Annotated in this window: 52 protein-coding genes and 1 pseudogene (2 of these 53 only partly in view); 25 read left to right on the top strand and 28 right to left on the bottom strand. The window is 68.3% G+C overall.

Translation table 11 applies throughout. The features are described 5' to 3' along the window. Together ACORQU_RS09885 and ACORQU_RS09880 are read left to right on the top strand one after the other, a co-directional pair. Positions 1-61, top strand: the final stretch of a protein-coding gene (locus ACORQU_RS09885) for a hypothetical protein (RefSeq protein ID WP_491641019.1). The gene continues 365 nt to the left of window position 1, outside the view; only the last 61 of its 426 coding nucleotides appear in the window; the start codon falls outside the window, past its left edge; the stop codon is at positions 59-61. 10 nt (positions 62-71) lie between these two features. Then, on the top strand, positions 72-824 hold the full coding sequence (locus tag ACORQU_RS09880) for an SDR family NAD(P)-dependent oxidoreductase (RefSeq protein WP_491641017.1): 753 nt from the start codon (positions 72-74) through the stop codon (positions 822-824). 21 nt (positions 825-845) lie between these two features. Here the strand turns inward: ACORQU_RS09880 and ACORQU_RS09875 are convergent, their stop codons facing one another. From ACORQU_RS09875 to ACORQU_RS09855, 5 genes and pseudogenes are all read right to left on the bottom strand, one after another. Further along, positions 846-1985 carry an acyltransferase family protein gene (locus tag ACORQU_RS09875; RefSeq protein ID WP_491645047.1) on the bottom strand — a complete coding sequence of 380 codons (1140 nt, stop codon included), beginning with the start codon at positions 1983-1985 and terminating at the stop codon, positions 846-848. Positions 1986-1990: 5 nt separating this feature from the next. After that, positions 1991-2752: a LytR/AlgR family response regulator transcription factor gene (locus tag ACORQU_RS09870; protein ID WP_491641016.1), complete on the bottom strand. Its 762-nt coding sequence runs from the start codon at positions 2750-2752 to the stop codon at positions 1991-1993. Beyond that, complete coding sequence (locus ACORQU_RS09865) at positions 2749-3750, bottom strand: sensor histidine kinase (RefSeq protein WP_491641015.1); 1002 nt, start codon at positions 3748-3750, stop codon at positions 2749-2751. The genes ACORQU_RS09870 and ACORQU_RS09865 overlap by 4 nt, the downstream gene beginning before the upstream one ends. Positions 3751-4043: 293 nt before the next feature. Further along, positions 4044-5135: pseudogene (locus ACORQU_RS09860) on the bottom strand (acyltransferase family protein); the annotation flags it as partial. Positions 5136-5370: 235 nt separating this feature from the next. After that, entirely contained in the window at positions 5371-6858 is a 1488-nt protein-coding gene (locus ACORQU_RS09855; protein ID WP_491641014.1) for an MmgE/PrpD family protein, read from the bottom strand. 98 nt (positions 6859-6956) lie between these two features. Here ACORQU_RS09855 and ACORQU_RS09850 point away from each other — a divergent pair, with 98 nt between their 5' ends. Continuing rightward, on the top strand, positions 6957-7871 hold the full coding sequence (locus ACORQU_RS09850; RefSeq protein ID WP_491641013.1) for a LysR family transcriptional regulator: 915 nt from the start codon (positions 6957-6959) through the stop codon (positions 7869-7871). Between the two features lie 175 nt (positions 7872-8046). Here ACORQU_RS09850 and ACORQU_RS09845 read toward each other — a convergent pair whose 3' ends face one another. Both ACORQU_RS09845 and speA read right to left on the bottom strand, forming a co-directional pair. After that, positions 8047-8610, bottom strand: a complete 564-nt coding sequence (locus ACORQU_RS09845) for a nuclear transport factor 2 family protein (protein ID WP_491641012.1) — start codon at positions 8608-8610, stop codon at positions 8047-8049. Between the two features lie 123 nt (positions 8611-8733). Beyond that, positions 8734-10623 carry an arginine decarboxylase gene (gene speA / locus ACORQU_RS09840; RefSeq protein ID WP_491641011.1) on the bottom strand — a complete coding sequence of 630 codons (1890 nt, stop codon included), beginning with the start codon at positions 10621-10623 and terminating at the stop codon, positions 8734-8736. Between the two features lie 162 nt (positions 10624-10785). On the opposite strand from speA, the gene speE reads away from it, so the two are divergent. The 5 genes from speE (at position 10786) to ACORQU_RS09815 (ending at position 15779) form a co-directional block, all read left to right on the top strand. Continuing rightward, on the top strand, positions 10786-11640 hold the full coding sequence (gene speE, locus ACORQU_RS09835; RefSeq protein ID WP_491641010.1) for a polyamine aminopropyltransferase: 855 nt from the start codon (positions 10786-10788) through the stop codon (positions 11638-11640). Positions 11641-11801: 161 nt separating this feature from the next. Then, positions 11802-12914 carry a glycerophosphodiester phosphodiesterase gene (locus ACORQU_RS09830; protein WP_491641009.1) on the top strand — a complete coding sequence of 371 codons (1113 nt, stop codon included), beginning with the start codon at positions 11802-11804 and terminating at the stop codon, positions 12912-12914. A gap of 240 nt (positions 12915-13154) precedes the next feature. Continuing rightward, positions 13155-13814 (top strand): BUD32 family EKC/KEOPS complex subunit, encoded by a 660-nt coding sequence (locus ACORQU_RS09825; protein ID WP_491641008.1) that lies wholly within the window; start codon positions 13155-13157, stop codon positions 13812-13814. Between the two features lie 165 nt (positions 13815-13979). After that, positions 13980-14234, top strand: a complete 255-nt coding sequence (ubiK, locus tag ACORQU_RS09820; RefSeq protein ID WP_271647448.1) for a ubiquinone biosynthesis accessory factor UbiK — start codon at positions 13980-13982, stop codon at positions 14232-14234. A 30-nt stretch (positions 14235-14264) separates the two neighbouring features. Next, positions 14265-15779: a YifB family Mg chelatase-like AAA ATPase gene (locus ACORQU_RS09815; RefSeq protein ID WP_491641007.1), complete on the top strand. Its 1515-nt coding sequence runs from the start codon at positions 14265-14267 to the stop codon at positions 15777-15779. A gap of 195 nt (positions 15780-15974) precedes the next feature. On the opposite strand, the gene garD is transcribed toward ACORQU_RS09815, so the two are convergent. The 5 genes from garD to kdgD all read right to left on the bottom strand — a co-directional run bounded on the left by garD (position 15975) and on the right by kdgD (position 22798). After that, positions 15975-17516: a galactarate dehydratase gene (garD, locus tag ACORQU_RS09810; RefSeq protein ID WP_491641006.1), complete on the bottom strand. Its 1542-nt coding sequence runs from the start codon at positions 17514-17516 to the stop codon at positions 15975-15977. Between the two features lie 25 nt (positions 17517-17541). Continuing rightward, positions 17542-18870, bottom strand: coding sequence for an MFS transporter (locus tag ACORQU_RS09805; protein WP_491641005.1), 1329 nt, complete (start codon positions 18868-18870; stop codon positions 17542-17544). 55 nt (positions 18871-18925) lie between these two features. Beyond that, complete coding sequence (locus ACORQU_RS09800) at positions 18926-20119, bottom strand: OprO/OprP family phosphate-selective porin (protein WP_491641003.1); 1194 nt, start codon at positions 20117-20119, stop codon at positions 18926-18928. A gap of 178 nt (positions 20120-20297) precedes the next feature. Then, the gene (locus tag ACORQU_RS09795; RefSeq protein ID WP_491641002.1) at positions 20298-21881 is read right to left on the bottom strand and encodes an aldehyde dehydrogenase (NADP(+)); all 1584 of its coding nucleotides are present in this window, start codon (positions 21879-21881) and stop codon (positions 20298-20300) included. Beyond that, positions 21881-22798 carry a 5-dehydro-4-deoxyglucarate dehydratase gene (kdgD, locus tag ACORQU_RS09790; protein ID WP_491641001.1) on the bottom strand — a complete coding sequence of 306 codons (918 nt, stop codon included), beginning with the start codon at positions 22796-22798 and terminating at the stop codon, positions 21881-21883. Before kdgD ends, ACORQU_RS09795 begins: the two co-directional genes overlap by 1 nt. 326 nt (positions 22799-23124) lie before the next feature. Here kdgD and ACORQU_RS09785 point away from each other — a divergent pair, with 326 nt between their 5' ends. Continuing rightward, positions 23125-24042 (top strand): LysR family transcriptional regulator, encoded by a 918-nt coding sequence (locus tag ACORQU_RS09785; protein WP_271647458.1) that lies wholly within the window; start codon positions 23125-23127, stop codon positions 24040-24042. Between the two features lie 48 nt (positions 24043-24090). On the opposite strand, the gene ACORQU_RS09780 is transcribed toward ACORQU_RS09785, so the two are convergent. Continuing rightward, positions 24091-25353 carry an MFS transporter gene (locus tag ACORQU_RS09780; protein ID WP_271647459.1) on the bottom strand — a complete coding sequence of 421 codons (1263 nt, stop codon included), beginning with the start codon at positions 25351-25353 and terminating at the stop codon, positions 24091-24093. A gap of 333 nt (positions 25354-25686) precedes the next feature. Between ACORQU_RS09780 and hglS the strand changes: the two genes are divergently transcribed. Further along, positions 25687-27072: a 2-oxoadipate dioxygenase/decarboxylase HglS gene (hglS, locus tag ACORQU_RS09775; protein ID WP_491641000.1), complete on the top strand. Its 1386-nt coding sequence runs from the start codon at positions 25687-25689 to the stop codon at positions 27070-27072. A 78-nt stretch (positions 27073-27150) separates the two neighbouring features. After that, positions 27151-28065 (top strand): LysR substrate-binding domain-containing protein, encoded by a 915-nt coding sequence (locus tag ACORQU_RS09770; protein WP_271647462.1) that lies wholly within the window; start codon positions 27151-27153, stop codon positions 28063-28065. Between the two features lie 15 nt (positions 28066-28080). Here ACORQU_RS09770 and ACORQU_RS09765 read toward each other — a convergent pair whose 3' ends face one another. Next, positions 28081-28977 carry a LysR substrate-binding domain-containing protein gene (locus ACORQU_RS09765; RefSeq protein WP_491640999.1) on the bottom strand — a complete coding sequence of 299 codons (897 nt, stop codon included), beginning with the start codon at positions 28975-28977 and terminating at the stop codon, positions 28081-28083. 142 nt (positions 28978-29119) lie between these two features. Between ACORQU_RS09765 and ydiJ the strand changes: the two genes are divergently transcribed. After that, a complete protein-coding gene (gene ydiJ, locus ACORQU_RS09760; protein WP_491640998.1) occupies positions 29120-32164 on the top strand; it encodes a D-2-hydroxyglutarate dehydrogenase YdiJ in 3045 nt (1014 codons plus the stop codon). A gap of 13 nt (positions 32165-32177) precedes the next feature. On the opposite strand, the gene ACORQU_RS09755 is transcribed toward ydiJ, so the two are convergent. From ACORQU_RS09755 to aceB, 4 genes are all read right to left on the bottom strand, one after another. Beyond that, positions 32178-33104 (bottom strand): DUF2884 family protein, encoded by a 927-nt coding sequence (locus ACORQU_RS09755; RefSeq protein ID WP_491640996.1) that lies wholly within the window; start codon positions 33102-33104, stop codon positions 32178-32180. Between the two features lie 180 nt (positions 33105-33284). Next, positions 33285-33656, bottom strand: coding sequence for a hypothetical protein (locus ACORQU_RS09750; RefSeq protein ID WP_271647467.1), 372 nt, complete (start codon positions 33654-33656; stop codon positions 33285-33287). Between the two features lie 171 nt (positions 33657-33827). Continuing rightward, positions 33828-35120 (bottom strand): isocitrate lyase, encoded by a 1293-nt coding sequence (gene aceA, locus ACORQU_RS09745; RefSeq protein ID WP_491640994.1) that lies wholly within the window; start codon positions 35118-35120, stop codon positions 33828-33830. A 110-nt stretch (positions 35121-35230) separates the two neighbouring features. Next, complete coding sequence (gene aceB / locus ACORQU_RS09740) at positions 35231-36877, bottom strand: malate synthase A (protein ID WP_491640993.1); 1647 nt, start codon at positions 36875-36877, stop codon at positions 35231-35233. A gap of 117 nt (positions 36878-36994) precedes the next feature. Between aceB and ACORQU_RS09735 the strand changes: the two genes are divergently transcribed. Beyond that, positions 36995-37957 (top strand): LysR family transcriptional regulator, encoded by a 963-nt coding sequence (locus ACORQU_RS09735; RefSeq protein ID WP_271647471.1) that lies wholly within the window; start codon positions 36995-36997, stop codon positions 37955-37957. Here the strand turns inward: ACORQU_RS09735 and ACORQU_RS09730 are convergent. Beyond that, positions 37887-38714, bottom strand: a complete 828-nt coding sequence (locus ACORQU_RS09730; protein ID WP_491640992.1) for a COG4705 family protein — start codon at positions 38712-38714, stop codon at positions 37887-37889. The genes ACORQU_RS09735 and ACORQU_RS09730 overlap by 71 nt on opposite strands. After that, entirely contained in the window at positions 38617-39078 is a 462-nt protein-coding gene (locus ACORQU_RS09725; RefSeq protein WP_491640991.1) for an alpha/beta fold hydrolase, read from the bottom strand. Before ACORQU_RS09725 ends, ACORQU_RS09730 begins: the two co-directional genes overlap by 98 nt. A gap of 116 nt (positions 39079-39194) precedes the next feature. On the opposite strand from ACORQU_RS09725, the gene ACORQU_RS09720 reads away from it, so the two are divergent. Further along, positions 39195-39560: a MerR family transcriptional regulator gene (locus ACORQU_RS09720; RefSeq protein WP_271647474.1), complete on the top strand. Its 366-nt coding sequence runs from the start codon at positions 39195-39197 to the stop codon at positions 39558-39560. On the opposite strand, the gene rsgA is transcribed toward ACORQU_RS09720, so the two are convergent. Beyond that, positions 39557-40666 carry a ribosome small subunit-dependent GTPase A gene (gene rsgA / locus ACORQU_RS09715; protein ID WP_491640990.1) on the bottom strand — a complete coding sequence of 370 codons (1110 nt, stop codon included), beginning with the start codon at positions 40664-40666 and terminating at the stop codon, positions 39557-39559. The genes ACORQU_RS09720 and rsgA overlap by 4 nt on opposite strands. A 183-nt stretch (positions 40667-40849) precedes the next feature. Between rsgA and ACORQU_RS09710 the strand changes: the two genes are divergently transcribed. The 4 genes from ACORQU_RS09710 to ACORQU_RS09695 all read left to right on the top strand — a co-directional run bounded on the left by ACORQU_RS09710 (position 40850) and on the right by ACORQU_RS09695 (position 43889). Then, positions 40850-42130 (top strand): pyridoxal phosphate-dependent aminotransferase, encoded by a 1281-nt coding sequence (locus tag ACORQU_RS09710; RefSeq protein WP_271647476.1) that lies wholly within the window; start codon positions 40850-40852, stop codon positions 42128-42130. Next, positions 42127-42750 carry an SGNH/GDSL hydrolase family protein gene (locus ACORQU_RS09705; protein WP_491645045.1) on the top strand — a complete coding sequence of 208 codons (624 nt, stop codon included), beginning with the start codon at positions 42127-42129 and terminating at the stop codon, positions 42748-42750. Before ACORQU_RS09710 ends, ACORQU_RS09705 begins: the two co-directional genes overlap by 4 nt. A 57-nt stretch (positions 42751-42807) precedes the next feature. Continuing rightward, positions 42808-43479 carry a methyltransferase domain-containing protein gene (locus tag ACORQU_RS09700; RefSeq protein ID WP_491645043.1) on the top strand — a complete coding sequence of 224 codons (672 nt, stop codon included), beginning with the start codon at positions 42808-42810 and terminating at the stop codon, positions 43477-43479. 80 nt (positions 43480-43559) lie between these two features. Further along, positions 43560-43889 (top strand): hypothetical protein, encoded by a 330-nt coding sequence (locus ACORQU_RS09695; RefSeq protein WP_491640989.1) that lies wholly within the window; start codon positions 43560-43562, stop codon positions 43887-43889. A 1-nt stretch (position 43890) separates the two neighbouring features. Here the strand turns inward: ACORQU_RS09695 and ACORQU_RS09690 are convergent, their stop codons facing one another. After that, positions 43891-44664, bottom strand: a complete 774-nt coding sequence (locus ACORQU_RS09690) for a polysaccharide deacetylase family protein (RefSeq protein WP_491640988.1) — start codon at positions 44662-44664, stop codon at positions 43891-43893. 57 nt (positions 44665-44721) lie between these two features. On the opposite strand from ACORQU_RS09690, the gene grxD reads away from it, so the two are divergent. Beyond that, positions 44722-45651, top strand: a complete 930-nt coding sequence (gene grxD / locus ACORQU_RS09685) for a Grx4 family monothiol glutaredoxin (protein WP_491640986.1) — start codon at positions 44722-44724, stop codon at positions 45649-45651. 243 nt (positions 45652-45894) lie between these two features. Here grxD and ACORQU_RS09680 read toward each other — a convergent pair whose 3' ends face one another. Then, positions 45895-46443 (bottom strand): DUF924 family protein, encoded by a 549-nt coding sequence (locus ACORQU_RS09680; protein ID WP_491640985.1) that lies wholly within the window; start codon positions 46441-46443, stop codon positions 45895-45897. 329 nt (positions 46444-46772) lie between these two features. Between ACORQU_RS09680 and ACORQU_RS09675 the strand changes: the two genes are divergently transcribed. After that, positions 46773-47717, top strand: a complete 945-nt coding sequence (locus ACORQU_RS09675) for a DegV family protein (protein ID WP_491640984.1) — start codon at positions 46773-46775, stop codon at positions 47715-47717. A 62-nt stretch (positions 47718-47779) separates the two neighbouring features. Continuing rightward, positions 47780-48115 (top strand): hypothetical protein, encoded by a 336-nt coding sequence (locus ACORQU_RS09670; protein WP_271647483.1) that lies wholly within the window; start codon positions 47780-47782, stop codon positions 48113-48115. Between the two features lie 52 nt (positions 48116-48167). Here ACORQU_RS09670 and ACORQU_RS09665 read toward each other — a convergent pair whose 3' ends face one another. Further along, positions 48168-49088 (bottom strand): DMT family transporter, encoded by a 921-nt coding sequence (locus tag ACORQU_RS09665; RefSeq protein ID WP_491640983.1) that lies wholly within the window; start codon positions 49086-49088, stop codon positions 48168-48170. Between the two features lie 101 nt (positions 49089-49189). Between ACORQU_RS09665 and ACORQU_RS09660 the strand changes: the two genes are divergently transcribed. Both ACORQU_RS09660 and ACORQU_RS09655 read left to right on the top strand, forming a co-directional pair. Continuing rightward, positions 49190-50593 (top strand): aminotransferase-like domain-containing protein, encoded by a 1404-nt coding sequence (locus ACORQU_RS09660; protein WP_491640982.1) that lies wholly within the window; start codon positions 49190-49192, stop codon positions 50591-50593. Positions 50594-50612: 19 nt separating this feature from the next. Beyond that, positions 50613-51293, top strand: a complete 681-nt coding sequence (locus ACORQU_RS09655) for a Dph6-related ATP pyrophosphatase (protein WP_491640981.1) — start codon at positions 50613-50615, stop codon at positions 51291-51293. 50 nt (positions 51294-51343) lie between these two features. Here ACORQU_RS09655 and fghA read toward each other — a convergent pair whose 3' ends face one another. The 4 genes from fghA to ACORQU_RS09635 all read right to left on the bottom strand — a co-directional run bounded on the left by fghA (position 51344) and on the right by ACORQU_RS09635 (position 54329). Next, positions 51344-52174 carry an S-formylglutathione hydrolase gene (gene fghA, locus ACORQU_RS09650; protein ID WP_491640980.1) on the bottom strand — a complete coding sequence of 277 codons (831 nt, stop codon included), beginning with the start codon at positions 52172-52174 and terminating at the stop codon, positions 51344-51346. A gap of 58 nt (positions 52175-52232) precedes the next feature. Beyond that, the gene (gfa, locus tag ACORQU_RS09645) at positions 52233-52808 is read right to left on the bottom strand and encodes an S-(hydroxymethyl)glutathione synthase (RefSeq protein WP_271647488.1); all 576 of its coding nucleotides are present in this window, start codon (positions 52806-52808) and stop codon (positions 52233-52235) included. A 71-nt stretch (positions 52809-52879) separates the two neighbouring features. Next, positions 52880-53989: an S-(hydroxymethyl)glutathione dehydrogenase/class III alcohol dehydrogenase gene (locus ACORQU_RS09640; protein WP_491640979.1), complete on the bottom strand. Its 1110-nt coding sequence runs from the start codon at positions 53987-53989 to the stop codon at positions 52880-52882. A gap of 64 nt (positions 53990-54053) precedes the next feature. Continuing rightward, a complete protein-coding gene (locus tag ACORQU_RS09635; RefSeq protein ID WP_271647490.1) occupies positions 54054-54329 on the bottom strand; it encodes a metal/formaldehyde-sensitive transcriptional repressor in 276 nt (91 codons plus the stop codon). A gap of 275 nt (positions 54330-54604) precedes the next feature. Between ACORQU_RS09635 and ACORQU_RS09630 the strand changes: the two genes are divergently transcribed. Next, entirely contained in the window at positions 54605-55318 is a 714-nt protein-coding gene (locus ACORQU_RS09630) for a response regulator (protein ID WP_271648536.1), read from the top strand. A 50-nt stretch (positions 55319-55368) separates the two neighbouring features. Next, positions 55369-55477: the beginning of an ATP-binding protein gene (locus ACORQU_RS09625; RefSeq protein WP_491640978.1), read on the top strand. It continues 1376 nt past the right edge of the window; the window shows 109 of its 1485 coding nt (coding positions 1-109); it begins with the start codon at positions 55369-55371; its stop codon lies off the right edge, out of view.

Raw genomic sequence — 55477 nt, 5'->3', positions numbered from 1 at the left:
ACTGGGCGCCCTGGCCGGCGCCGCGCTGCATCGATCGCGCCCGTTCCCGCTGCTTCGCTAGGAGTTCCTGCATGTCCAAGACTGTCCTGATCACCGGTGCCACGTCCGGCTTCGGTGCTGCTGCCGTGCACTTGTTCGCCAAGGCCGGTTGGAAAGTGATCGCCACCGGCCGCCGCCAGGAACGGCTGGCGCCCCTGGTCGAGGCCTTCGGCCGCGACGTCGTCCACGCCGCCGCATTCGATATCCGCGACGCGGCAGCGATGGATGCCGCCATGGCATCGCTGCCCACGGAGTTCACCGACATCGACGTCCTGGTGAACAACGCGGGCCTGGCACTGGGCACCAAGCCGGCCCAGGACGCGGACCTGTCCCAGTGGCGGCAGATGATCGAGACCAACATCACCGCCCTGGTGACGCTCACCCACCGCCTGCTGCCCGCGCTCATCGCGCGCAAGGGCGCGATCATCAACATCGCCTCGGTGGCCTCGAGCTATCCGTATACCGGCGGCAACGTTTACGGCGGCACCAAGGCGTTCGTGAAGCAGTTCTCGCTGGGCCTGCGCAGCGACCTGCACGGCACCGGCGTGCGCGTGACCAGCATCGAGCCGGGCATGGCCGAAACCGAGTTCACCCTGGTGCGTACCGGCGGCGACCAAGCCGCCTCGGACACCCTGTACGGGGGCGCCAGCCCGATGACCGCGCAGGACATCGCCGAGCAGATCTTCTACGTGGCGAACCTGCCGGCACACCTGAACATCAACCGGTTGGAGATCATGCCGGTCAGCCAGTCCTTCGCCGGCTTCCAGATCGCGCGCAACCCGTGACGGCCTGACCCCGCGCGCGGCTCAGGCCGTCTCGCGGGCCACGACCGGCGGCCTGCGCGTGCCCAGCACCCGGCCGCGCAGGCGCAGGCCCGGCCGTTCGACCGCGTAATGCAGCACGGCCGCCACCAGCAGCGCGGCCCCACCGTAGACCAACACCTGCGCCACGCCCAGGCCGGCGATGGCATCGCCCAGGTGCAGCTGGACCTGCTTGAACACCGCCTTGTGCACCAGGTACAGGCTGTAGGAGATCCCCGCCAGCCAGCCCGCGCCCGGCACCTGCCAGCGCCCAATCAAGCTGCCACGCGCAGCCCCGGCGAATACCAGCAGCGCCAGCCCAGCCGACAGCACCGGCCAGCCCAGGGCGTTGGACATCAGGTCGACACGGGCCCGTGTCAGCCAGAAGGCGAGTGCCATCACGGCCAGGCCCAGCATCAGCACCCCATTCGCCTTGGCCTGCGCGCGTGCCCACAGCGCCGGCCGGAACACTTTCAACGTCGCCAGCAGCACGCCGCACAGCAGGCCATCGAGCCGGTTCCAGGTCGGGTAATACAGATCCTCGACGAACCAGTTGCGCTGTGGCGCGCCCGACGCCTCGGCCGCGGTGTCGTGCAGCCAGATCCCGCTCCGCAGCGCGATGCCGCCGACCACCACGCAGGTGGCCAGCACGCTCACCTTCCACACCGCCGGCCGGCGCATCAACGCCCAGGCCAACAGCGGGAACACCAGGTAGAAATGCTCCTCCACGCACAGCGACCAGGCGTGCGAGAACGCCGAGCGGCTGTAGTCGTTGCCCAGGTTCATCACCATCAGCGCGAACTTCCACAGCGGCTCCATCAACGGCGCCTCGCGCCAGGCCGGTACCAGCACGTACAGCGCCAGCACCACCCAATACGCCGGCAGGATGCGGAAGGCCCGGCGCAGATAGAAATCGCCAAAGCGCAACGGCTCGCCCCGCGACAGCGGCGCCAGCACCTGCTGTCCGATCAGGAAGCCGCTGAGCACAAAGAACAGGTCCACCCCCATCCACCCGTAGTAGGACAGCCAGCGCCAGTCCGGCCCCAGTCCACCGACCACCCAGGAGTGGAAGAACATCACCCACACGATGGCGATGGCGCGCAACAGATCCAGGCCTGGAAGATGTCCCTGTGCGGAGCTCGGCATCCGGGTCATGTCCGTCCGCCCTGCAGTCGCGCGCGCAGTCCATCCACATAGGTCCGACTGACCCGGATCACCGCGCCTTCCTGGGTCCGCACCAGCGCATCGCGGTTGGTCAATGCACGCAACTCGGCAACCGCTTCCACGCGCACCAGGGTCGAGCGGTGCACACGGACGAAGCCTTCCGGCTCCAGCTCCGCCTGCAACTGTTGAAGGGAGCGCCGCAACAGCCCATGTCCTTGTGAGGTATGCAGTTGCACGTAGTCGCCATCAGCCTGGACCCAACGCAGATCCGCCAACGCGATCCAGCGCACCATATGTCCAACACGGACGGCATAACGTTCCGGCGCGCGCGTCAGTCCGGCCTCGCCGCCGACATCCCCACGCGCCTCCGGAACCGACCTCAGCCGCCGCCGAGCCCGCCCCAGCGCATCGTCGAAACGCTCATCGTCGATGGGCTTGAGCAGATAGTCGATGGCGTCCAGGGCGAATGCCTCAAGCGCAAACTGCGCGTGGGCGGTGAGCAGGATGACGTGAGGCCGCTGGGCCGGCGCCAGGCTACGGATCCACTCGAGTCCGGACCGGCCGGGCAACTGGATATCGAGCAGCACCAGATCGGGGCGTTGCTGATCCAGACACACGGTCGCCGCCTCCACGTCCCCAAACTGGCCTATCAGTGTGAAATCCGGACACTGTCCAAGTCGCAGCGCGATGCCTCGCCGCGCCAAGGGTTCATCGTCCACGATCATGGCGCGAATGGGTGCCGACATCATGTGCCGGCGTCCTGCTCTTTGAACCCTGTGAACGGGATCGTGATCTCCACGCGGTAATCCGACATCCCGAGCCGCCGGGCCTGAAACGCGTATGCGTCGGGATACAGCTGCTTCAGACGGCTGACGAGATTGGCCTGACCAACCGGGACCGCAGGTGGGGCCGTCGCCATATCGGCGGCGGCGTCGACACCTTCATTCTCCACGCGCAGGTGCAGACGCTCGCCCTCGCACGTCGCCTTGATGGACAAGCGCCCTGGCTCACGACGGCGGGCGATGCCATGACGGATGGCGTTTTCGGCGAGCGGCTGCAGCAGCAAAAAAGGCACACGCGCCGCCAACACGTCAGGGCCAATGTCCCATTGCACCTTCAAGCGCTCGCCCAGCCGCGCCTGCTCGATCGCCAGGTAGGTTTGGGTCAGGGCGATTTCCTCGGCCAGTGGCACCTCGTGCGCTGGCGCGTCCAGCGTGGTGCGCAGAAAGCTGGCCAGATCGGCGATCATCCGCAGCGCCGCCTCATGACGCCGGTCGGCCACCAGGGTCGAGATCCCATTCAACGCGTTGAACAGGAAGTGCGGCTGCAGCTGCTGACGCAGGGCGCGCAGCTCTGCCTCCCTGGCCACCAGTTCCATGTCGCGCAACCGGCTCTGTTCACGCTGCAGCGCAATGGTGTGGACGACCAGCGCATGTAACGCGCAGAAGGCGAGCAGCGCCCACCAGCAGTCATCCAGACCACCGAACAGGGACAGCCGCGACCAGCGACGCTCCGGTTGCCAGGCCAAGGCCTGCGACATCGCGATGCCCAGCACGTTGTTGACGACCGACATGGCATAGGTCACCACCAGGATCAGCCCGATCCAGCGCCAGGCCGACCAATTCCGGCGCCACACGCGCCGTTGCAGCGCGGCCAGGACCGGGAACCAGACCAGGCAAGCTGCCAGGTAGAGCGTGCGATAGATCGCCCCACGCGGGCTGAAGGCCAGCATGCCCATGATCAGCATGCACACCACCATGGGCAGGGCCGCCACCCAGACCAACGACCAGGACGGCTGCACCCGTGCGAGCTGCCCGGTCCTGGGCATCCTCGACAGGAGAGCGAGAGAACGATCTGGCAAAGGGGCGCTCACGACAGAAGATGCTGCACATTGGAGCCCAGGTGCGCCGCACACGCCAGCGATCGGGCGCGATGTTGCGCTCAATCGTGCATCGTGCGCGACAAGCCGGGGCGACCGGGGGTCGCCGGGTCGCGCGCATTCTGGAAGCCCGGCCTGGGAGACACGTCCTGTGGGTCACGCCGCCGCGCCAGCCAGCGCGCGCGCAGCCGCAAGCCGGGGCGTTCGACGGTGTAGTGCAGCAGCGCACCGCCAGCGAGGGAGGCACTGGCATACGCGGCGAAACTGAGCACGCCGTGGCCGTCGACCCAGGGGCCCAGATGCCGATGCACCAGGCCGGCCACGGCGGTGTGCGTGAGATACAGGCTGTAGGACACGCGCGCCAACCAGCCCATCCCGGGTACCGGGCGCGCACCGATCCAGCTGTGCGGCGAGGCGCCGGCAAAGACCAGCAAGACCATCCCCGCAGACAGTAGCGGCCAGCCGATCGTGTTGCCGACCGGACTCAGGCGCGACCAGAACGACCACAGCGCCAACCCCACGCCCAGCGACCCGAGCAGCAACGCGGCATTAGCGTGCACCTGCAGCGATGACCAGCGTGCCGGGCGATACACACGCAAGGCCGCCAGCATCACGCCCGCCAACAGGCCGTCGAGTCGATTCCAGGTCGGGTAGTACAGGTCGCGGCCGAACCAGTCCGCCGCCGTGCCGCCCCTGGCCACCTGCAGCTGCGCGTCGTGGACCCAGATCACGCCACGTAGTACGACGCCGGCGGCCACCACCACCGCGCATGCCCAACCGAATCCACGCCAGCTCAGCCGCCCGCTGCAAGCGCAGGCCAGCAGCGGGAACACCAGATAGAAGTGTTCTTCCACGCACAGCGACCACACCTGCGCGAACACATCCTGCCCTGGGACATAACGCAGGTTGTAGACGAACAGCGCGTAGTGCCACCACGGCGCCATCTGCTCTCGCTCGCGAAAGCCGGGCCAGGCCAGGTAGAGCGCCAGCACCACCCAGTACGCCGGCAGGATGCGGAAGGCCCGGCGCAGGTAGAAGTCGCCAAAGCGCAATGGCTCGCCCCGCGACAGCGGCGCCAGCACCTGCTGCCCGATCAGGAACCCGCTGAGCACGAAGAACAGGTCCACGCCCATCCAGCCATGCCGCGCGAACGCATCCCCGACCGGCCCCAGTCCGCCAACCAGGTAGCTGTGGAACAGCATCACCCAGACGATGGCCAGGGCACGCAGCAGGTCCAGTCCGGGCAATCGCACGACGCATCCTTGCGGGCGGGAATGCCCGATTAGAAACCATGCGCCGCACGCATGCCATCTCCCAGCGCGCGGTGGCGCAACCCGCATCGACCGGCGGGACGTGGGGCATGCACATCACGAGGCGGATCCTTCCGCCACCGGCGGTCCGCACCAGCGCCCGCAGGCCTCGTCCGATCTCGATCGCTTGGCAGTCCCCACTCCGCCGCAACACAAACGGCGCGGGACGAGGCCGGCTTCAGGCGTCGTGCGCGGGCACGGCCAGACGCGCGATCTGCGCGGCGTCCTGCAGTTGGGCGACATTCCAGCAGGCCCCCACCAGCTGGCGCACCTGGGCATCGGGCAGGATGTCCTTGGCCAGGTCGGCAAACTTGGCCTCAAGCTGCGCATCGCTCATCGGCACTTCCAGGCTGCCGACCGCGTGGGCGATGAACTTATGCAAGGTGCGGCCATCGGCCAACGTCATGGTCATGTCCACCTGCTCCGGCTTGATCGCCGGGTCGACGGTCGCGGTGACCTTGTCGCGAAGCGCGACCACCACCGGGTTGTGCACGGCCTGATCGCTGAACTGGCGTTCCCCGGCCGCGCCCTGCACCAGCGCGATCGCTACCGCGTGGTAGATGCTGAACTTCCCCTCCAGGCCAGTCTGCGGCGTCTTCTTGCCAGTGAGTTCCAGCACCAGCGGATGCACCTTCAGGGCGACGCTGGCGATCTGCGCGGGCTGAAGGTGGTACTGGTTGCGCAGCTTTATCGCCGCATCCAAGGCCGGATGGATGACGATCCCGCAGGCGAAGGGCTTGTAGGTGTTGAGCGCCGCCTCGTAGTGCTCGCCCAGGCCATCGGTGATCTGACCATAATCCTGCTTGGTGCTGAGGACGTTGGCCCAGCCACGCTTGGCTTCGATCATGGCGTCGGAACTGGTGAAGTCGCGCGCGGCCAGCAAGGCGGCGAACAGGCCATTGGCCGCGGCCCGGCCCGGATTGAAACTCTTGTTCATCGAACCGAACGACTCGCGCAGTCCGACCGGCTGGGAGGCGGCCAGCCCGAGCGCCCAGACCATCTGCTGCTCGCTCAGGCCCAGCACCTTGCCGGTGGCGGCGGCCGAGCCGAATACGCCGGCAGTGCCGGTGATGTGCCAGCCGATGTCGTAATGGTTGGGATAGACCGCGTTGCCGATGCGGCATTCGGTTTCCACGCCCAGCAAGACCGCGTTGAGGAAGTCACGGCCCGAGACCGGGTGATATTCGGACAGCGCCAGCAGGGCCGACACCACGGGGCCGGCGGGGTGGATGATGGTCTTCAGGTGGGTGTCGTCGAAGTCGAACACGTGGCTGGCGACGCCGTTGACGAAGGCCGCGTTCATGATGTCGAAGCGCTCGCTGCGGCCCAGCAAGTGCGCCTGCGACGGCGCCGCGAACGGCGCCAGCGCCGCCACCGCGCGATCGACGGTCTCATGATGCGATCCGCCGACCGCCACGCCGACCCAGTTGAACAGCGTCCGGGTTCCTTCCTTGCGAACCTGCTCCGGAAGGTCTTCGTACTGCGCACCCACGAGGTAGCGCGCCAGGGTCCGGGTCACGCCCTGTCCGGCCCGCGCGGCATCGGCGTTGGGCGCGGGCGCAGCCTGGCGGTCATTGCCCCCACTGGTCGCGAAGACCGGCACGGCAGCGGTCAACGGTGCAAGGGCGCCCGCCTTCAGCAGCATTCGACGATTGATGTTATTCATGCATGATCCTCCGGCATCAGCGATGGAGAAACCTGTGAAATGCCATGCTGACGGATACCTTTCGCGGTTAGAACTGCAAAAATCTGAGAGACCTATGCATGGCGAGCATTAATACAGACCTGAGCGATCTTCGTGCCTTTGTCGCCGTGGCTGAGCGCGGCAACTTCAGCGCCGCGGCACTGGAGATCCATCTTTCCCAGCCGGCGCTGTCCAGACGTATCGCCAAGCTGGAAGGCGCCCTGGGCGTTCGTCTGCTCGAACGCACGACGCGTCGTGTCAACCTGACCGCGTTCGGGCGCAACCTCGCGCGCAGGGCGCGCGAGCTGATCAACGAGTTCGATGCCTCGCTCCTGGGCGCCAGTGAACTGTCCGCGCGCGTCGCAGGCGAGGTCACCGTGGCGTGCGTGCCGTCGGCCGTGACCCATTTCCTGCCCGACGTGCTGCGCGACTTCCATGCGCGATTTCCCAGGATCCTGATCCGTGTAGTTGATCAAGGCGCCAGCGACGGACTGTCCAGCGTGATCCGCCGGGAGGCCGATTTCGGCCTGAACTACATCGGCGCGCAGGAGCCAGAGGTGGAATTCCGACCGGTGCTGACCGAACCGTTCGTGGTGGCCTGTCACAACGCGCATCCGCTGGCCAGCCGCTCCGAGTTGCGCTGGGCCGACCTGGCCGGCCACGACTACATCAGCGTGGCGCGAGCCAGTGGCAATCGCTTCGTGCTCGATCTGGCCCTGGCCGGCGTTCCTGAGCTGCCCCGCCCTTTCTGCGAAGTCCGCCACATCATGAGCGTGGTCAGCCTGGTCGAGGCAGGGGTCGGCATCGCCGTGGTGCCACGTCTGGCACTCCCGCGCCAAGGCCACCCACTGCTGACCGCCGTGACGCTGGTGGATCCGGCAGTGACGCGCACGATCGGCCTGGTCAGCCGGCGTGGTCAGCTCCTGTCCACGGCAGCGCACCAGTTCTACAACGCGATCCTCGCGCGCGGCGAGGACGCCTCCCTGACGGGGTGACGGCCCCACCGTCGCGGCTTGTCGTTCATGCAGGCGAGCCGGTTGGGCCGGCTTCCAGCGCGCGTCGGATAGCGCGGACGAGCGCTTGGCAGCCGCCACGCCCTGCGCGTGATCGCCATGGGCCTGAAATCGAGTCGAATGCGCAAACCTGGACCAGGCGCTGGTCCGCCAGGCGTCATCGAGCGCGTCCAGGATCGGGCAACGGCGCTTCCACGCGTGGCGCGGGCGCGGGGTCGCGGATCGACCAGATCACCGAAATGATCTTCCAGCCAGCCTCGGTGCGGACCAAGTGCCACATTTCCCGCCCCCAGTTGGTCTGCCTGCCGTCCTCCAGGTAGGCATAGTCGAAATCCACGGACGCCACCTCGCCATCGGTGTCGATCCTGATCTCCGAAAACACCTCCTCGCTGGACTTCGCACTGGAGACGACCGAATCGATGAAGTTGAGGTAATTGGACGCCGGGATGTACCGGCTCTTTTTCGCATCAGGCTTGAGGCTGTGGAATCGCGCCATGCGCGCGTCGTCGTTGACGAACTGCCAATTCACCCGCTCAGGGTTTTCGGAGAAGAAGAGCCTGGTGAACCTGGCCTTGTCCTTCTCGACGATGGAGCTTCGGAACGCTTCGACGACCTGGCGCACGGCGGCCACGTCGCGCGGGTCATTGGGCGCGGCAAACGCCGGCCACACGGCCAGGAAGGAAAGAGTGACCAGGGTGACCGTGCTGGATCTGATTTTCATGGGAAACGGAGCCGTCCGCGAAGAAGGCCCCATTCCCCCACAGGCCAGAAGGCAACGCCATGCGCCGGCCCGGTCGATGCGACCAACCGTGCCTGCCCTGCGACGAGCAGGCCGGCCGCGAGGTCAGCCCAGCGGCTCGTCGCTCAGGTAGGTGTAGCCGGTCAGGCCGGCTTCCAGCGCCGCGGACAGTTCGGCCGCGCGCTCGGCCGACAGGCCGGCGGCGGCCACGCGCTGGGCGTAGGCGCTGCGCAGGTCGGCCAGCGAATAACCCACGTAGTCCAGCATCACGTCGGTGGTGTCGCCACGGCGCTGCTGGGTGATGCGGGTGGCGCCGTCGGCGCAGGTGACTTCCACCGCGTCGGTGTCGCCGAACAGGTTGTGGATGTCGCCCAGGATCTCCTGGTAGGCGCCCACGAGGAAAAAACCGATGCGGTAGCTTTCCCCGTGCTTCAGCGGATGCAGCGGCAGCGAGGTGTCCAGGCTCTCGTTCTCGACATAGGTCTTGACCATGCCGTCCGAGTCGCAGGTCATATCGCAGATGATGCCGCGCCGCGCCGGCGCTTCGTCGAGCCGCTCGATCGGCAGGATGGGGAACACCTGGTCGATGGCCCACACATCCGGGATCGACTCGAACACGGAGAAGTTGACGAAGTACTTGTCCACCAGGCGGTCGTTGAGCTCGTCCAGGATCGGGCGATGGCTCTTTTCCTCATGGCTCAGGCGCGCGCGCACGCCATGGGCGATGGCGTAGAACAAGTCATCGATACGCGCCCGCGAGGTGAGATCGATCTGGCCCAGCGCGTAGGCGCTCAGGCCTTCGGCGTGGAAGTGCTGCGCTTCCTGGAACAACTCCACCGCCGGACGCTCATCCAGTTCGGCATGGATCTCGCGCAGGTGGCGCACGGCGGCCGGCTCATCGTCATGGGCGTCAGGCACGCGGCCTTCCGGCGCTTCTTCGACTTCCGAGACGTTGGCGATCAGCACCGCATGGTGCGCAGTCATGGCGCGGCCGCACTCGGTCACGATGCGCGGCGCAGGTAAGCCGTGTTCCTCGCAGGCCTCCGCCAACGGCTGGACGATGTTGCCGGCGTAGGAATTGAGCCCGTAGTTGATCGAGTAGTAGCTGCGCGAACGCGTGCCTTCGTAATCGATCCCTAAGCCACCGCCGACGTCGACGTGGCTGATCTTCGCGCCCAGGCGCGAGAGTTCGACGAAGTAGCGCACCGCCTCGCGCATGCCATTGGCGATATCGCGCACGTTGGAGATCTGCGAGCCCATGTGGAAATGCAGCAGGCTCAGGCACTCGGCGTATTCGGTATCGCGCAGCGACTTCCAAAGGTCCAGCACCTGGCGCGGGGACAGGCCGAACTTGGCCTTGTCGCCGCCACTGTTCTGCCACTTGCCCGCGCCCAGGCTGGCCAGACGCATGCGCACGCCCAGACCCGGCTTGACGTCCAGCGCGCGGGATTCCTCCAGCACCAGCTTCAGCTCGGAGGGCTTCTCGATGACGATGAAGGTCTCCAGTCCCAGCTTGCGGCCGATCATCGCCAGGCGGATGTATTCGCGGTCCTTGTAGCCGTTGCAGACGATCAGCCCACCCGGGCGCGAGAGCGCCAGCACGGCCATCAGTTCGGGCTTGCTGCCGGCCTCCAGGCCAAAACCCTCGCCGTGGTGGCTGGCCAGGGTGCCGGCCACGCCACGATGCTGGTTGACCTTGATCGGGTACACGGCGGTGTAGCCGCCGGGATAGTTCCAGTCGGACTGGGCCTGGGCGAAGGCCGCCTGCAGCTTGCCCAGGCGCTGACCCAGGATGTCCGGGAAGCGCACCAGCAGCGGCAGCTTGGCGCCATTGGCGCGCGCGGCATCGACCACTTCGGGCAAGGCCACGGCCGGACCACCCGGCCCCTGCGGGCTGACCATCACCCGCCCGGACGCGTCCACGTCGAAATACCCGTCGGCCCAGTGCGGGATCGAGTAGGTCTTGCGGGCCTGGTCGGTGGACCAATCGCTCATCGGGACGTGCGCCTGTCTGCGGGGAAAACGGCCGCGGATTGTAACGTCTGGGGAATTGCGCTTCGTTACAATGCGCCGCCTCGCGCGCAGGACCCTGCCGCACCCTCCCTTTTCCGCCCGGCGCCGGCCCTTGTGCCCGCCACGCCCGCACAGGACCTCCTCATGAGCGACAACTGGTACATCGAACACTTCCAGCCCACCGGCTCTGCGATCGGCTTCCGCCTGAAGGGCAAGCTGGACGAGGTGCAGTCGCCGTTCCAGAAGATCGAGATCTTCGAGAGCACCGACTGGGGCAACCTGATGGTCATCGATGGCGCGATGATGCTGACCACCAAGGACAACTTCTTCTATCACGAGATGATCAGCCATCCGGTGCTGTTCACCCACCCGAATCCGAAGCGCGTGGTGATCATCGGCGGCGGCGACTGCGGCACGCTGCGCGAGGTGCTCAAGCACCCGGGCGTGGAAAGCGCGACCCAGTGCGACATCGACGAGCAGGTCACGCGCATGGCCGAGAAGTATTTCCCCGAGCTGTGCGAATCCAACAGCGATGCGCGCGCCGAGCTGCTGTTCGACGACGGCGTGGCCTACATGGCCAACTGCCCGGCCGGCAGCGTGGACGTGGTGATCGTGGATTCCACCGATCCGATCGGCCCGGCCGAGGGGCTGTTCAACCAGGCCTTCTTCGAGAGCTGCTTCAAGGCGCTCAAGCCCGATGGCCTGCTGGTGCAGCAGTCCGAATCGCCGCTGGCCCTGCTGGATTTGATCAAGGACATGCGCGCGGAAATGGGCAAGGCTGGCTTCAAGGCTTTCAAGACCCTGCCCTTCCCGCAGCCGTGCTACCCGACCGGCTGGTGGAGCGTGACCATCGCCTCCAAGGACGCCAGCGCGGATTTCGCGTTCCGCACCCAGGACGCGCAAGCCAAGCCGTTCCCGACGCTGTACTACACCGCCCACCAGCACACCGGCACCCTGGTGCCGCCGCCGTTCGTGGCCGAGGCCCTGGGCGAAGGCTGAGGCGCGCCCTCGCCTGCCGGGCCGACAACCAAACCGCGCGGCAGCCCGCCGCGCGGTTTTCTTATTTCGTAGGCCGCGCCGGCGCGCTGTCATGCGCTTGCCACCGCCACCGGCCAGCGTGCATGGTCACCGATCCCGTGTCCCCCGCTCCGGAGTCCTGCATGATGCCGATGCGCCTGTTGCTGCTGAGCTGCGTGGGCGCCGCCTTCTTCTCGCTGGCCCAAGCCCAGGACATGACGCTCACCCCGCTGCCCACCGATCGCCCGCTGGTCATCGCCCATCGCGGCGCCAGCGCACTGCGCCCCGAGCACACCCTGGCCGCCTACGCCAAGGCCATCGAAGACGGCGCGGATTTCATCGAGCCGGACCTGGTCGCCACCCGCGACGGTGCGCTGGTGGCCCGCCACGAGAACGAGATCGGTGGCACCACCGATGTGGCCGCGCATCCGGAGTTCGCGGCGCGCAAGACCAGCAAGACCATCGACGGCCATGCGGTCACCGGCTGGTTCACCGAGGACTTCACCCTGGCCGAACTGAAAACGCTGCGCGCGCGCGAGCGCCTGCCGGAGCTGCGTGGCACCGCCTTCGACGACCAGTTCCAGATCGTCACCCTGGACGAGATCATCGACTTCACCGCCGCCGAGGCGGCCGCGCGCGGGCGGATGATCGGACTGATCCCGGAGATCAAGCATCCCACCTACTTCCAGCAACGCGGCCTGGCGATGGAGCGCAAGGTGCTCGACACCCTGCAGGCCCACGCCTACACGCGCACCGCGCCGGTGGTGATCCAGTCCTTCGAAGTGTCCAACCTGAAGGAACTGCACGGATTACTGAGACCGGAGCGATCCAACATCGCGCTGCTGCAGCTGATCGACCAACCCGATAGCCAGCCCGGCGACGTGCTGGCCGCCGGCGGCACCCAGACGTATGCCGAGATGATCACGCCGGCGGGCCTGCGCGCCATCGCCGCCTACGCGCAGTACCTGGGGCCGTCCGTGCGGGCGATTGTCCCGGTGGAGGACGGTCGGCTGGGCCCGCCCACCGCGCTGGTGCGTGATGCCCACGCGGCCGGGCTGCGGGTAGCGCCATGGACCCTGCGGCCGGAGAACTTCTTCCTGCCCGCCTCCCTGCGCCAGGGCGATGCGCCGGCCGCGCGCGCCATTGAAGGCACGCTGGAGGAAATGCGTCGCCTCCTCGGCACCGGCGTGGATGCCTTTTTCACTGACGACCCGGCACTGGGCCGCCAAGGCGTCGACCGTCTCACGGATCGCTGAGGCGCCGGGCGCAGCACCGCGCCCTTCTCGGACCGTTCAGCCCTCGGGCACGGTCTGCCTGAACCCGAAACCTCGGATAACCGCTGCGCGTGCAACGGTGTGTCCGCACGTCCTGTCGGAAAAACGTTACATCCTGATGTCGTAAAGACGTTAGAATTGATTGCCGAACCACAAAGTACAGTAATCATTTTCCTGCCGTCTGCCGTGACACCGGCGTCGCCAGCGGGAGATGTCACCCCCATGAATTCCGCCCTGCTTCCCTTCCATCCCGGCGCCCGGCTGCCGGCCAGCGCCAAACTGCTCAAACGCGGCGAGCGCGTCCTGGAGCCAGACGTCTACGTGACCCCATATGAGGGCCGCCCGGTCGTGGTCAAGGACTACCGCCGCTACGCCGGCACGCCGATGGCGCCGCTGGCGCGCCTGCTGGTCTGGCGCGAGGCGCGGATGCTTCGGCATCTGTCGGGCTGGCGTCATGCCCCCATGCTGCTGGGCACTGCGGGCGGGCTCCTGCTGGGCATGGAGTTCATCACCGGCACCGCGCTGGGGGGCGAGGCCGCACAGGCCGGAACGGCGGTCTTCCGCCAGCTGCGCTCGCTCATCGCCCAGTTGCACGCGGCCGGCATCACCCACAACGATCTGCACACGTCCAATCTGATGGTCAGCGGCGGCACCCTGGTGCTGCTGGACTACGCCTCGGCCATGCGCCTGCCGCGCTGGATGATGCGCCTGCCCCTGCTGCGCGAGCTGCGTCGCTCGGACCTGGCCAACGCGCTGAAGATCCAGCAGCGTCTTACCGGACGCCAGATCACCGGCCAGCGCGCCCAGGTGGTCGCCCAGCGCGGCTGGGTGACCGGGGTCCGCAATGGCTGGAAGCGCTTCTACCGCTGGGCCAAGGCCTGAGCCCACGCGCCCGGCGCATTGCGCAGCCGGGCGTCGATCCGGTCCAATGCACACCCGCCCGCGCGGCAGGCTCGGAATTGTCCGACGCGGCCCCGCGGCATCGGCCGATGGCCGTTTCCGCCCTGCGGATGCGAGCCTGATGCCCGTCCCCGGCAGGAGTGCCCCATGATCGACCTCAATCCCATCGACGACCTCGCCCGTCGCCTCAGCGACCTGGTGCCCCCCGGCCTGCGCGAATCGCGCGAGGACCTGCAGCGCACCTTCAAGAGCGCGCTGCAATCCGGCCTGTCCAAGCTGGACCTGGTGACCCGCGAGGAGTTCGAGGTGCAGCGCGCGGTGTTGTTGCGCACCCGGGAAAAGCTCGAGGCCCTGGAGCGCGAAGTGGCCGCGCTGGAAGCCCGGAGCGCGCCGCAGCGCTAGCCCCCCCTCCGGCGGACAAGGAGCGTCCCCATGAGTCTTGCCCTGGTCCACAGCCGGGCCCGCGCCGGCGTGCATGCGCCCGGCGTGCAGGTCGAAGTACACCTGTCCGGCGGCCTGCCCTCTACGCAGATCGTCGGCCTGCCCGAAGCGGCCGTGCGCGAAAGCCGCGACCGGGTGCGGGCGGCGATGCTCTGTGCCCAGTTCGAGTTCCCCGCCCGGCGCATCACCGTCAACCTGGCTCCGGCCGACCTGCCCAAGGAGGGTGGTCGCTTCGACCTGCCCATCGCGCTGGGGATTCTGGCCGCCAGCGGGCAGATCGACCGGCAGGCGCTGGCCGGCTGGGAATTCCTCGGCGAGCTGGGCCTGACCGGCGAGCTGCGCCCGATCGATGGCGCGTTACCAGCGGTCCTGGCCGCCGCGCGGGCCCAGCGGCGCCTGCTGGTGCCGCTGGGCAACGGACCTGAGGCGGCGCTGGTGCGCGACGGCGGCGCCTGCACCGCGCGCACGCTGCTGGAAGTCTGCGCGATGCTGTCCGGCGCGCGCCCGCCGGTGTTGGCCGAGCCCGCGCAGGTGGCGGCCGTGCCGATGCCTGACCTGCGCGATGTGCGCGGCCAGGCCCACGCACGTCGCGCGCTGGAGGTCGCCGCCGCCGGCGGGCACCACCTGTTGTTCGTCGGCAGCCCTGGCTGCGGCAAGACCCTGCTGGCCTCGCGCCTGCCCGGCATCCTGCCCGAGGCCAGCGAAGCCGAGGCGCTGGAGAGCGCGGCGGTGGCCTCGGTCAGCGGCCGTGGGCTGGACCCGTCCCGTTGGCGCCAGCGTCCGTTCCGTTCCCCGCACCACACCGCCAGCGCGGTCGCCCTGGTCGGCGGCGGTGCGCAGCCACGCCCGGGCGAGATTTCCCTGGCCCACCACGGCGTGCTGTTCCTGGACGAACTGACCGAGTGGGACCGACGCGCGCTGGAGGTCCTGCGCGAGCCCCTGGAGTCGGGCACGGTCACCGTCTCACGCGCGGCGCGCAGTGCCGAGTTCCCGGCCCGGTTCCAACTGGTGGCCGCGATGAATCCCTGCCCCTGTGGCTGGGCAGGCGATACGAGCGGGCGCTGTCGCTGTAGCGCGCAGGTCATCGCCCGCTACCGCGCCAAGCTTTCCGGCCCGCTGCTGGACCGGATCGACCTGCAGGTCGAGGTGCCCCGGGTTCCGCCACAGGATCTGCGCCCGGATGCCGCGCCCGGCGAGGACAGCGAGGCGGTGCGCGACCGGGTGCAGGCCGCGCGTGCGCGGCAGATCGCCCGCAACGGAACGCTCAACGCACGCCTGGGCCAGGCCGAGACCTTCGCCTGCTGCCGACTGGCCGACGCCGACCAGGCCCTGCTGGAACGCGCCATCGACCGGCTACAGCTCTCCGCACGCGCGATGCAGCGTACCCTGCGCGTGGCCCGCACCATCGCCGACCTGGCCGGAAGCGAGGACATCGCCAGCGTCCATCTCACCGAGGCATTGGGCTACCGGCAGCACACAGCGGGCACACAGCCGCACGCGGCTTGAGCCAACCCGCACACCGGGTCAGGCCACCGTGCCCCCTGGCGGCATGGGCGAAGGAGTGCCGAAGTCAGCCCGCCGCGATCATGCTTTCGCCGGCACGCGGATGACGCAATATTTTTGGCCAGCGCCGACACCATCCTCGCCGAGCAGGGCAAGCGCGACGGAATGCGCCGACCTTCCGCGCCCCTCGGGCACCGATTACGTGATCGGTGCGGGGTTGAACAGCGCCAGGTCGTTGTGCAGGTGGTGGTGCTCGGCCCAGGTCTGCTTGCCACTGGCCACGTCCAGATAGAGCTGGAAGATGTCCCAGCCCAGCTCCTCCAGCGACTTCTCGCCGGTGGCGACCACGCCGGCATCGACGTCCATCAGGTCCGACCAACGCCGCGCCAATTCACTGCGGGTGGCGACCTTGATCACCGGCACCATCCCTAGGCCATACGGCGTACCGCGGCCGGTGGTGAAGATGTGCAGGTTCATGCCGGCGGCGGTCTGCAGCGTGCCGCAGACGAAATCGCTGGCCGGGGTCGCGCAGTACTGCAGACCGCGCCCCTTGACTCGCTCGCCCGGGGAGACCACGCCGTTGATCGGCGAGGAGCCGGACTTGGCGATTGAACCCATCGCCTTCTCCACGATGTTGCTCAGCCCGCCTTTCTTGTTGCCCGGCGTGGTGTTGGCGCTGCGGTCGGCCTGGCCACGTGCCAGATAGTTGTCGTACCAAGCCATTTCACGCACCAGCGCCTTGGCGACCTCTTCATTGGCCGCGCGTGGCACCAGCAGCTGGATGCCATCGCGCACCTCGGTGTTCTCCGAGAACATCACCGTCGCGCCGGCCCGCACCAGCAGGTCGGCCGCCACGCCCAGCGCGGGGTTGGCGGTGATGCCGGAGAACGCGTCACTGCCGCCGCACTGCATGCCCACCACCAGCTCGGAGGCCGGGATGGTCTCGCGCCGGCGCTGATCCAGGTGCTTCAGCCGCGTTTCGGCCAATTCCATGATCGAGGCGACCATGTCCTGGAAGCCCATGCTGGCCTCCTGCAGGCGATAGACGGCGCTGTCGCTGGCGTCGGCATCGTCTTGCAGCAGCTTTTCCGGGACCAACTTCTCGCAGCCCAGGCCGACGATCAGCGCCTGTCCGCCGAAGTTGGGGTTGCGGCCGATGTTGCGCAGGGTGCGGATCGGGATGATCGCCTCCGGCGCGGTGATCGCCACGCCGCAGCCGTACACATGGTTGATCGCCACGACATCGTCGACGTTGGGATACTTGGGCAGCAGCTCGGCGCGGATGCGCTCCACCGCATGGCCAAGCACGCCGACCACGCACTGCACGCTGGTCATGATGCCCAGGATGTTGCGCGTGCCCACGCTGCCATCACGGTTGCGATAGCCCTGGAAGGTGTGGCCTTCCAGCGGCTCCGCCGGAGGTGCCGGTTGCAGGGTCATGTCCAGCGCATCCAGCGCCGGCGCGGCGGGCATGTCGAGCAGCTGTTCGCTGACCCAGGCGCCGCGTGCGATGTCTGCGTTGGCATAGCCGATGGCGGTGCCGTAGCGCAGCACCGCCTGGCCCTTGCCGATGTCCACCAGCGCCACCTTGTGTCCCTGCGGCACCGGCTCCAGCGTGGTCACGCCATCTTCGAACGTGGCACCGGCCGGCGCGCCGCCGTCGTTGACCACGACGGCGACATTGTCTTCCGGGCGCAGGCGGATGCTGCGCCACTGGTCGGGGGTGGGAACTGCGGACATCACGGTCACCTTGCTTGCCTTGTCGTTAATGCTGAAGCGCTGCGACCTGGCCGCTCGCACCGCCCTGCGGCGGATCGCGCAGCTCGATGCGCTCGATCTTGCCGACGATCACCAGGTAGCTGACCACCACCAGCGCGCCATTGGCGGCCACGAAGGCCAGCGCGGAGGCGAACGAGCCACTGCTGCCGACCAGGTAGCCGATGACGATCGGCGTGGTGATCGAGGCCAGGTTGCCGAACATGTTGAACATGCCGCCGGCCAGGCCAATGATCTGCTTGGGCGCGGTGTCCGACACCACCGCCCAGCCCAGCGCACCGACGCCCTTGCCGAAAAAGGCCAGCGCCATCACCGCCACCACGATCCATTCGGTGGACACGTAGTTGGCCACCACGATCACCGCCGACAGGCCCATGCCCAGCACGATCGGCAGCTTGCGGGCGAACGTCAGCGAGTGGCCGCGGCGCAGCAGCCAGTCCGAGAAGATGCCGCCCAGCACGCCACCGGCGAAGCCGCACAGCGCTGGCAGCGACGCCACAAAGCCGGCCTTGAGGATGGACATACCGCGCTCCTGCACCAGGTACACCGGGAACCAGGTCAGGAAGAAGTAGGTCACTCCATTGACGCCGTACTGACCCAGGTACACGCCGACCATCATGCGCTTGCGCAGCAGCTGTTTGACGTAGAACCACTGGTTGCCCGACTTCTTCTCGCCCGGCTTGTCCATGTCCACCAACGCGCCACCAGCGGCGATGTAGTCGATCTCGGCCTGGTTGGCGTGAGGGTGCTCACGCGGGTTGTAGATCACCACGCGCCACACCAGCGCGGCCAGGATGCCCACCGCGCCCATCACCAGGAACACGTGGTGCCAGCCCAGCGTGGCCACCATCCAGCCCATGATCGGGGCGAAGATGACCGTGGCGAAGTACTGGGCTGAGTTGAAGAACGCCGAGGCCGAGCCGCGCTCCCTGGTCGGGAACCAGGCTGCGGTAATGCGGCTGTTGCCCGGGAACGAGGGCGCTTCTGCCACGCCCACCAGGAAGCGCAACAGGAACAGGGCCGGCACCATCATCCCGCCAGGCAGGATGTGGATGGCGCCCTGCAGCGCGGTGAACACCGACCACAGCGCGATGCCCCAGCCGTAGACCTTCTTGGCACCGAAGCGGTCCAGCAGCCAGCCGCCGGGGATCTGGCAGATCACATAGGCCCAACCGAACGCCGAGAAGATGAAGCCCAGTTCCTCGGCGCTGATGCCGAGCTCCTTCTGCATCGAGGAGCCGGCGATGGACAGCGTGGCGCGGTCGGCGTAGTTGATCGTGGTGACGATGAAGAGGAAGACGACGATCCACAGCCGCATCCGCGTTCTCTTTTCAGACATTGCGTTCATCTCATGTGCTCCGAGGTCAATGCGATCAGAACGCGATCTGCATACGGCCGGTGATCGCGTCGGTCTCGTCGCGGGTGAGGTGGGCCAAGTGATCCTGGGTCTGGCTGTGGATGTAGTTCAGGCGGAACAGGACGTTCTTGCTGGCGTAGTAGTTGACGCCTACCGAACTGGCCTTGACCTCGATGTCGCGCGTGGCCTGCTCGCCGTGTGCGGTGTCGTAGCGCAGCGCGACTTCCCAGGCGCCGTGCTCGCCGATGTTCTCCGGGCGGGTGAAGCGGGCCTTCTTGAAGTCGTAGCCCCGCGTCTGGCCGGTGATGAACCAGCCCACGGTGGCGTAGCCGGTCTTCAGGTCACCGTCCTGCGCACCATCGTCGTAGTGCGCCTTGCCGGCCTCGGACTGCACGTAGAACGGGCCACGCGAGTACGCGACTTCCCCCACGTACTTGTTGATGTCCACCCGGCTGCCGTCGTTGAGCGAGATCAGGGTGAAGCGGGACTGGTCGGACAGATGCCCGGCCGCGCGCACCGAGGCGCTGGCGCCGGTGTAGACATCGTTCTGGTTGCGGCCGATCTCATCGTGGCCACCGCTCACGCCCAGGTGCAGCAGGCCGTCCTGCTTGGGCAGCGGCAGCCAGACCACGCGCGCCGACTCGCCCAGGCCGCTGTTGCGGTCGGTATCGGTGTTGGCCTCGTTGTAGAGGTTCACCCCGTAGACCCACTGCGCCGTGTTGCCGACCCAGGAGGCGCCATAGCGGTAGCCCAGCGCCTGGGTGTCGGCCACCCACGAGCGCTCCTGCATGGAAGCCCACAAGTCGTCGGTGGTGTACTCCAGCGAGTAGAACGGCTTGATCTGGCCCACGCTGATCGAGCCGGGCCCGAGTTTGTGCGAGATGGCGATGGTCTGCCCGGTCGCCTTGTTGTTGGCGAAGTCGTAATCGATGACGTAACCCCAATCGCCAAGCTTGCCCGAAAAGGCCAGGCGCACGCGGCGCAGCTCGGTGCCGGCCACGTTGTCCTGGCCGCGGTCGTCGTTGTCGAACCAGCCGCCGTCGAACTGCACACGGCCGTGGATGCCGAAGGTGTACTGGCCATCGTCGGACGCAGCGTTGAAGCCATTGCTGTCCAGCTTGGTGTCGGCCTGCGCCAGCGGCGCGAACAAGGCGCTGGTCATGGCCAGCGTCAACAACGTGGTGGTGCGATAAGGCTTGGACTTCATCATCCCCTCTCCTGACGATGCAGGCGCGATACACGCGGCGCCTGGCGATGCGGTGACATGGTGGCGCAGCGGTCAATGGCCTCCCGGCCCGCTGCGTGATCAGGACGCCATCCGGCGCCCGGCTCTTCGGTGTTGCGTGCCGCATGCGCCGATGCGTGAGACATCGGCGCATGCGGGAAGATCAGTCCTTGCCCAGCACCCCGTCGCTGCGGCGCCAGATGCCCAGCGGGTTGCCGTCGGCCAGCGCCTCGGGCAGCAGGTCGGCGAACAGGTCCTGGTAGCAGACCGGGCGCAGGAAGCGCTTGATCGCCAGGGTGCCCACCGAGGTGCTGCGACTGTCGGAGGTGGCCGGGAACGGGCCGCCGTGGACCATCGCGTGGCAGACCTCGACGCCGGTCGGCCAGCCATTGGCCAGGATGCGGCCGGCCTTGCGCTCCAGCACCGGCAGCAGCGCCTTGGCCATGGCCGTGTCGCCCTTGTCCATCTGCAGCGTGGCGGTCAGCTGACCTTCCAGGTGTTCGCTCAGCGCGATCAGCTGGGCCTGATCCTTGCAGCGGATCAGCATCGACGAGGCGCCAAACACTTCGGCCTGCAGTGCCTCATCGGCCAGGAAGGCATCGGCGTCGGTGGAGAACCATGCCGCTTCGCAGCGGTTGGGACCCTCGCCCGGCAGGCCACGCGCCAGCGTGGTCACCCGATCGTGCGCGGCCAGCTTGGCCACGCCATCGGCGTAGGCCTGGCCGATGCCAGGAGTCAGCATGACGCCGGCCGGGGCCGCCTTGAGGGCCTGGACGGCGGCGGACACGAAGGTGTCCAGCGCCGGCGAGTCGATCGCCAGCAGCAGGCCCGGGTTGGTACAGAACTGGCCGGCGCCCATGGTCAGCGAGCCGACGAAGGCCTTGCCCAGCACCTCGGCGCGCGCGTTGAGCGCCTCGGGCAGCAGGTAGACCGGATTGATGCTGCTCATCTCGGCATAGACCGGGATCGGCTCGGCGCGCGCGGCCGCGACCTGGCACAGGGCCATGCCGCCGGCGCGCGATCCGGTGAAGCCCACCGCCTTGATGCGCTTGTCCGAGACCAGCGCAGTCCCGATCTCGTTGCCCGCGCCATACAGCAGGGAGAACACACCCTCGGGCAGGCCACACTTGGCCACGGCCTTCTGGATTGCGGTGCCGACCAGTTCGGAGGTGCCGGGGTGCGCGTTGTGCGCCTTGACCACCACCGGGCAGCCTGCGGCCAGAGCCGAGGCGGTGTCGCCACCGGCCACCGAGAAGGCCAGCGGGAAGTTGCTGGCACCGAACACGGCCACCGGCCCAAGCGCGATATGGCGCTGACGCAGGTCGCTGCGCGGCAGCGGGGCGCGGTCGGGCAGGGCCGGGTCCAGGCGGGCCTCGAGCCAGCTGCCTTCGCGCACGACCGAGGCAAACAGCTTGAGCTGGCCGACGGTGCGGCCGCGCTCACCTTCCAGGCGTCCACGCGGCAGGCCGGACTCGGCCATGGCGCGCTCGATCAGGTCGTCACCGATCGCCAGAATCTCGTCGGCGATGGTCTCCAGGAAGCTCGCGCGAGCCTGCAGCGAGGTTTCGCGATAGGTGTCGAAGGCCGCGGCCGCCAGCGCGCAGGCGCGCTCCAGGTCGGCGGCCGTGGCCAGGCCGTAGGCCGGCTCCAGCGTCGCACCTGTGGATGGGTCGAGGCCCTTGATCGTGCCGTTGGCGCCCATGACGGCGCTGGCGCCGATCAGCATGTTTCCGGTGAATGCACCCATTACCCGCGGTCTCCAATCAGCTTGGTGAGGGTTTGGAGTTCTTCGCCGGTCAGGTCGGCCAGTGGCGTGCGCACCGGGCCAGCGGTGCGGCCCACGGCGGTCATGCCGGCCTTGACGATGGACACCGCATAGCCGGCGCGGCGGTTGCGCAGCTCGGTGTAGGGCAGGACGAAGTCGTTGAGTTCGCGGTAGACGTGGGCCACGTCGCGGGCGCGCACGGCCTTGTAGAAGTCCAGCGCCCACTCCGGCAGGAAGTTGAAGATGGCCGACGAATACGTGGTCACGCCCATCTCCAGGTACGGCAGGGCGAAGGTCTCGGCGGTCGGCAGGCCACCGACGTACAGCAGGCGCTCGCCCAGGCGCGCGTAGATGCGGGTCATGCGGTCCACGTCGCCCACGCCATCCTTGAAGCCGACCAGGTTGGGGCAGCGCGCGGCGATGCGTTCGACCGCGTTGGCGTCCAGCTTGCCGTTGGCGCGGCTGTAGACGATCACGCCCAGCTTGGTCGACTTGCACACGCGCTCGACGTGGTCGGCCACGCCACTGGCGTCGCACTCGGTCAGGTAGGGCGGGAACAGCAGGATGCCGTCGGCGCCGGCGGCCTCGGCGGCCTGGGCCATCTCGATGGCCATCGCCGTGCCATAGCCGGCCGGGGCGATGATCGGGGTCTTGGCGCCGGCCTCTTCCACCGCGGCCTTGACCACGCGGTTCACCTCGCCCGGGGTCAGCGAAAACAGTTCGCCGGTGCCGCCGGCCGCGAACAGGCCCGAGGCCGGATAACCGGCCAGCCAACCCAGGTTGTCGCGGTAGGCCACCTCGTCGAAGGAGAAGTCGTCGGCCTTGAAGTGCGTGACCGGGAAGGACAACAGGCCAGCACCGAGAGCCTGGGCCATTTCCGTGGGGGTGTATTTGCTCATGAACCTTCGTTCGCGCCGTGGGGTCAGGGCGCCGATCCTAGGAGCCGGCCTTGATGCAAGTCCAAGCCAATTACGGCATCGAATGATGCCGAACATGCATCGTTTAGACTTTGGTCTGAGGCCAGAAAATTCAGAAGGCCGTCGTGACCGATCGATCTAACTGACTGAACTTAAAAATAAATTCAGTCAGACGCGGAGGCCCGACCGCGCCCTCGGCCACTCCCCGCGGTGCCGTGTGGCCCTGGCAGGATTCACTGGGCTCGGCTTGTCCTCCACCATGCGCGAACGCCACGATTCGTGCGTCGCGCCATCCAGGACGGGTATCAATGTTCGACCTCAACCAGTTGCGCTGCTTCGTCACGGTGGCCGAGGAACTGCACTTCAGCCGGGCGGCCGCGCGCCTGCACATGACCCAGCCGCCGCTGAGTCGGCAGATCCAGTTGCTGGAGCACAACATCGGTACCGCGCTGTTTACCCGCAGCAACCGCGTGGTGCGGCTGACCCCGGCCGGGCGCACCCTGCTGCCGGAGGCGCGCACGATCCTGCGCCTGGCCGAGAGCGCCAGCCTCTCGGCCAGGCGCGTGGGCCTGGGCGAGGCCGGCAGCGTCAGCATCGGCTTCACCGCCGCGGCCGGCTACCGGTTCCTGCCCGAGGCCATCGCCCACCTGCGCAAGGCGCTGCCGGACATCGACCTGCAGCTCAAGGAAATGGTCAGCCATTCCCAGCTGGAGGCCCTGGACAACGGCCGCCTGGACCTGGGCCTGCTGCGCCCGCCGATCACCCGCGACGGCATGCGCAGCCGCTGCGTGGTGCGCGAAACGCTCATGGCCGCCCTGCCCCAGGACCATCCGCTGGCGCAGGAGCCCAGCCTGAAGCTGCGCGATTTCGATCGCCAGCCGCTGGTGATGTATTCGCCGGACGAGGCGCGCTACTTCTACGAGTTGGTCGGCCGCATCTTCAGCCGCGTGGGCGTGGCGCCCCATTACGAGCAGCACGTCAGCCAGGTGCACTCGGTGCTGTCGCTGGTGCGCGCCGGACTGGGCGTAGCCCTGGTTCCCGAGGCCGCCAGCAGCCTGCGCTACGAGGGCATCGTCTACCGCAACGTCACCGGCCTGGCGCCGGCGCGTCCGGTGGAGCTGCACATGGTGTGGAAGGACGACAACGACAACCCGGCGCTGCCGCAGCTGCTGCCGCTGATCGGGCAGGAGCGCACCGCGCCCCAGCCGGCCGGAGCGGCCAGCTGAGGTGGCGTGCGCCCCGCCGTCGCGGGCGGGGCGCACGGGTGGAAGCACTTATTCCCGGACCGGGTCGTACTGCTTGTCGCGGATGAAGATCGCCGGGATCAGGCCGCAGATCAGGTAGGCGGCGCCCACCAACAGGAAGCCGAAGCCGATCGAGTCACGCGTGGCGAAGAAGCCGATCACCGCCGGCGACAGCGCCGCACCGATACGGCCCACGTTGTAGGCCCCGCCCACCGCCGAGCCACGGTACTTGGCCTCGAAGCTCTCGGTCATGTAGGTCGCGTTGACGCTGTAGGGCACGCCGTAGAGGAAGCCGAAGACGATCAACAACCACAAAATGTTCTGCGGATTGTTGAACAGCACGATGATCGGCAGGAACAGCGCCGTGCCCAGGCAGCCGAAGGCGAAGACCGTGCGCCGGCCGACCTTGTCGGCCACGTAGCCGGCCAGCACCTTGCCCAGGATCGAGGCACCGTAGGTGCCCACCAGGAAGGTGGTCATGGTCTTGAACTTCATCCCCAACTCGCTTTCCAGATAGCTGGGCATCCAGTTGTTGACGCCGTAGTTGCCGAACTGCAGGAACCCGGCCGTCACCGCCCACAGCGCGAACATGCGCGCGGCCTTGGGGCTGGAGAAGATCTGGTTGAACTTGCCCTTCTCCTTGACCAACGTCGCGCCGCTGGCCGCAAGGCGCTTGGCCTGCTCGCGCACGCGCAGCCAGGTGGCCGGCTCGGGCACCATCTTCCACATCAGCAGCGCCATCGCGATCGGCACCGCGCCGGTGTAGAACAGCGGGCGCCAGCCATAGCTGGGCAGGATCCACTTGGCCAGCAGCGTGGCCACGATGTAGCCCACCGACCAGCCGGCCTGAAGACTGCCCAGCACAGTGTTGCGATAGCGGGTGGGCACGTATTCGGCCATCAGCGTGTTGCACACCACGTAGACCGAGCCCAGGCCCAGCGCCGAGACCCCGCGCACCACCGCGAACTCCACATAGCTGTGGGTGAAGCCCAGGAAGATCGTGCCGATGCTGAAGAGCAGCACGCTGAAGACCACCGCCTTGACCCGACCCAGGCGATCGGCCAGCCAGCCGCCGTAGATGCCCCCCACCGCCATGCCCGCTAGCGTGTAGCTGGCCAGGCTGCCGGCCTCCAGCGAGGTCAGGTTGAACTCGTCCTTGAGGCTGCTCAGGCTGTAGGCCAGCAGCATCACGTCGGCCCCGTCGATGACCATCGTCAGGAAGCAGAATACGAAGGCCGTGATCCAGATCCTGTTGCCTGTCGCGTTGACCCCGGTTTCCACGCTGTTGGACATCTCCACCCCTTTTGGACTTTGTTGAATCGATTGAAAAATCGCCATGCGCAAGTCGCCGCACATGGCACCCGGGCGATGCGATCCGCCTGGGCTGCATGCAAAAAATGCGTCCATCGTTTCCCGGGGCCGGCCGGCGCGGCAAGCGACTTTGCGGAATCCCCGCATTCCAATCGCGCATGACCAGAAGATCGGCGCGTGAGGCCGCAGGCCCGTCGCCGATCGAGATCACGGGACATTCCATCGAGGAATGATTTATTTCCCAGATCTCGCTTGCCAGTTGTCCCTGGCCCTTACAGCATTACGTCCCTGACCCTGATCAAGCCAGCCATACCAATGTCGAATAGCTCATTCGTGGACCGCGATCTATTGCGCGCCCGTTTCTCTGATGCGATGTCGCAGATGTATCGCCGTGAGGTGCCCCAGTACGGCACCTTGCTCGAATTGGTGGCCGACACCAATCGCGCCGTCCTCGCGGCCGACCCCGCCCTGGCCGAACGCCTGCGCGCCAGTGGCGACCTGGAGCGCCTGTCGGGCGAGCGCCACGGCGCCATCCGCGTGGGCACGCCGGAAGAACTGCGCGACATCCGTCGCCTGTTCGCGGTGATGGGCATGACCGCCGTGGGCTACTACGATCTCAGCCCGGCCGGCGTGCCGGTGCACTCCACCGCCTTCCGCGCCGTGCATGAGGACGCCCTGCGGATCAGCCCATTCCGCGTGTTCACCTCGCTGCTGCGCCTGGAACTGGTCGAGGACACCGCGCTGCGCGAACTGGCGGCCGAGCTGCTGGCCAAACGCCGCATCTTCACCGACCGCGCGCTAGCCCTGATCGACCAGTGCGAGCGGGCCGGCGGCCTGACCGAGGCCGAGGGCGAGGAATTCATCGCCGAGGCGCTGCACACCTTCCGCTGGCACGCCCAGGCCACCGTCACCGCCGCGCAATACAAGGCCCTGCACGACCAGCACCGCCTGGTCGCCGACGTGGTGGCCTTCAAGGGCCCGCACATCAACCACCTCACGCCGCGCACGCTGGATATCGACGCGGTCCAGCGCGACATGCCCGCGCGCGGCATCAGCCCCAAGGCGGTGATCGAGGGCCCGCCGCGCCGCGCCTGCCCCGTGCTGCTGCGCCAGACCAGCTTCAAGGCCTTGCAGGAACAGGTCGCCTTCGTCGACCAGCCCGACGCCCCCGGCGTGCATACCGCCCGCTTTGGCGAGATCGAGCAGCGCGGCGTGGCCCTCACCCCAAAGGGACGCCAGACCTACGACGCCCTGCTGGCCGCCGTGCGCGCGGAATCTGGCGGCACGCCCGACGAGGACAGCGCGCAACGCTACTACGCCCTCCTGGACAAGCATTTCCAGGCCCTGCCCGATGACGAGGCCGGCCTGCGTGCGCAGGGACTGGCCTACTTCACCTACCACGTCATCGATGCCGGTCGCGCCGGACAGGCGCGCGACATCGAGGCTCTGGTGGCCAATGGTGCGGTGGGCTTCACCCCCATCGTGTACGAGGACTTCCTGCCGGTCAGCGCCGCGGGGATCTTCCAGTCCAACCTGGGCGAAGGCGCGCGCAACGACCACCTGGCCAGCTCCAACCAGGCGCAGTTCCATGCCGACCTGGGCGCCGAGGTGCTCGACGAACTGGCGCTGTACGCGCAGACGCAGGAACGCTCCATCGCCCGCTGCCTGTCCGCGCTTGGCATCGCCTCCGCGGCCGCCTAGGCTGCGCGCTCGCCCTACCTTGCCGGTGATCGCGCCGGCATGGTCCGGGCGGCGCCAGCCCCGCTGGTGAGTGTTTCGATGAAGCAGAAAAAGCTCCTGCCCTCCATGGTCTCGTTGCAGTGCTTCGAGTCCGCGGCCCGGCATATGAGCTTCACCAACGCCGCCCAGGAGCTCAACCTCACCCAGAGCGCGGTGAGCAAGCAGGTCGCCCAGCTGGAGCAGGCCTTGCAGCGCCGGCTGTTCGAGCGGGTGCGCAACGGCCTGGCCCTCACCCCGGCCGGCGAGCTCTACCACGCCGAGGTCAGCCAGGTCCTCAGCCAGACCGACATCGCCAGCCGCGCGGTGCTGTCCTTCGGCGGAGAGACCGAGGTGCTGCGCATCGCCACCCAGCCGACCTTTGGCGCGCGCTGGCTGATCCCGGCGCTGGCCGGGTTCGGTGACCAGCATCCGCACCTGCGCCTGAGCATCCGTAACGCGCTGGAACCCTTCGACCTGGTCCGCGCCACGGCCGATATCGCCTTCTTCTACGGCGCCGGCTCCTGGCCGGGCGCGGTGTGCGAGGCGCTGTTCCGCGAAACCGTGGTGGCGGTGTGCACGCCGTTGTTCCTGCAGACCCACCCGGTCAGCGCCGCCGAGGACCTCACCCGCAGCACGCTGCTGCAGTGCACCTCACGGCCGGAGGCCTGGTACGACTGGTTCGGCGGCCAGGGCATCACGTCCACCAACAGCTACCACGGCCCGCAGTTCGACACCTTCGACCTGTGCATCCGCGCCGCCCTGGCCGGTTATGGCGTGGCCCTGGTGCCGCGCTTCATGGTGGCCGACGAGCTGCGTCAGGGCACGCTGGTCATTCCATGGGCGCATGCCCGGCCCGGCAGCGGCGCCTATTACCTGGCCCACGCCGAGCACACCGGCGAGCTGCCCAAGGTTCGCGCCTTCGTCGAATGGATCCGCACCCGAGCGGCCGGCGAGCGCGAGCCTGCCGCCGACTGATCCACCGCGCGCCGATCAGGGCGCTGGCGGCAGGTCCGCCAGCAACCAGTCGCGGAAGGCCTGCAGCGCGGGCAGTGCAGCCAGGCGACGCGGATAGGCCAGGTGGTAGGTGCGCTGGCTGCGCAGCGGTTCGCCGACCTGCACCAGGCTGCCGGCGCGCAGTTCGTCCTCGACCAGCAGCTGCGGCACCAGCCCGACGCCGATGCCAGCCCGCACGGCCTGGATCAGGTGCGAGGTCAGCTCGAAGGTCGGCCCATCGCGCATGGTCTGCAGCGGCAGGCCGTGTCGCGCCCACCACTGCGTCCATAGCGGCGGATGGCTGGCCACGCGCAGCAGCGACTGCGCGGCGATCGCTTCCGGCGCGGGTGCGGGCTCTCCGCCGACCACCACCGGACTGGCGACGACCACCATCGATTCGGCCATCAGCGGATGCACCTGCACGTCGCCGCCCTCGGCCAGGACCACGCCGATCGCGGCGTCCACCTGCGCCTGCTCGAAATCCACCGGCTTGATGTGCGAATGAATATGCACCTGCACCCCAGGGTGCGCGGCGTAGAAGGCATGCAGGCGCGGCAGCAGCCACTTGGAGCCGAAGGTCGGCAGCAGCGCCAGGCGCAGCGCGCCGCCGCCTTCGCCGTGCGACAGCACCTGCAGAGTGGCCTGGCGGACCTGGGCCAGCGCCCCGTCCAGCCCGCGATGGTAGAGGCGGCCGACCTCGGTCAGGGCGATGCTGCGGCCTTCGCGCGCGAATAGGCGCACGCCCAGCTGTGTCTCCAACGCCTGCACCTGGCGGCTGACCGCGCCCTGGGTCAGCGACAGCTCGCGCGCCGCGCGGGTGAAGCTGGCGTGCCGGGCCGCCGCGTCGAAGGCCAGCAGCAGGGACATGGAGGGGGTCAGTCGACGGCTTTGCATGCATAAAGCTCATGAATGAGGCACCAACTTTACGCTTGATCGCCTCCGCAGCGCAGGAGGAAAATCCTGGATCCCAAGGTGCGCCATCGCATGACCCATGCATGCGATGCATGTGGCACCCCAGGCTTTCCAAGGACGTCCCGTGCTTGCTCCACTCCCGGTCTCCCATCCCACCGCCGCTCCGTATGTCGCCTTCCTGGACGCGCTGCGGACGGCGGGCTTCCGCGGCGAGATCCGCCAGGACCACGCCAGCCGCACGGTGCTGGCCACGGACAACTCCATCTATCAGCGCTTCCCGCAGGCGGCGGTGTTTCCCCGCGATGCCGACGATGTGGCGCTGGTCGCCCGGCTGCTGGCCCGGCCCGAGCACCGCCAGGTCACCGTGGCCCCGCGCGGCGGCGGCACCGGCACCAACGGCCAATCGCTCACCGACGGCGTGGTGGTGGACCTGTCGCGGCATATGAACCAGATTCTGGAGATCGACCCGGAGCAGCGCTGGGTGCGCGTGCAGGCCGGCGTGGTCAAGGACCAGCTCAATGCCGCGCTCAAGCCCTACGGCCTGTTCTTCGCCCCGGAGCTGTCCACCTCCAACCGCGCCACCATCGGCGGCATGGTCAGCACCGACGCCAGCGGCCAGGGCAGCTGCACCTACGGCAAGACCCGCGACCACGTGCTGGCACTGGACACGGTCCTGCTGGGCGGCGAGCGCCTGCACAGCCAGCCGCTGGCGCCCGAGGCGCTGGCTACCCAGGCCGCGCGCCAGGATCGCGTGGGCGAGGCCTACCGCTGCGCCTCTCGCATCGCCGACGAACAGGGCGAGCTGATCCAGGCGAAGTTCCCCAGGCTCAATCGCTGCCTGACCGGCTACGACCTGGCCCACCTGGGCACGGCCGACGGCCGCTTCGACCTCAACAGCGTGCTGTGCGGGTCGGAGGGCACGCTGGGGTTCGTGGTGGAAGCCAAGCTCAACGTGCTGCCCATCCCCAAGTACGCGGTGCTGGTCAATGTGCGCTACGGCGCCTTCATGGATGCGCTGCGTGATGCGCGGCACCTGGTCGCGCTGGCGCCGTTGTCCATCGAGACGGTGGACTCCAAGGTGCTGATGCTGGCCATGCAGGACATCGTCTGGCACAGCGTGGCCGAGTATTTCCCGCAGGAAGGCGATATTCCCACCCAAGGCATCAACCTGGTGGAGTTCAGCGGCGACGACCCGGCCGAAGTCGATGCGCAGGTGGCCGCCTTTGTCGAGCACCTGCGCACCGATGCCAGCGTGGTCCGCCTGGGTCACACGCTGGCCACCGGTAACGCGGCGGTCAACACGGTCTACGGGATGCGCAAGCGCGCGGTCGGCCTACTGGGCAACGTGCAGGGCGAGGCGCGGCCACAGCCGTTCGTGGAGGACACCGCGGTGCCGCCGGAACACCTGGCCGACTACATCGCCGAGTTCCGCGCCCTGTTGGATCGTCACGGGCTGGCCTATGGCATGTTCGGCCACGTCGATGCCGGCGTGCTGCACGTGCGCCCGCTGCTGGACATGAAGGACCCGGCACAGGCCGCGCTGGTACGGCCGATCTCCGACGCGGTCGCTGCGCTGACCCAGCGCTACGGTGGGCTGCTGTGGGGCGAGCACGGCAAGGGCGTGCGCTCGGAATACGCACCGGCCTACTTCGGCGAGCTGTATCCGTCCCTGCAGGCGCTCAAGCACGCCTTCGACCCGCATAACCAGCTCAATCCCGGCAAGATCGCCACGCCGGCCGCCGAGGCCGCGCCGCTGTTGCGCGTGGACCAGGTGCCGATGCGTGGCCAGCTGGATCGCACTATTCCCACCGCGGTGTGGCAGGACCACGGCGCCGCGATGCACTGCAACGGCAACGGCGCCTGCTACAACTTCGATCTGGACGACCCGATGTGTCCGTCGTGGAAGGCCACGCGCGACCGGGTGCAATCGCCCAAGGGCCGCGCCTCGCTGCTGCGCGAATGGCTGCGCCGCCAGCACGCGGCCGGCACCGACCTGACCACACCGCCGCCGAGCGGGCCCGGCGCCTTCCTGCGCACGCTGCCGGCGCGCTGGCGCAACAGCCGCCGGGAACCGGAGGACTTCTCGCACGAGGTCTACGGCGCGATGGCCACCTGCCTGGCGTGCAAGTCCTGCGCGGGCCAGTGCCCGGTGAAGGTCAACGTGCCGGAGTTCCGCTCGCGCTTTCTCGAGTTCTACCACGCGCGTTACCTGCGACCGCTGCGCGATTACCTGATTGGCTCGCTGGAATTCACCCTGCCGCTGTTCGCGCGTGTGCCCGGTCTCTATAACGCCGCGCTCGCCTGGGGCCCGGCCGCGCGCCTGCTGGCCGGGCCGGTGGGCATGGTCGACAGCCCGCGCCTGAGCCGCTTCGACCTGGACGCGACCTGCCGGCAGTGGAACGTCACCACGGCCACGCCGCAGGCGCTGGCCGCGCTAAGCGAGGCCGAGCGCGCCCGCAGCGTGGTGCTGGTGCTGGATGCCTTCACCCGCTACTTCGAGACGCCGCTGCTGGCCGCGTGCATCGAGCTGGCCGCACGGCTGGGCCAACGCGTGTTCCTGGCGCCGTACCGCGCCAACGGCAAGCCGCTGCAGGTGCAGGGCTTTTTGCCCGCCTTCGAGCGCACGGCGCGGCGCAATGCGGCGATGTTGTCGGCACTGGCCACGCACGGCGTGCCGCTGGTGGGCATCGACCCGGCCATGACCCTGACCTATCGCCAGGAGTACACCAAGCTCAAGGGCCTGGACGTGCCCAGGGTGCAGCTGCTGCAGGAATGGCTCACCGATGTATATGCAGCGCGCGACGCTGCGACCGAGTCATCTGCCCTGCGCTACCGCCTGATGGCGCATTGCACCGAAAAGACCAACGCCGCGGCCAGCGTGACCCAGTGGACCGAGGTCTTCGCCCGCGCCGGGCTGCCGCTGGCGGTGCAGAAGACCGGCTGCTGCGGCATGTCCGGCACCTACGGGCACGAGGCGCGCAATGTTGAGACCTCGCGACGCATCTTCGACCAGTCCTGGGCGCCCGCACTGGCGATGGCCGATGCGCCCGAAGCCCTGGCCACCGGCTACTCGTGCCGCAGCCAGGTCAGCCGCCTGCAGTCCGGCACGCTGCGCCATCCGGTGCAGGCCCTGCTCGAGGTGCTGCGCGGACAGGCATCCGCCGCCTGAGGACGATCCAACTTCAGTGCGAACTTTGGGGCGACACCGCGATGTGCCCGTCGCGCGGAGCATCACCGGCATCTGCTTCAGCCGCGAGGCTCGCTGCGTCCGCTGCCGCTGCATCGTCGGGCGTTGATGCCGGCGCGTCTTGCAGCGGTCGCAACATCTGCAGCGGCTGCCCCTGGTAGCGAAACGCCAAGGCGTCCTGTAGCGCACGCAAGCGCTCGACCTGGGCGCACAGGCCATCGGCCTGGGCTTCGATCGCATCGCCGCGCGCCTCCAGCTTGGCATCGAGCGCGTCGCCCATTGCGTCGGCGCGTGCTTCCATGTTGTCCGCACGCCCGGTGAACACCTGGAACAAGACGTGGCGCGCGATGCTGCCCTTGAACGCTTCGGCCTGGTCCTCGACGTACTGCTCGAAGTTGCCATCGAACGCCTCCTGGTCCCAGCGCCCCTTGCCCAGCGTGCCGTCCACGTAGCCGTTGGCCTGCTTGCGCATGCGCTCGACCTTGCGTGCGTTGCGCCCGCTGCCGGTCAAGATCTCCATCACACCGCCCAGCGCGTCATAGGTGAGGTCCACCACCTCGTGGGCGATACCGGCCACGCGCGGCATCAGCGCGCGGGCATCGCGTTCCATCTCCCATAGCCGCTGGGCGTCTTCCGGACTGACCTGCTGCACCTTGCGATCCACGCTCAACTCACCGCCGTGGAAGAAGATCTCCTGCGGCGTGCCGGTTTTGCGGTACAGCCAGATGCCGCCGTCATCGGCCAGCACGTTGAAGTCCGTGGACAGGCCGCACTGCTGCGAGGACAGCTGCGGACGATGGTTGTGCGGGTCCGCCTGTGTCTCGGCCCCTGCCGGGACGTCCTGCCGTCCGGCCTCGTCGGCCTGGGCGAACGCCAATGACGGCAGACACAGCGACAGCAGCAAGAGCCAGGACACGCGCATGGGAATTGGCCTGCATCACGGGATGAACTGCAGGGTCGCCGCCAGCGCCCGCGGCGCTCGCGTGCCTAAAGTCATTGGCAGGGCCGCGGGCAGGTACACGGTTGGATCCGAGCACAGGAGCCACCCGGTAGCGTGGCGATGGTCGCCATCGCCACCGGCGCGGCCCTATGCCCCCGATCGCTAGGCGTCCTCCCCCATCGCCAGCACGAGTTGCATGTCGTCCCGCTCTCCTGCGATGCGCAGCTGGCCGCGGGCCTTGCCGGCCAGGGCGCTCACCCGCGCCCCGCAGTCGGCCAGGTCGGTCCACTTGAGCTGCCACACGAACGGCACGCGTCCGGCGCTGTCCAGCACCAGGCGCGAGACCGACTCGGTGACCTCCAGGCTGACGTTGTCCACGCCGGGGATGGCGTGTCGTCGGCCGATCGCGTCGGGCTGCGGACTGGAAGCCAAATGGTCGAGGATGGAAGCCAGCATGGCGATGCCGGGGCGATCCCCGCGGAACATCAACGCATCCTGGCCGCGATAGCGGTTGGCATGACGGGCTCGAAGCATGGCGCACCTTTCTCAGTGGGTGAACAACGCTGGTTGGGTTTTTTGACTGCGGTGGAGCGGTGGAGCGCGGAACCCGCGCCCGGCATGCGTGCCGGGCGCGTCTTGCACCTTGGAGCTGTCCGCGTGGTCCCGCGTGCGCTGGTCAGCGCCGCGGGCGCGCGGGGCAGCGCCTTATGCCGCCTTGTCGGCGGTGAACTGTTCTTCCTCGGTCGAGCCGGTCAGCGCCGTGGTCGAGGACTGGCCCTGCTGGATGGCCTGGGTCACCGCATCGAAATACCCGGTGCCGACCTCGCGCTGATGCTTGACCGCGGTGAAGCCCTTGGGCGCTGCGGCGAATTCGGCCTCCTGCAGTTCGACGAAGGCGCTCATCTGATTGCGCGCATAGCCGTGGGCCAGGTTGAACATCGAGTAGTTCAGGCTGTGGAAGCCAGCCAGGGTGATGAACTGGAACTTGTAGCCGTAGCTGGCGATTTCCTTCTGGAACTTGGCGATGGTCGCGTCGTCCAGGTTCTTCTTCCAGTTGAAGCTGGGCGAGCAGTTGTAGGCCAGCAGCTTGCCCGGGAACTTGGCATGGATCGCCTCGGCGAATTTACGCGCGAACTCCAGGTCCGGCTTGCCGGTCTCGCACCAGATCAGGTCGGCGTAAGGCGCATAGGCCAGGCCGCGGCTGATGGCCTGGTCCAGGCCCTTGTGGGTCTTGTAGAAGCCCTCCACGGTGCGCTCGCCGGTGGTGTGCGGCTTGTCGTTGGCATCGATGTCGCTGGTCAGCAGGTCGGCGGCCTCGGCATCGGTGCGGGCGATCAGCACGGTCGGCACGCCCATCACGTCGGCCGCCAGGCGCGCGGCGTTCAACTTTTCCACCGCCTCGCGGGTGGGCACCAGCACCTTGCCGCCCATATGTCCGCACTTCTTGACCGAGGCCAGCTGGTCCTCGAAGTGCACGCCCGAGGCGCCGGCCTCGATCATGGCCTTCATCAGCTCGAAGGCATTCAGCACGCCGCCAAAGCCGGCCTCGGCATCGGCCACGATGGGCTGCAGGAAGTCCACGCTGTCATCGCCCTCGGCGTGGGACAGCTGGTCGGCGCGCAGCAAGGTGTTGTTGATGCGCTTGACCACCGCCGGCACCGAGTCGGCCGGGTACAGCGACTGGTCCGGATACATCTGCCCGGCCAGGTTGGCATCGGCGGCCACCTGCCAGCCGGACAGGTAGATCGCCTTCAGCCCGGCCTTGACCTGCTGCATGGCCTGGTTGCCGGTCAGCGCGCCCAGCGCGTTGACGAAGTCCTCGGTGTGCAGGGAATTCCAGAGCTTCTCCGCGCCCAGCTTGGCGATGGAGTGCTCGACCGGGATCGTGCCGCGCAGGCGCACCACGTCGGCCGCGGTGTAGTTGCGGGTGATGCCCTTCCAGCGCGGATTGGTGTCCCAGTCCTTCTGTATCTCGGCGGCGCTCGGCAGCTTGCTCATGGTGTCGTCCTCGTGTGGATCGTGCGATGTCGTGGAATGCGGCGGCCGACCCGACATGCCGGGCCAGGCGCTGCAGATGAATCCGGAAAAACGTGTGCGCTGCTGCGGCGTCAGTCGATCAGCGCGTAGGCCGGCAGGGTCAGGAACTCGGCCAGCGTGTCGCGGCGTGAGAGTTCATCGAGCAGCGCGATGGCCTCGGAGACCTTGGCCGCGCCCGGCACGCCGGCCCCGTGGCCAAGCGCGGTGGGCAGGTGCTTGAGGGTGGCCTGCAACAGCGCCAGGTCGATGGCGGTGCCGTCGTCCAGGTGCAGTCCCTCGGTGTGCAGCCACTGCCACAGCTGGGTGCGCGAGATCTCGGCGGTGGCCGCATCCTCCATCAGCCAGTGGATCGGCACGCAGCCGTTGCCGTCCAGCCAGGCGGCCAGGTAGCGCACGCAGACCTCGACGTTGCCTTCGAATCCGGCGCGGGTGATGGTGCCGGTGGACGGGCGGATCAGGTCGTCGCGGGTCACATGCACGTCGGCGCGCGCCACGGCGTGCTGGTGCGGTTGCGGCATGTGCTCGTCGAAGATCGCGCGGGCCACCGGGATCAGCGCCGGATGTGCGACCCAGGTGCCGTCATGGCCTGCGCTGACCTCGCGCAGCTTGTCGGCGCGCACCCGGGCCATGGCCTGCTCGTTGGCGGCCGCGTCGCCGTTGATCGGAATCTGTGCGGCCATGCCGCCCATGGCATGCGCAGCGCGCCGGTGGCAGGTCTGGATCAGCAGTTCCGAGTACGCCTTCAGGAACGGCTGGGTCATGGTGACCTGGCCGCGCTCGGGCAGCACCCGGTCGGCGTGGGCGCGAAAGGTCTTGATGTAGGAAAAGATGTAGTCCCAACGGCCGCAGTTCAGGCCGACGATGCGGCTGCGCAGCGCGTGCAGGATCTCGTGCATCTCGAAAGCCGCCGGCAGCGTCTCGATCAGCACGGTGACCTTCATCTGCCCCTGCGGCAGGCCCAGGGTGGCCTCGATGTGCGACAGCGCGGTCTCCCACAGCGCGGCCTCCTCCATCGACTGCAGCTTGGGCAGGTAGAAGTACGGCCCGCGTTCCTTGGTCTGCAGCGCGCGCGCGTTGTGGAAGGCGAAGGTCGCCACGTCGAACAGGCCGCCGGCCATCGGCGCGCCATCGACCAGCACGTGTTTCTCGTCCAGGTGCCAGCCGCGCGGGCGCACGATCAGCACCGCCTGCTCAGCAAACGGCTTGAGCGCGTAGTGCTTGCCCGGCTTGTCGCCACGGGCCGGCGTGTCGAACTGCAGAGTGCCGGCGACCGCGTCGAGCAGGGCGCGCTGGCCGGTGATCAGGTTGGTCCAGGTCGGCGAGGTGGAATCCTCGAAGTCGGCCATGAACACCTTGGCGCCGGAGTTCAGCGCGTTGATCACCATCTTCGGGTCGGTCGGCCCGGTGATCTCCACGCGGCGGTCGGTCAGCGCGGCCGGGATCGGGGCGACGGTCCAGTCGCCATCGCGGATCTGCGCGGTGTCGGCGCGGAAGTCCGGCAGGGCGCCGGCGTCGAACTCGGCCTGGCGGGCGGCGCGGGCGGCCAGGCGGGCCTGGCGCTCCGGCTCGATGGCCCGGTGCAGCGAGGTCAGCAGCCCCAGCAGGCCCGGCGGCAGCAAAGCGTCCTGACCGGGCACCTGGGCGGTGAGGGCGATGCCGGGCGTGGCCCCGGTCAGGGCCGAATCCCGGGGCGGCAGGGCGAAAGCGGTCGCGGACATGGCGGATTCCCTTGCAGTTCGACTGGGCCATCACCGTGCTCCGCGGGGGTATTATTTGACAACTTAGTTTTATCAATCCGAATTATAAATTCTTCTAATACAACCGCTTTCAAGCGCATGCCCAATCACGCAACTCCCCGTTTTTCCTACAAATCCGACCGGCTCAAGCCCCTGCGCGCGTTCTGCCAGGTGGTCCGGCTGGGATCGGTTTCACGGGCGGCCGAGGCGCTGTACATCAGCCAGCCGGCGGTCTCGTTGCAACTGCAGGCGCTGGAACGCGAGTACGGCGCGCACCTGTTCGAGCGGAGCGGGCGGCGGCTGTCCCCCACACGGGAGGGGCAGTTGCTGTTCGAGTTGGCGCAGCCACTGGTGGAAGGCGTCGACGGCCTGGCGGCCACCTTCCGCGAGAAGGTCAGCGGGCTGGATGCCGGCGAGCTGAACATCGCCGCCAACAGCTCGACCATCCTCTACCTGCTGCCGCGCATCGTGGACGCCTTCCGCCGCGCCCACCCGGACGTGCGCCTGACCCTGCACAACGCCATCAGCGCCGACGGCACCGATTTGCTGCGCGAGGATGCGGTGGACTTGGCGGTCGGCTCAATGGTGGATGTGCCGGCGGATCTGAGCTACGAGCCGGTCTACCGCTTCGAGCCGATGCTGATCACCCCGCACGACCACCCGCTGGCCAAGAAGTCCCGGGTCACCCTGGAGGACATCTCGCCTTACGGCCTGATCCTGCCGCCGCGCCGGCAGATCACCTACCGGCTGGTCGACCTGACCTTCCAGCAGGCCCGCGTGCCCTACAACGTGGTCCTGGAAGTCGGCGGCTGGGAGGTGATCAAGCAATACGTGGCCATGGGCATGGGCCTGTCGATCGTCAGCTCGATCTGCCTGGGCGAGGCCGACCGCGGCCGCATCGCCGCACGCTCGCTCAGCGCGTACTTCCCCTCGCGCAGCTACGGGGTGGTGGTGCGCAAGGGCAAGTACCTCTCGCCGCAAGCGCGCGCCTTCATCGCCCTGATCCGACCAGACCTGTTCCATCCGCGCGACCACGACGAGAGCGGACATTCGGAGCGCTGAGCCGGCGCCGCTCCGCCGTGGCCTGGACGCACAAGCCGACGACCAGCAGCATGGCCAGCACCACCGAGGCGCCGTCCGTGCCCAGCTCCAGCCCGCCCTCGCCCCGCGGCTTGGTCAGCAGGTCGCCAAAGGTCGCGCCGAAGGGCCGGGTCGCCACGAACGCCACCCAGAACAGCAGCACTGGACTGGCCGCGGTGAAGCGCCAGGCCAGCGCCGCGGCGGCGATCACCGCACCGGTCAGCGACGCACCCGCGGCGAAGCCCAGGCCCAGTCCATCAGCCAGATAGTCCCCCAGCGCGGTCCCCAAGGTGTTGCCGACCAGGATGGCCGCCCAGTAGAAGACTTCCGTGCGAGGGCTGCGGATCAGGTCCACCGAGACGTTGCATTCGACCGCGAACCACAGCCCAAGCACCGCCATCAGCGCACCGGCCAGCAGCAGCGCCCCGCGCAGATACCCAAGACCGAGCGTGCGATCCATGAAATCGGACATCGCCGTCCCGGCCGTGCTGGTGGCAAGGATCACCGACCAGTACAGCCCGCGATGGAAGCGCCGCGCCGCCAACTGCCCGGCCAGGGTCGCCGCCAGCACGCCACCAAGCACCAGGACGCCCAGGCCATATCCCAGCCCCAGAGTCATGGTCAGCCAGTCGCCACCGGTCTCACCCAGCGTGGTGGCCAGGATCTTGAGGATCCAGAAGCCCAGGGTGACCGCCGCGACCTTGCTGGCGACCGCCGGCCGCGCGTGGTGTTCGGACATGTCCAGCAACCTCCAGGCTCGAGCCAGTCCCTGCACGGTCGCAGCCGCGCTGTCGGATTTCGGTCGCATCGCACGCCGTGGGCGGGTGGCCGTGGCCCCGCAGGTCGTAGGTGATCAGTCGATGGCGCTGCAGCTGGGGGTCGTGCAGTTGCTTGTCCCAGTTCAGCCGGCTGCCCAGCAGGCCGTGGATAAAGATGACTGGAGTACCGTCGGGATCACCGGACTCCTGCACGGCCAGCGCCACGCCATCCGGCGCGGAGACGGTGTATTGCCTGGTTGCGGCGAGCGCGGCCGGTGCGCCGATCAGCAGCGCGAGCCCGACGATCAGCGCGCCGAGCGCGCGGTGAAGCCTGGACGGAAACATGGCGAATCCTCATCGATGCCTTGGATGCGCGCAGTCTCAAGCCTCACACCAATGTGAGAGTCAAGCACCGCCTGTGCTAGCGTTCGCCCATGCCCAAGGCCCGTCCCCAAGCTGCCATGTCCATCGGCGAACTGGCCCGCGAGACCGGGGCCAGCCTGCGCTCGATCCGCCACTATGACGACCATCGGCTGCTGTCGTCGGTCCGCGCCGAGAACGGCTATCGCGTGTTCCCCGCCCTGGCCGTGACCCAGGTCCGGCAGATCCAGCGCCTGATCGGCGCGGGCTTCAGCCTGGCCGAGATCCGCGAGTTTCCCGATTGCATGCGGATGATCGAAGGCGCGGCCGCCTGTTCGGAAACGACCGAAGTGCAGCGCCGGCGGCTGGCTTCGATCGAGCGGCAGATCGCCGAACTTGAGCAACGACGCAGCCGACTGCGCCAGATGCTGGAAAAGGGACAGCAGACCGATCGGGATCCGGTCTAGCGCCTGGATGGCTTTCCCGCAGGGCGCCGGCCGTGCTTGCCCTGCTGCTCGGCCTCGCGCTTGGCCAGCTTGGCGGCGGCCGTGGCGACCTCTTCCTGCAGCTTGAGGTAGTTGGCCAGGCGGCCTGGGTCGAGCACGTCAGCCTCGATGGCGGCCTGCACCGCGCAGCCCGGCTCGCCCTGGTGGGCGCAATCGCGAAACCGGCACTGCGCAGCCAGCGCCTCGATGTCGGCGAAGCCGCCTTCGGCCAGGTCTTCCTCGCCGGTGGGCTTGAGCTCGCGCATGCCAGGCGTGTCGATCAGACAGGCACCAGACGGCAGGGGGATCAAGGCGCGATGGGTGGTGGTGTGGCGACCGCGCGAATCGGTCTCGCGCACCGCGCCGGTTTTCATCTTCTCGATGCCCAGCAAGGTGTTGGTCAGGGTCGACTTGCCGGCGCCGGAGGAGCCCACCAGCACCGCCGTGCGCCCTGGCCCCAGCCAGCCATGCAGTTGGGCGACGCTGGCCGGGTCCTTGGCGTTGACCGTGCGCAGCGGAACGTCCTGCGCGGCCAGGTCGGCGAGCACCTCGAGCGCGTCATCGGCGTAATCGGTGCGATCGGCCTTGGTCAGCACCACCACCGGTTGCGGGGCACCGGTCTGCTGTCCGCCCGCGCCACCGACCAGCATCAGGTAGCGCTCGATCCGGCGCGGATTGAAGTCCGCATCCAGCCCGCAGACAATGAACACCACATCGACATTGGCGGCGATCACCTGCTGGTGGTAATGCTCGCCGGCCGCGGCGCGCTTGATCGCGGTCCGACGCGGCAGCAGCGCGACGATGCGCTTGGCCTCCTCCACCAGCACCCAATCGCCCACCGCCGGGCGTGCGTGGGCGGGAAAGCGCGGTCGCTGCCAGTCCGGCAGGGATTCGGGCCTGAGGGTCTGCCCGGGCGCCGGCCCATGGGCGACGACATAGCCGGAACGGTGCTGCTCCACCACCCGCGCCGGGCGTGCCTGCGGATGGGCGGCGAACAGCGCCTGCCATGCCGGGTCGGCAGGACGGTCGGCCGCCAGGGGCCAGCCGATCCGGCGCAGGTCGGCATCTTCGGAAGCAACATCGGTCATCGCAAGATTCTACGGGGTGACCAAGCGCCCGCCGCAGGTCGCTGCATCGACGGTGCTCAAGGGCCGGCACGCGCCGCACCAACCGCAGCCGTGAACGCAGGCAATGGTTTCCTTTGAAACGCCCACAGGGACGGCGTATCAGGCGTATGCTTGGGCCGTTTTTCACCCTTGATCCCGTCCGCCATGTCCTCCGCTCCCGTCAAGCCGCTCGCCGTCCGTGAACGCCTGTCCGAAGTCCGCTACGAGATCCGCGGAGAACTGGCCCGGCGAGCGCGTGAGCTGGAGGCCCAGGGCCGCAAGCTGATCAAGCTCAACATCGGCAATCCGGGCGCCTTCGGCTTTCGCGCGCCCGAGCACCTGCAGCACGCGATCGCCGACGACATGGGTCGCACCGACCCCTACACCCACCAGCAGGGCCTGCCGGCCGCGCGCGAGGCCGTCGCCGCCTACTACGCGCGGCGCAATGCCCCCGATGCCCACCCGGACCGGGTCTTCATCGGCAATGGCGTGTCCGAGCTGATCGACCTGTCCCTGCGCGCCCTGCTCAACCCGGGCGACGAGATCCTGGTGCCCTCGCCCGACTATCCGCTGTGGTCGGCCGCGACCATCCTCAACGACGGCCGCCCGGTGTATTACCGGTGCGACGCGGCCAACGGCTTCCTGCCCGATCCGTCGGAGATCGAGACGCTGGTGTCCAGCCGCACCCGCGCCATCGTCCTGATCAATCCCAACAACCCGACCGGTGCGACGTATCCGCGTGAGCTGCTCAAGCGCATCGTGGCCATCGCCGCCAAGCACCGCCTGCTGCTGCTGGTCGACGAGATCTACGACCAGATCCTCTACGACGGGGCGAGCTTCGAGCCGCTGGCGCCGCTGGCCGGCGACGTGCCGTGCATTACCTTCTCCGGCCTGTCCAAGGTGCACCGCGCCTGCGGCTGGCGCGTGGGCTGGGCCCTGCTGTCCGGCAGCGCCGAGTTGATCACCCCGCTGCAGCACGCCATGGACCTGCTGGGCGCGCTGCGCCTGTGCGCCAACGTGCCGGGACAGTACGCGGTGGAGGCGGCCATCAACGGGCCGGACACCATCAGCGCGCTGGTCGCCCCGGGCGGGCGCCTGTACGAAACCCGCCGCGCGGTGATCGAGGCCTGCGCCACGTCCGAGCACCTGCGGCTGTGCGCGCCCGCCGGCGCGCTGTATGCCTTCCCGGCCGTGGTCGGCGACGCGGCCAAGGGCTTCGACGACTACCGCTTCGCCCTGGATCTGATGGAAGAGGAAGGCGTGCTGGTGGTGCCGGGTTCCAGTTTCAACGTGCCCTACCGCAACCACTTCCGGGTGACCCTGTTGCCTGACGCGCTCTCCATGCGGGATGTGTTCGCCCGCATCGACCGCGCGCTGGCGCGGCGCGCCGAGGCCAATACCAAGGTCGTGCCGATCAAGCCGGCCTCGCGCAACGCCGCGGCCTGACCATGGCGGGTGAAAGCCTGCGCTATCTGGCGCTGGGCGACTCCTACACCATCGGCGAAGGCGTGCCGCATGCCGCGCGCTGGCCGGTGCAGCTGGCCGCGGCGCTGCGCCAGGCCGGCGTCCCGCTGGCCGATCCGGACACCATCGCCACCACCGGCTGGACCACCGACGAACTGGAAGCAGCCATCGACGCGGCCACGCCAGCGGGCGATTACGCGCTGGTCACGCTGGCGATCGGGGTGAACAACCAGTACCGCGGCCGGTCGGTGGACGAATACGCCACCCAGTTCGACGCACTGCTGCGACGGGCGATCGGCTTTGCCGGCCAGCGCGCCGGGCGGGTGCTGGTGTTGTCGATCCCGGATTGGGGCATGACCCCGTTCGCCGCCGACCATGGCCGCCAGAACGCCACCACTTCAGCGCAGATCGACGCCTTCAATGCCGCCGCGGCGCAGGTCTGCGCACGGCACGGCGTGCGCTTCGTGGACGTCACCCCGGACAGTCGGGACCGCGGCATGGCACCAGCGATGTTGGCCGACGACGGGCTGCATCCCTCCGGCGCGATGTACGCGCTGTGGACCAGCCACGCCCTCCCTGCCGCGCTGAATGCGTTAGCCTGAACACCTCTCACCCCGCCACGCGCCGAAGGAACGACGTTGAGCGAGTCCATCCGTCCCATGCCCGCCTCACAGGCCCTGGCCATCGCCCGTGCCTTCCTGCCCCGGCGCCCGTGGGGCAACCGCTACGACTACTACTACACCCGCGCCAAGCTACGCACTGACCCGCTCTACCCGGGCGTACTGGCGGCGCTGCGCGACCATCCGGGCCCGGTCCTGGACCTGGGCTGCGGTCTGGGCCTGCTGGCCCATGCCCTGCAGGCCGACGGCCAGGCGCGCGGCTATTACGGCGTGGACATCGACGCGAACAAGATCGCGCGCGCAAAGCGCATCGCCCAGCGCAGCGGGCTGCGCGACACCCGCTTCGAGGTGGTGGACCTGGCCGCGCGCTGGCCCGCGCATCGCGGCAACATCGCCATCCTGGACATGCTCCAGTACCTGCCCGACCACGTGCAGGCCGGCATGCTGGCGCACATGGCCGGCATGCTGGAAGGCGGCGCCCGCCTGGTGATTCGCACCGCCCTGGGCGATGACACCCGCCGCGGCCGCACCTCCAAGATCACCGACCTGATGGCGCACTTCGCCGGCTGGATGCAGGAAGTCCCCAAGAGCTACCCGACCCGCGACAGCCTGGAACACCACCTCGCCAACGCCGGGCTGCATGCCCGCTTCTCACCGCTGTACGGCAACACGCCGTTCAACAACTGGCTGATCGTGGCCGAGCGGATGTGAACGTCGCCAGGGGAATCTTTGCGGTATTGCTAGCCACCTGCTGCATCGCCGATGGGATGGCGCAGACACAGCCAGTACCGATGACCTGCAACATCGGACCTCTGAAAAAAGCGTACGGCGGCAGCGACTGGGGCATCTACAGCTGCACCGACAACAAGACTGTTGTGCTCTATTCCATCGCAGGTACGCCAGCCGCGGAGTTTTACTTCATGTTCTTCCGGGACGGGGAGGGTTTGCATCTCTACGGAGAAGGGACCGGTGACAAGCAGGCAACCTCGCGCGCCCAGCAAGAACTCTCGAAGCTCACTGCGGAGGATGTTGACGCACTGATTGAAGAGACAAAGTTGATCACCTCAAAGCACGATGAGACCAACGCAACGGCTGGGCAAGGCGACCCAGCGAAGCCCTAGGTCAAGGCACGGTCGCGCTCAATTTCTGCGTCTCCAGTGCTACCAACACCCGCCGCAGGATCTCCACGTTGTGGCCATGCGCCGCACCTTCGTGCAGCAGGACGACGGCGCCAGGCTTCAGGTCCGGCGCGATCCGGGCGAGCACCTGGTCCGGCGTGCAGCGCACGCCGTCGAAGCCGCGCGCGCTCCAGGCCACGCGGGTCAGGCCGTGACGCGCAAGCACCGGGCCGATGAAGGGATTGGTGTGGCCCACGACCGAGCGGAACCAGCGCGGCACGCTGCCGGCGATCTCGGCCAGGCTGCGCTGGTTGGCGGCGATCTCGGCTTCCAGCCGTCCCGGGCCCAGGCGCCAGAACGCCGCCTGCGGGTGACTGTCGCTGTGGTTGCCCAGGCCATGGCCGCGGCGCACGATCTCGCGCACCAGGTCCGGCCGCGCCCGCGCCCGCGCGCCGACCACGAAGAAGGTCGCCTTGGCGTCGTGGGCGTCCAGCAGGTCCAGGATCGGCAGGGTGTCCTCGGAGGGACCATCGTCGATGGTCAGCCACACCCGGGGCTGATCGCCCGGCAGGCGCACCAGGGCCGGGCAGAACAGCTGCGAGCGCGGGTGGAAGGTGGACCACAGCACCGCCGCATGGCTGAGCAGCAACAGGGCCAGGCCAGCCTGCCAGCCCAGCCACCACCAAAGCGCCACCGCGGCCACTTGCGATAGCGCCAGCAGCCCCAACCTCAGTCGGGGCGTGCGGGGCACACGATGCTGCGTTGCGCGGGCTTCCATCCCGCCGATCATGCCACGCGCGTAAAATTCCCTGTCCGCTCAACTGCCGGTGTTGCCATGTCCCTCGATCCCGCCCTGCGTTCGCGCATCGATTCCCTGCTGCAGTCCAACCGCGTGGTCCTGTTCATGAAGGGGCAGCCGACCATGCCGCAGTGCGGCTTCTCGGCCAAGGCCGTCGGCGCCCTGTCCACGCTGGGCGTGGACTATGCCCACGTCAACGTGCTGGCCGACCAGGACATCCGCGAGGGCATCAAGGCCTACGGCGACTGGCCGACCATCCCGCAGCTGTACATCGACGGCGAGCTGGTCGGCGGCAGCGACATCATCGAGCAGATGACCAACTCCGGCGAACTGGCCGCCCTGCTGGGCGTGCAGGCGCCCGATCGCACCCCGCCTTCGATCACCGTGACGAGCTCGGCCGCCGAAATGCTGGCCAATGCCCTGGAAGACGCCGGCCCGGGCGCCGCGCTGGTCCTGGCCATCGACGCGCAGTTCCAGCCGAACTTCCAGCTGGGCCCGTTCGATGCCGGCGCGATCGCCGCCGAGTCCAATGGCGTGCGCATCCAGTTTGACCTGGCCAGCGCGCGCCGCGCCGAAGGTGTCACCATCGACTGGGTCGACGACATCCGCGGCAAGGGCCTGGCCATCGACAACCCCAATGCACCGCGCCCGGTGAGCCAGCTGGCGGCCACCGACGCCGCCGCCCAGGTCGCCGCCGGCGAACTGCTGCTGGTGGACGTGCGCCCGGCCGAGGAACGCGCGATCGCCTCGGTCAACGTGCCGTTCAAGACCTTCGACGGCAGCGGCCGCGCCGAACTGGAAGCCCTGCCTAAGGACACGCGCATCGCCTTCCTGTGCCATGCCGGCGGGCGCAGCCACCAGGCCGCCGAACAGTTCCGCGTCCTCGGTTTCACCGACGTCCACAACATCGTGGGCGGCATCGAGGCCTGGGCCAGCGACGTGGACCCCAACGTCCCGCGCTACTGAGCCGTAGGCGCGCATGGCCTACGCAACACGCCCCGCAAGGGGCGTGTTGTCGTTTGGGAATATCGATTTGGAAGAGCGGCCAGGCGCCATCTTTTCCTGTGGGAGCCGCCATGGCGGCGATGAGGCTTCCCTGCACTGCCTCAGACCAGGGATTTTTGGCTTAGACGGCTCGGGTTTGAACGACCTATCGGGAAAGCCCCGTCGCCGCCGTGGCGGCTCCCACCCAGCCGCGCCACCGAACAACTAGAAGCCACCCCCGGCATCGAGCCAGGCCTGTTCCTCGGCGGTCGTGGTCCTGCCCAGGGCGGCATTTCGATGCGGAAACCGACCAAAACGCGCAATCACCTTCTGATGCGCGTGCGCATACTGGAGCGACTTGGCGTCTCCCAGCGCCTCGAACAACGCCACCGCACGCGCCTGCTCGTCCGGCGCTTCGGCGTGCTCGAAGGGCATGTAGAAAAAGGCACGCAGGGAGGGGTCGGCCGCTTGGTCATGGCCGGCCTCCAGGGCGGCCCGTGCGTAGACCAGCGCCAACCCGTCGGTCGCGAAGGCATGACCACTGCCGCGAAACGCGTTGCGCGGAAACTGGTCCAGCAAGAGCACCAGCGCCAAGGCGCCATCCGCGCTGTCCAGCCAGTGGGCATGTTCGCCGCGCGCGGCGGCATGGTGGGTCTCCAGGAAACGGGTCTTGAAGTTGAGGTCGAACGAGGCGTTGCTGGCGAACCAGCGCTCCGGGCCGGCCTGGCGCCAGAACTCGACAACCTCCTGCGCCAACGCCGGGGCCGTGCTCATCGGACGGCTCCGGTGGCGTCGCGCAGCGAGGCGTGCAGGGATGGGCGTGGCGGCATGGTCGACTCCGTCGCAAGGGGCGTCCGAGCATACGGGTGGGGCATGAACCTCCCGTCGAACGCCCTGGCACCCTGCGCAGCCGCGGCCCCCGCGCCGGATCAATGACGCGATGGTCATGCGACCGTACGTATCCGCATGCCCTCGGGGCGAGGTCTGGGCCACAATACCGTCCTGGCAGGGTCACGCTGCGCTGCGGTTCGACGCGGCGCGGCGGCCGTGGTACACAGCGCCGCGCATCCAGGCGAGACGCCATGCAAGAGGGGAACGAACGCATGCGGATTGGAATCGTGGTGGACTCGGCCTGCGACCTGCCGGCCGACTTCATCGAGCAACACAACATCGTGGTCCTGCCCATCACCGTGCGCATCGGCGAGGCGGTCCTGGCCGATCATCGCGACGAGGACGCCACGCTGGAGTTCCTGCGTGCGCACGTGGCCGAGCGCGGCCATGAGGCCGAGACCACGCCGTTTTCGGTCAACCAGATCCGCGACCTGTTCCTGCAGCGGCTGGTGATGGACTACGACCATGTGTTCTGCCTGACCATCTCCAAGCTGCGCAGCCAGATCCACGACAACGCGATGCAGGCCAGCTTCGCGATCCTCAACGACTACAAGCCGATCCGACAGGCGGCCGGGCACAGCTCGCCGTTCGCGCTGCGGGTGATCGACACGCTCAACCTGTTCGCCGGCCAGGGCATCACCGCCATCGAAGCGGTGCGCCTGCGCGAGGCCAACGAGAGCGTGGCCACCATCCGCACCCGCCTGGAATCTCTCGCCGAGAACACCTACGGCTACATGATTCCGCGCGACCTGTATTACCTGCGCGCCCGCGCCCGCAGCAAGGGCGACCGCAGCGTGGGCCTGATCGGCGCGGCGCTGGGCAGCGCGCTGGACATCAAACCGGTGCTGCGCGCCTACCGTGGCGTCACCGAGCCGGTGGCCAAGCTCAAGGGCTTCGAGCCCTCTGCGCAGAAGCTGTTCGAGTTCACCGGCAAGCAGGTGCGTGCCGGCCTGCTCACGCCGGTGGTCAACATCGGCTATGGCGGCGAGCTGTCCGAGCTGCGGGCCCTGCCCGGCTATACGCAGCTGCGCCAGGTCTGCAGCGAGCATGGCGTGCAGGTGACCGAATCGGTGATGAGCCTGACCGGCATGGTCAACGTGGGCAAGGGTGCGCTGGGCGTGGGTTTCGCCGCGCAACCGCATACGTTCTCGACATGAACACGGCGCGCTGACGAGGCCGCGGCTAGGTTGGCCCCTTCAAGACCCGTTGGAGGACACCCATGCCCCGTTTCTACATTGCCCTGCCCGATCCCGCCCAGGCGCGTGGCCCGGAGCCGGCCTTCAGCTTCAGCGAGTCCAGCGCCGAGGGACTGGCTCAGCAGCTGCAGGATGCCTTGCGCACCGATGGGCTGTTCTCGCGCTGGCGTGCGGCGCAGGACGAGCCCGACGAGGTCGATCCGGCCCTGGGCGCGGTCGATCCGGCCGCACGCGTGACCGGGCAGGTCGACGACCTGCATATTGACCTGGTCGCCGAGACCAGCATCCCTGGCGAGGTGCTCAAGCATCGCCTGCGCCTGTTGGCCGGCAGCGGCTGGCAGCTGCGCGACGTGCGCTGAGCAGCGGCTCCACGATGTAGGGGAAGGCCGCGCCTGGCGCGGCCTTTTGCCGTCAGAAGGTCGCGTCCAGCGGCGCGGCACGTCGCGGCCAAAGGCGCCATTTCAGATTGACGCCCAGCGTGCCGACCACGATCAGGATCAGGCCCACCAGCTGCACCGCATCCAGGCGATGGCCGTAGAGCGCGTAGTCCAGCACCAGCGTCACCAGCGGATAGACGAAGGCCACCACCGCGATCGTCGCCACCGGCAGGTGCCGGTAGGACGAATAGAACAGCACGTAGACGATGCCGCTGTGGATCACGCCCAGGCCGACCAGCCAGAACCAGTGCGGGCCCGGATGCAGCGCGGCAGGCGAGGCGAACGCGCCGAGCATCAAGGTGCCGACACAGCATTGCACCGTGACCACCGCGAACGGCCGCTGCCGGCCGACGCTGCGCGACATCAGCAGCGACGCGCCGCACAGCAGTGCCGCCAGCAAGGTCAGGCCGATACCGGACAGATAGCCGACATCGGCCTGGCGCAGCAGGCGCAATGGATCGGCCGAACCGATCACGCCAACGAAGGCCAGCGCGGTCCAGCCCCAGTCCGCCGGCCGCGTGCGTTCGCCCAGCAACAGCGCGGCCAGGATCAGCATCACGAACGGGAAGAAGTGATAGACCATCGTCGCCACGCCGATCGACGAGCGTGCCATCCCGGCGAACAGTGCCACCCAGTTGAGCACCAGCAGCACGCCGGAGATGACCGCGCCACGCAGCAGCGCGCGGTCTTGCCACAGCCCGCGCAGGTGGCCGCGCGCCAGGCCCCAGGCGATGAGGAACAGCGCGCCGAACAGGCAGCGATAGAACACGGCAGTCACCGGATCCTGGCCGCTTTCGTGGACGAATACGCCCACCGAGCCGATCAGCACCTCGCCCAACAGCAGTTGCCATAGCGCAGCGCGCGACGCAGCGGGACTGGGGGCGGGAGAGGACATGGCGCTGGTTCCTGCGAAGGGAACCACAGGCTAGGTCGGGCCGCGCATGCAATACAGATTCAGTTATCCTGAAAGTGCACCGGTACAGATGCGGGCACGCCATGCTGCTTTACGAGACCATCGCCACCGGCCTGCGCCGGCAGATCGCCCAGGGCACGCTGCGCGCCGGCGAGCGCTTGCCGTCGGTGCGCCAGCTCGCCCGAGCACACCAGATCAGCCCGGCCACGGCGGTACAGGCCTGCCTGCAGCTGGAGCGCGAAGGTCTGGTGCAGGCACGACCGCGCTCGGGCTACTTCGTCCATGCCGCGCCCTCTGCCGCACCGATCGCATCGGCGCCGCGCCGACGCGCGCCGGGCATGGTCGACAACCCCGCGCTGCAGGATCTGCTGGAGCTGCCCGAACGTCCCGGCCTGCTGCCCCTGCACGCGGCGGTCGCCGATGCATCGTTGTTGCCCCACGCCGCGTTGAGCGCGGCGCTGGCCCGCGTGCTGCGACGGCGTCCGACTGCGAGCTTCGACTACGCGCCACCGCAGGGCGACGCGGCGCTGCGCCGCCGGATCGCCCTGCGCTACGAACAGATCGGCACGCCGATGACGGCCGAGGAAGTCGTGGTCACCGCCGGGGCGATGGAGGCGATCAGCCTGGCGCTGCGTACGGTTACCGCGCCGGGCGACGTGGTGCTGGTCGAGACCCCGACCTACTACGGCATCCTGCAGGCAATCGCCGCGCTGCGCCTGAAGGTGCTGGAAGTCCCCAGCCGCCTGGGCAATGGCATCGACGTGGCGCGACTGGACCGCCTGCTGCAGCACACGCCAGTGCGCGCGGCGGTGCTGGTGCCGAATTTCAGCAATCCCACCGGCGGCCTGACCTCCGATGTGGACAAGGCGGCATTGGTGGCCAGCTGCGCGCGCCATGGCACGGTAGTGATCGAGGACGACATCTACGGCGAGCTGGCGTGGTCCGGGCAGCGCCCGTTGCCGCTGCGCCATTGGGACACCACCGGCAAGGTGATCACCTGCGGCTCGTTCTCCAAGACGCTGGCGCCGGGGCTGCGCGTGGGCTGGCTGGCCGGCGCGGGCTGGACCGATGCGCTGACGCGCGCCAAATACTTTTCCAGCTGCAGCGGCGCCAGCCTGCCGCAGCTGGCCGTGGCCGATTATCTCGCCCGCCACGGCCTGGAGCGGCATCTGCGAAAGCTGCGGCGCACGGTGGCCGACAACGGCCAGCGCATGCGCGACGCCATCGTCCGCCACTGGCCTGAGGGAACCCGTTGCAGTGCGCCCAGCGGTGGCCTGTCGCTGTGGCTGCAGCTGCCGCCGGGCGGCGATGGGCAGGCGCTGTTCGAAGCGGCGCTGGCCGACAACATCGGCATCTCGCCCGGCACCCTGTTCTCCAGCCGCGGCGACTACGGCGACTGCGTGCGCCTGAGCTGCGGCCTGCCCTGGGATGCGCGCCTGGAAGCCGCGTTGCGCCACCTGGGCACCCTGGCCAGCGCCCAACTTTGAACGCAGGACGTGCTACTTCATGATCGACAAGACCCAACTCATCCTGGCCTGGAGTGGCGGCAAGGATTCGGCGTGGACGCTGCATGCGCTGCGCCAGCGCGATGACGTGGAGGTCGTCGCGCTGCTGACCACGATCACCGCCGAATACGACCGCGCCTCGATGCAGGGCGTGCGCCGGCAAGTCATCCGCGCGCAGGCCACTGCCGCCGGTCTGCCGCTGATCGAACAGGACATCGCCGCCGGCGGCGACAACGCCGGTTACGACGCCGCGATGGCCAACGCTTTGCAGCGCGCGCAAGCGCGGTGGCCGGCGCTGCGCACCGCCGCGTTCGGCGATCTGTTTCTGCAGGACATTCGCGACTACCGCGTGCAGCGCCTCGGCGCGCTGGGCTGGGAGGTGGTGACGCCGCTGTTCGGCTTGGAGACCGCCGGCCTGGCGCGCACGATGCTGGCCGGCGGCCTGCGCGCCGGCCTGTGCTGCGTGGACACGACCCAACTGGACGCGGGCGTTGCCGGACACGATTTCGATTACGCGCTGCTGGAGGCCCTGCCCGCCTCGGTCGATCCCTGCGGCGAGCGCGGGGAGTTCCATACCTGCGTGTGGGACGGGCCGATGTTCAACGCACCGATCACCCTGCGCCGCGGCCAGACGGTGCTGCGCGACGGACGTTTTGCCTATACCGACTGGCTGCTCGCCTGAGCGTCACCTCCACGCCCGCGCCCATGGCGCCCCGGGCGTCGCTGGCCACCTCAACCGCGCAGCGCGGCGGCGTGGTGGGCGATGTGCTCGCCGATGAAGCTGGCCATGAAGTAGTAGCTGTGGTCGTAGCCGGGCTGCATGCGCACCGTGACCGGGTAGCCGGCCTGCTCGGCGGCCTGCACGAACAGCTGCGGCTTGAGCTGGCCTTCCAGGAACTCATCGGCGTCGCCCTGGTCGATCAGCAGCGGCAGGTGCGGCGTGGAGGTGCTGACCAGTTCGGTGGCGTCGTAGGCCTTCCAGGCGGCGCGGTCCTCGCCCAGGTAGGCGGTGAAGGCCTTCTCGCCCCACGGCACCTGCGTGGGCGCCACGATCGGCGAGAACGCCGAGACGCTGCGGTAGCGCTGCGGGTTCTTCAGCGCGATCACCAACGCGCCGTGGCCGCCCATCGAGTGTCCGCAGATCGAACGCGCGTCGGTGGCCGGGAAATGCGCTTCGACCAGCGCCGGCAATTCCTCGACGATGTAGTCGTACATGCGGTAATGCGCCGCCCACGGCTGCTGGGTGGCATTGACGTAGAAGCCGGCACCCTTGCCCAGGTCGTAGCCGTCCGCATCGGCGACATCGTCGCCGCGCGGGCTGGTGTCGGGGGCGACGATGATCACGCCATGCTCGGCGGCGTAGCGCTGCGCGCCGGCCTTGGTGATGAAGTTCTGTTCGGTGCAGGTCAGCCCGCTGAGCCAGTACAGGACCGGCAGCTTGCCGGTGGTGGCCTGGGGCGGCAGGTAGACGGCGAAGTTCATCTCGCAGTCCAGCACCGCCGAGCGATGCCGATACACGTCCTGCCAACCGCCGTTGGCGGCGCGGTGTTCGATGCGTTCCATGGGAATTCCTTGAAAAGGCGCGGCGGGCCGACGAGCGGCCCGCCGCGCTTGGGTTGCGCTACTGCAGCACGCCGCTGCGCTTGGCCACGTGGGTGGCGATGGCGTCCATCAACGGCGGGTTGAGGCAGTCGTACGGTGGCAGCCCCAACTCGCTGAGGCGGGCGCGCACATCGTCCATCTGCTCGGGCCGCGCACCGCCGCCCTCGATGATGGACGAGACGAACGCGGCAAAGCGCGGCTCCTCCCAGCCCGACTCGGGCGAGAGCTCCACGTGGATGAAGTCCAGCCCATAGAACGGGTGGTCCTTGTTCTCGATGCGGCCATACAGATGCGTGCCGCAGGCCTTGCAGGCATGCCGCTGGATCGCCGCCTTTTCATCGACGATGGACAGCTTGCCTTCGTTGGCGGTGACGGCGAGCTTGTCGCGCGGCACCACGCCGACGACCGAGAACGCCGCGCCCTCGGGCTTCCAGCACTTGGTGCAGCCGCAGGCATGGTTGTGCGCGACATTGGAGTCGACCCTCACTTCGACCTTGTCGCTGCCGCACCTGCATTGCAGGGTGCCGCCACTGAAGCCTGCGGTTCCTTTCTTGACGCCTTGATCCACACTCGGATGTATCGATGGAGCGCTCATCTGCTTCCTCCCGTGGTACAGACAGAAAAACGTGCGGAAGGCTTCCGCACGCCCAAGCGCACGGCGATGGATCAGTAGGAAATCACCGTACGGATCGATTTGCCTTCGTGCATCAGGTCGAAGGCCTGGTTGATGTCATCCAGCGGCAGGGTGTGGGTCACGAACGGGGCCAGCTCGATCTCGCCCTTCATCGCATCCTCGACCATGCCCGGCAGCTGGGTGCGGCCCTTCACCCCACCGAAGGCCGTGCCCATCCACTTGCGCCCGGTCACCAGCTGGAACGGACGGGTGGAGATCTCCTGCCCCGCGCCGGCCACGCCGATGATCACGCTCTGGCCCCAGCCGCGGTGCGCGCATTCCAGCGCCGCGCGCATGACGTTGACGTTGCCGATGCACTCGAAGGTGTGGTCCACGCCCCAGGTCGTCATCTCCACGATGACCTGCTGGATCGGCTTGTCGTAGTCCTTCGGGTTGACGCAGTCGGTGGCGCCGAACTGCTTGGCCAGCTCGAACTTGGACGGGTTGGTGTCGATGGCGAAGATCCGCCCGGCCTTGGCCTGGCGCGCGCCCTGGATGACCGCCAGGCCGATGCCGCCCAGGCCGAACACGGCCACCGAGTCGCCTTCCTGCACCTTGGCGGTGTTGTGCACCGCGCCGATGCCGGTGGTCACCCCGCAGCCCAGCAGGCAGACCTGCTCGGGGTTGGCGTCCGGGTTGATCTTGGCCAGCGAGACCTCGGCCACCACGGTGTACTCGCTGAAAGTCGAGCAGCCCATGTAGTGGTAGATCGGCTCGCCGTTGTAGGAAAAGCGCGTGGTGCCGTCGGGCATCACGCCCTTGCCCTGGGTGGCGCGCACCGAGGTGCACAGGTTGGTCTTGCCCGACTTGCAGAACAGGCACTCGCCGCATTCGGCGGTGTACAGCGGGATCACATGGTCACCCGGCTTGACGGAGGTGACGCCTTCGCCGACCTCGACCACGATGCCGGCGCCCTCGTGTCCCAGCACGGCGGGGAACAGCCCTTCCGGGTCATCGCCGCTCAGGGTGAAGGCATCGGTGTGGCACACACCGGTATGGGTGATCTTGACCAGCACCTCGCCGGCCTTGGGCGGGGCGACGTCGATCTCGACGATTTCCAGCGGCTTGCCGGGGCCGAACGCAACGGCGGCACGGGACTTCATGATGGCAACCTCCTCAAGGATGGCAAAGGGATGTGGGGGCGCAGGGCGGGCGTGGGGCGCGCCGTTACTTCAGGTAGGACCGCACCAGGCCGGTCATCTCGATGACCCGCGCTTCGCGCTGGGCCTCGTCGGCGGCGGGATGGTCGAAGGTCTCGCGGATATGGGCCTCCATCACCTCGGACATCAGCCCGTTGACGGCGCCGCGGATGGCCGCGATCTGCTGCAGCACCGGACCGCAGTCGGCCCCCGCTTCCAGGGCGCGCTCCAAGGCTTCGGCCTGCCCCCGGATACGGCGCAGCCGGGCGATGACCTTACGTTTCTCTTCAACGGAATGCGGCAAAGCGGCGGCCCTCGATACTCACCCCCAGTATACGACGCCCATACCCGCCCACAAGCCCAACCGCACGGGGGCGCGGCCTGGCGCAAAAGCGCGCACGCAGCAGGTGCACGGGTCGAGACCGAACCGGGCGGGTCGTTGCCACCCCGGGCCGGCCAAAGACGGCACACGCCCGCCCGTCTGAGGGCGCAACCTCCATGTCGATACTTTGCCGTCTTGACAAACGCTGCCTACACTTGCGGGGTATCAATCCCGTCATGAACGCCATCCTCGCTGACATGGACCCTGAATTTCGCATCCTGGTCGTTGACGACGACCCGGATCTGCGCCGGCTCACCGTCGACTTCCTGATCGGCCACGGCTATCTCGTGGACGAGGCGGAGAGCGCCAAGGACATGTGGGAAATCCTGGAAAAGGGTCGCCCGGACCTGATCATCCTGGATGTGATGATGCCCGGCGAAGACGGCCTGAGCGTGGCGCGGCGACTCAACTCCGGCAACGGGCCGGCCGTGCTGATGCTCAGCGCGCTGGGCAACGACACCGACCGCATCGTCGGCCTGGAAGTCGGCGCCGACGATTACCTGTCCAAGCCATGCAACCCGCGCGAGCTGCTGGCCCGCGTCCGCGCGCTGCTGCGTCGCCAGAAGGCCTTCGGCACGGCGCCTGAAGTGCGGGGCAGCCAGTACGAGTTCGGCGGCTGGCGCCTGGACGCGGTGCGCCGCGACCTGCGCGACCCCAGCGGGACCTACATCACCCTGTCCGACGGCGAGTTCTCGCTGCTGCGGACCTTCGTCGAGCACCCCCAGCGCGTGCTCAGCCGTGACCAGCTCCTGGACCTGGCCCGTGGCCGTGGCACCGAGGTCTTCGACCGCGCCATCGACAGCCAGGTCAGCCGCCTGCGCCGCAAGATCAATGGCCGCGGCCATGCCGAGCTGATCCGGACGGTCCGCAACGAAGGCTACATGCTGCTGCCGGCTGTCACACGTCTGTGATCCACGCGGCCGGAGGCCGCTCCGGCCGCTCGATCTTCTCCCGGACCTTCATGCTGCTTGCGGCAGCCTTGCTGCTGGCCCAGTGCATCGGGCTGGCGCTGCTGTTCATGCGTACGCCGGTCTACAACCCGCCGGTGCAACTGCCGGAAGTGGTCGCCC

The organism is Pseudoxanthomonas sp. JC1303 (genome assembly GCF_058448525.1).
The sequence above is the reverse complement of the archived record's forward strand: the minus strand, read 5'-3'. Positions and strand labels throughout refer to the sequence as shown.

Bases quoted from the DNA above. Each gene is read 5' to 3' on its own strand.
- ACORQU_RS09880 (WP_491641017.1), top strand. From the start codon at position 72: ATGTCCAAGACTGTCCTGATCACCGGTGCCACGTCCGGCTTCGGTGCT.
- ACORQU_RS09875 (WP_491645047.1), bottom strand. From the start codon at position 1,985: ATGCCGAGCTCCGCACAGGGACATCTTCCAGGCCTGGATCTGTTGCGC.
- ACORQU_RS09870 (WP_491641016.1), bottom strand. From the start codon at position 2,752: ATGATGTCGGCACCCATTCGCGCCATGATCGTGGACGATGAACCCTTG.
- ACORQU_RS09865 (WP_491641015.1), bottom strand. From the start codon at position 3,750: ATGCTGATCATGGGCATGCTGGCCTTCAGCCCGCGTGGGGCGATCTAT.
- ACORQU_RS09855 (WP_491641014.1), bottom strand. From the start codon at position 6,858: ATGAATAACATCAATCGTCGAATGCTGCTGAAGGCGGGCGCCCTTGCA.
- ACORQU_RS09850 (WP_491641013.1), top strand. From the start codon at position 6,957: ATGGCGAGCATTAATACAGACCTGAGCGATCTTCGTGCCTTTGTCGCC.
- ACORQU_RS09845 (WP_491641012.1), bottom strand. From the start codon at position 8,610: ATGAAAATCAGATCCAGCACGGTCACCCTGGTCACTCTTTCCTTCCTG.
- speA (WP_491641011.1), bottom strand. From the start codon at position 10,623: ATGAGCGATTGGTCCACCGACCAGGCCCGCAAGACCTACTCGATCCCG.
- speE (WP_491641010.1), top strand. From the start codon at position 10,786: ATGAGCGACAACTGGTACATCGAACACTTCCAGCCCACCGGCTCTGCG.
- ACORQU_RS09830 (WP_491641009.1), top strand. From the start codon at position 11,802: ATGATGCCGATGCGCCTGTTGCTGCTGAGCTGCGTGGGCGCCGCCTTC.
- ACORQU_RS09825 (WP_491641008.1), top strand. From the start codon at position 13,155: ATGAATTCCGCCCTGCTTCCCTTCCATCCCGGCGCCCGGCTGCCGGCC.
- ubiK (WP_271647448.1), top strand. From the start codon at position 13,980: ATGATCGACCTCAATCCCATCGACGACCTCGCCCGTCGCCTCAGCGAC.
- ACORQU_RS09815 (WP_491641007.1), top strand. From the start codon at position 14,265: ATGAGTCTTGCCCTGGTCCACAGCCGGGCCCGCGCCGGCGTGCATGCG.
- garD (WP_491641006.1), bottom strand. From the start codon at position 17,516: ATGTCCGCAGTTCCCACCCCCGACCAGTGGCGCAGCATCCGCCTGCGC.
- ACORQU_RS09805 (WP_491641005.1), bottom strand. From the start codon at position 18,870: ATGCGGCTGTGGATCGTCGTCTTCCTCTTCATCGTCACCACGATCAAC.
- ACORQU_RS09800 (WP_491641003.1), bottom strand. From the start codon at position 20,119: ATGATGAAGTCCAAGCCTTATCGCACCACCACGTTGTTGACGCTGGCC.
- ACORQU_RS09795 (WP_491641002.1), bottom strand. From the start codon at position 21,881: ATGGGTGCATTCACCGGAAACATGCTGATCGGCGCCAGCGCCGTCATG.
- kdgD (WP_491641001.1), bottom strand. From the start codon at position 22,798: ATGAGCAAATACACCCCCACGGAAATGGCCCAGGCTCTCGGTGCTGGC.
- ACORQU_RS09785 (WP_271647458.1), top strand. From the start codon at position 23,125: ATGTTCGACCTCAACCAGTTGCGCTGCTTCGTCACGGTGGCCGAGGAA.
- ACORQU_RS09780 (WP_271647459.1), bottom strand. From the start codon at position 25,353: ATGTCCAACAGCGTGGAAACCGGGGTCAACGCGACAGGCAACAGGATC.
- hglS (WP_491641000.1), top strand. From the start codon at position 25,687: ATGTCGAATAGCTCATTCGTGGACCGCGATCTATTGCGCGCCCGTTTC.
- ACORQU_RS09770 (WP_271647462.1), top strand. From the start codon at position 27,151: ATGAAGCAGAAAAAGCTCCTGCCCTCCATGGTCTCGTTGCAGTGCTTC.
- ACORQU_RS09765 (WP_491640999.1), bottom strand. From the start codon at position 28,977: ATGCAAAGCCGTCGACTGACCCCCTCCATGTCCCTGCTGCTGGCCTTC.
- ACORQU_RS09755 (WP_491640996.1), bottom strand. From the start codon at position 33,104: ATGCGCGTGTCCTGGCTCTTGCTGCTGTCGCTGTGTCTGCCGTCATTG.
- ACORQU_RS09750 (WP_271647467.1), bottom strand. From the start codon at position 33,656: ATGCTTCGAGCCCGTCATGCCAACCGCTATCGCGGCCAGGATGCGTTG.
- aceA (WP_491640994.1), bottom strand. From the start codon at position 35,120: ATGAGCAAGCTGCCGAGCGCCGCCGAGATACAGAAGGACTGGGACACC.
- aceB (WP_491640993.1), bottom strand. From the start codon at position 36,877: ATGTCCGCGACCGCTTTCGCCCTGCCGCCCCGGGATTCGGCCCTGACC.
- ACORQU_RS09735 (WP_271647471.1), top strand. From the start codon at position 36,995: ATGCCCAATCACGCAACTCCCCGTTTTTCCTACAAATCCGACCGGCTC.
- ACORQU_RS09730 (WP_491640992.1), bottom strand. From the start codon at position 38,714: ATGTCCGAACACCACGCGCGGCCGGCGGTCGCCAGCAAGGTCGCGGCG.
- ACORQU_RS09725 (WP_491640991.1), bottom strand. From the start codon at position 39,078: ATGTTTCCGTCCAGGCTTCACCGCGCGCTCGGCGCGCTGATCGTCGGG.
- ACORQU_RS09720 (WP_271647474.1), top strand. From the start codon at position 39,195: ATGTCCATCGGCGAACTGGCCCGCGAGACCGGGGCCAGCCTGCGCTCG.
- rsgA (WP_491640990.1), bottom strand. From the start codon at position 40,666: ATGACCGATGTTGCTTCCGAAGATGCCGACCTGCGCCGGATCGGCTGG.
- ACORQU_RS09710 (WP_271647476.1), top strand. From the start codon at position 40,850: ATGTCCTCCGCTCCCGTCAAGCCGCTCGCCGTCCGTGAACGCCTGTCC.
- ACORQU_RS09700 (WP_491645043.1), top strand. From the start codon at position 42,808: ATGCCCGCCTCACAGGCCCTGGCCATCGCCCGTGCCTTCCTGCCCCGG.
- ACORQU_RS09695 (WP_491640989.1), top strand. From the start codon at position 43,560: ATGACCTGCAACATCGGACCTCTGAAAAAAGCGTACGGCGGCAGCGAC.
- ACORQU_RS09690 (WP_491640988.1), bottom strand. From the start codon at position 44,664: ATGGAAGCCCGCGCAACGCAGCATCGTGTGCCCCGCACGCCCCGACTG.
- grxD (WP_491640986.1), top strand. From the start codon at position 44,722: ATGTCCCTCGATCCCGCCCTGCGTTCGCGCATCGATTCCCTGCTGCAG.
- ACORQU_RS09680 (WP_491640985.1), bottom strand. From the start codon at position 46,443: ATGAGCACGGCCCCGGCGTTGGCGCAGGAGGTTGTCGAGTTCTGGCGC.
- ACORQU_RS09675 (WP_491640984.1), top strand. From the start codon at position 46,773: ATGCGGATTGGAATCGTGGTGGACTCGGCCTGCGACCTGCCGGCCGAC.
- ACORQU_RS09670 (WP_271647483.1), top strand. From the start codon at position 47,780: ATGCCCCGTTTCTACATTGCCCTGCCCGATCCCGCCCAGGCGCGTGGC.
- ACORQU_RS09665 (WP_491640983.1), bottom strand. From the start codon at position 49,088: ATGTCCTCTCCCGCCCCCAGTCCCGCTGCGTCGCGCGCTGCGCTATGG.
- ACORQU_RS09660 (WP_491640982.1), top strand. From the start codon at position 49,190: ATGCTGCTTTACGAGACCATCGCCACCGGCCTGCGCCGGCAGATCGCC.
- ACORQU_RS09655 (WP_491640981.1), top strand. From the start codon at position 50,613: ATGATCGACAAGACCCAACTCATCCTGGCCTGGAGTGGCGGCAAGGAT.
- fghA (WP_491640980.1), bottom strand. From the start codon at position 52,174: ATGGAACGCATCGAACACCGCGCCGCCAACGGCGGTTGGCAGGACGTG.
- gfa (WP_271647488.1), bottom strand. From the start codon at position 52,808: ATGAGCGCTCCATCGATACATCCGAGTGTGGATCAAGGCGTCAAGAAA.
- ACORQU_RS09640 (WP_491640979.1), bottom strand. From the start codon at position 53,989: ATGAAGTCCCGTGCCGCCGTTGCGTTCGGCCCCGGCAAGCCGCTGGAA.
- ACORQU_RS09630 (WP_271648536.1), top strand. From the start codon at position 54,605: ATGGACCCTGAATTTCGCATCCTGGTCGTTGACGACGACCCGGATCTG.